Source organism: Comamonas guangdongensis (genome assembly GCF_041079535.1).
Taxonomy (GTDB): Bacteria; Pseudomonadota; Gammaproteobacteria; order Burkholderiales; family Burkholderiaceae_C; genus Comamonas; species Comamonas guangdongensis.
Window position 1 is genome coordinate 1 of sequence record NZ_JBFYGN010000016.1, and the last position, 53,983, is coordinate 53,983.

Annotated in this window: 62 protein-coding genes and 1 tRNA gene (1 of these 63 cut by a window edge); 15 read left to right on the forward strand and 48 right to left on the reverse strand. The window is 64.5% G+C overall.

The genetic code is table 11. The features are described 5' to 3' along the window. Window positions 1-2 precede the first annotated feature (2 nt). The 25 genes from AB6724_RS14000 to AB6724_RS14120 form a co-directional block, all read right to left on the reverse strand. Window positions 3-76 (reverse strand) — tRNA-Met (locus AB6724_RS14000). A 40-nt stretch (window positions 77-116) separates the two neighbouring features. Beyond that, a complete protein-coding gene (gene rplQ / locus AB6724_RS14005) occupies window positions 117-497 on the reverse strand; it encodes a 50S ribosomal protein L17 (protein WP_369339142.1) in 381 nt (126 codons plus the stop codon). Window positions 498-634: 137 nt separating this feature from the next. Further along, on the reverse strand, window positions 635-1,633 hold the full coding sequence (locus AB6724_RS14010) for a DNA-directed RNA polymerase subunit alpha (RefSeq protein WP_003050542.1): 999 nt from the start codon (window positions 1,631-1,633) through the stop codon (window positions 635-637). 112 nt (window positions 1,634-1,745) lie between these two features. Beyond that, complete coding sequence (gene rpsD, locus AB6724_RS14015; RefSeq protein WP_369339143.1) at window positions 1,746-2,369, reverse strand: 30S ribosomal protein S4; 624 nt, start codon at window positions 2,367-2,369, stop codon at window positions 1,746-1,748. 88 nt (window positions 2,370-2,457) lie between these two features. After that, complete coding sequence (rpsK, locus tag AB6724_RS14020; RefSeq protein ID WP_066475647.1) at window positions 2,458-2,862, reverse strand: 30S ribosomal protein S11; 405 nt, start codon at window positions 2,860-2,862, stop codon at window positions 2,458-2,460. 17 nt (window positions 2,863-2,879) lie between these two features. After that, a complete protein-coding gene (rpsM, locus tag AB6724_RS14025; protein WP_188471084.1) occupies window positions 2,880-3,245 on the reverse strand; it encodes a 30S ribosomal protein S13 in 366 nt (121 codons plus the stop codon). Between the two features lie 22 nt (window positions 3,246-3,267). Further along, entirely contained in the window at window positions 3,268-3,381 is a 114-nt protein-coding gene (rpmJ, locus tag AB6724_RS14030; RefSeq protein WP_003050535.1) for a 50S ribosomal protein L36, read from the reverse strand. A 117-nt stretch (window positions 3,382-3,498) separates the two neighbouring features. Then, window positions 3,499-4,812, reverse strand: coding sequence for a preprotein translocase subunit SecY (gene secY, locus AB6724_RS14035; protein WP_369339144.1), 1,314 nt, complete (start codon window positions 4,810-4,812; stop codon window positions 3,499-3,501). 24 nt (window positions 4,813-4,836) lie between these two features. After that, complete coding sequence (rplO, locus tag AB6724_RS14040) at window positions 4,837-5,268, reverse strand: 50S ribosomal protein L15 (RefSeq protein ID WP_369339145.1); 432 nt, start codon at window positions 5,266-5,268, stop codon at window positions 4,837-4,839. Window positions 5,269-5,279: 11 nt separating this feature from the next. Beyond that, window positions 5,280-5,462 carry a 50S ribosomal protein L30 gene (gene rpmD, locus AB6724_RS14045; RefSeq protein ID WP_369339146.1) on the reverse strand — a complete coding sequence of 61 codons (183 nt, stop codon included), beginning with the start codon at window positions 5,460-5,462 and terminating at the stop codon, window positions 5,280-5,282. A gap of 14 nt (window positions 5,463-5,476) precedes the next feature. Beyond that, the gene (rpsE, locus tag AB6724_RS14050; protein WP_369339147.1) at window positions 5,477-5,998 is read right to left on the reverse strand and encodes a 30S ribosomal protein S5; all 522 of its coding nucleotides are present in this window, start codon (window positions 5,996-5,998) and stop codon (window positions 5,477-5,479) included. Window positions 5,999-6,013: 15 nt separating this feature from the next. Beyond that, on the reverse strand, window positions 6,014-6,379 hold the full coding sequence (rplR, locus tag AB6724_RS14055; RefSeq protein ID WP_369339148.1) for a 50S ribosomal protein L18: 366 nt from the start codon (window positions 6,377-6,379) through the stop codon (window positions 6,014-6,016). Between the two features lie 11 nt (window positions 6,380-6,390). After that, window positions 6,391-6,924 carry a 50S ribosomal protein L6 gene (rplF, locus tag AB6724_RS14060; RefSeq protein ID WP_369339149.1) on the reverse strand — a complete coding sequence of 178 codons (534 nt, stop codon included), beginning with the start codon at window positions 6,922-6,924 and terminating at the stop codon, window positions 6,391-6,393. A 25-nt stretch (window positions 6,925-6,949) separates the two neighbouring features. Beyond that, entirely contained in the window at window positions 6,950-7,345 is a 396-nt protein-coding gene (rpsH, locus tag AB6724_RS14065; protein WP_369339150.1) for a 30S ribosomal protein S8, read from the reverse strand. 20 nt (window positions 7,346-7,365) lie between these two features. Continuing rightward, a complete protein-coding gene (gene rpsN, locus AB6724_RS14070) occupies window positions 7,366-7,671 on the reverse strand; it encodes a 30S ribosomal protein S14 (RefSeq protein ID WP_158383722.1) in 306 nt (101 codons plus the stop codon). A gap of 8 nt (window positions 7,672-7,679) precedes the next feature. Then, on the reverse strand, window positions 7,680-8,219 hold the full coding sequence (gene rplE / locus AB6724_RS14075) for a 50S ribosomal protein L5 (RefSeq protein ID WP_369339151.1): 540 nt from the start codon (window positions 8,217-8,219) through the stop codon (window positions 7,680-7,682). Between the two features lie 10 nt (window positions 8,220-8,229). Beyond that, a complete protein-coding gene (gene rplX, locus AB6724_RS14080; RefSeq protein ID WP_369339152.1) occupies window positions 8,230-8,550 on the reverse strand; it encodes a 50S ribosomal protein L24 in 321 nt (106 codons plus the stop codon). Between the two features lie 10 nt (window positions 8,551-8,560). Next, complete coding sequence (rplN, locus tag AB6724_RS14085; protein ID WP_003050500.1) at window positions 8,561-8,929, reverse strand: 50S ribosomal protein L14; 369 nt, start codon at window positions 8,927-8,929, stop codon at window positions 8,561-8,563. A gap of 407 nt (window positions 8,930-9,336) precedes the next feature. Beyond that, the gene (locus AB6724_RS14090; protein WP_369339153.1) at window positions 9,337-10,932 is read right to left on the reverse strand and encodes a glycerol-3-phosphate dehydrogenase/oxidase; all 1,596 of its coding nucleotides are present in this window, start codon (window positions 10,930-10,932) and stop codon (window positions 9,337-9,339) included. A gap of 231 nt (window positions 10,933-11,163) precedes the next feature. Continuing rightward, the gene (locus AB6724_RS14095) at window positions 11,164-12,897 is read right to left on the reverse strand and encodes an ABC transporter substrate-binding protein (RefSeq protein ID WP_369339154.1); all 1,734 of its coding nucleotides are present in this window, start codon (window positions 12,895-12,897) and stop codon (window positions 11,164-11,166) included. A gap of 172 nt (window positions 12,898-13,069) precedes the next feature. Next, the gene (locus AB6724_RS14100; protein ID WP_369339155.1) at window positions 13,070-13,378 is read right to left on the reverse strand and encodes a DUF2160 domain-containing protein; all 309 of its coding nucleotides are present in this window, start codon (window positions 13,376-13,378) and stop codon (window positions 13,070-13,072) included. Window positions 13,379-13,398: 20 nt separating this feature from the next. Further along, a complete protein-coding gene (locus tag AB6724_RS14105) occupies window positions 13,399-14,211 on the reverse strand; it encodes a carbohydrate ABC transporter permease (protein ID WP_369339156.1) in 813 nt (270 codons plus the stop codon). Further along, the gene (locus AB6724_RS14110) at window positions 14,204-15,100 is read right to left on the reverse strand and encodes a carbohydrate ABC transporter permease (protein WP_369339157.1); all 897 of its coding nucleotides are present in this window, start codon (window positions 15,098-15,100) and stop codon (window positions 14,204-14,206) included. Before AB6724_RS14110 ends, AB6724_RS14105 begins: the two co-directional genes overlap by 8 nt. After that, window positions 15,097-16,179, reverse strand: a complete 1,083-nt coding sequence (locus AB6724_RS14115; RefSeq protein WP_369339158.1) for an ABC transporter ATP-binding protein — start codon at window positions 16,177-16,179, stop codon at window positions 15,097-15,099. Before AB6724_RS14115 ends, AB6724_RS14110 begins: the two co-directional genes overlap by 4 nt. Continuing rightward, a complete protein-coding gene (locus AB6724_RS14120; protein WP_369339159.1) occupies window positions 16,180-17,256 on the reverse strand; it encodes an ABC transporter ATP-binding protein in 1,077 nt (358 codons plus the stop codon). A gap of 232 nt (window positions 17,257-17,488) precedes the next feature. Between AB6724_RS14120 and AB6724_RS14125 the strand changes: the two genes are divergently transcribed. From AB6724_RS14125 to glpK, 3 genes are read left to right on the forward strand one after another with little or no spacing between them, the layout of a single operon-like run. Next, window positions 17,489-18,253, forward strand: coding sequence for a DeoR/GlpR family DNA-binding transcription regulator (locus tag AB6724_RS14125; RefSeq protein ID WP_369339160.1), 765 nt, complete (start codon window positions 17,489-17,491; stop codon window positions 18,251-18,253). Next, window positions 18,250-18,735: a GNAT family N-acetyltransferase gene (locus AB6724_RS14130; RefSeq protein WP_369339161.1), complete on the forward strand. Its 486-nt coding sequence runs from the start codon at window positions 18,250-18,252 to the stop codon at window positions 18,733-18,735. Before AB6724_RS14125 ends, AB6724_RS14130 begins: the two co-directional genes overlap by 4 nt. Then, window positions 18,732-20,228, forward strand: coding sequence for a glycerol kinase GlpK (gene glpK, locus AB6724_RS14135; RefSeq protein WP_369339162.1), 1,497 nt, complete (start codon window positions 18,732-18,734; stop codon window positions 20,226-20,228). Before AB6724_RS14130 ends, glpK begins: the two co-directional genes overlap by 4 nt. Window positions 20,229-20,339: 111 nt before the next feature. Here the strand turns inward: glpK and aqpZ are convergent, their stop codons facing one another. After that, window positions 20,340-21,038 carry an aquaporin Z gene (gene aqpZ, locus AB6724_RS14140; protein WP_369339163.1) on the reverse strand — a complete coding sequence of 233 codons (699 nt, stop codon included), beginning with the start codon at window positions 21,036-21,038 and terminating at the stop codon, window positions 20,340-20,342. A 108-nt stretch (window positions 21,039-21,146) separates the two neighbouring features. On the opposite strand from aqpZ, the gene AB6724_RS14145 reads away from it, so the two are divergent. Together AB6724_RS14145 and proC are read left to right on the forward strand one after the other, a co-directional pair. Further along, complete coding sequence (locus tag AB6724_RS14145; RefSeq protein WP_369339164.1) at window positions 21,147-22,328, forward strand: esterase-like activity of phytase family protein; 1,182 nt, start codon at window positions 21,147-21,149, stop codon at window positions 22,326-22,328. 61 nt (window positions 22,329-22,389) lie between these two features. Further along, on the forward strand, window positions 22,390-23,229 hold the full coding sequence (gene proC / locus AB6724_RS14150) for a pyrroline-5-carboxylate reductase (protein WP_369339165.1): 840 nt from the start codon (window positions 22,390-22,392) through the stop codon (window positions 23,227-23,229). An 82-nt stretch (window positions 23,230-23,311) separates the two neighbouring features. Here the strand turns inward: proC and ubiA are convergent, their stop codons facing one another. The 5 genes from ubiA to recG form a co-directional block, all read right to left on the reverse strand. Further along, window positions 23,312-24,193, reverse strand: a complete 882-nt coding sequence (gene ubiA, locus AB6724_RS14155; protein ID WP_369339166.1) for a 4-hydroxybenzoate octaprenyltransferase — start codon at window positions 24,191-24,193, stop codon at window positions 23,312-23,314. Between the two features lie 50 nt (window positions 24,194-24,243). Beyond that, a complete protein-coding gene (locus tag AB6724_RS14160; protein ID WP_369339167.1) occupies window positions 24,244-25,086 on the reverse strand; it encodes a phosphatase PAP2 family protein in 843 nt (280 codons plus the stop codon). Window positions 25,087-25,236: 150 nt separating this feature from the next. Further along, window positions 25,237-25,788 carry a Dps family protein gene (locus AB6724_RS14165; RefSeq protein ID WP_369339168.1) on the reverse strand — a complete coding sequence of 184 codons (552 nt, stop codon included), beginning with the start codon at window positions 25,786-25,788 and terminating at the stop codon, window positions 25,237-25,239. A 52-nt stretch (window positions 25,789-25,840) separates the two neighbouring features. Further along, window positions 25,841-26,809, reverse strand: a complete 969-nt coding sequence (locus AB6724_RS14170) for a LysR substrate-binding domain-containing protein (RefSeq protein WP_369339169.1) — start codon at window positions 26,807-26,809, stop codon at window positions 25,841-25,843. Between the two features lie 188 nt (window positions 26,810-26,997). After that, a complete protein-coding gene (gene recG / locus AB6724_RS14175; RefSeq protein ID WP_369339170.1) occupies window positions 26,998-29,199 on the reverse strand; it encodes an ATP-dependent DNA helicase RecG in 2,202 nt (733 codons plus the stop codon). Window positions 29,200-29,399: 200 nt separating this feature from the next. Between recG and queA the strand changes: the two genes are divergently transcribed. Together queA and AB6724_RS14185 are read left to right on the forward strand one after the other, a co-directional pair. After that, window positions 29,400-30,506 carry a tRNA preQ1(34) S-adenosylmethionine ribosyltransferase-isomerase QueA gene (gene queA, locus AB6724_RS14180; RefSeq protein WP_369339171.1) on the forward strand — a complete coding sequence of 369 codons (1,107 nt, stop codon included), beginning with the start codon at window positions 29,400-29,402 and terminating at the stop codon, window positions 30,504-30,506. Between the two features lie 85 nt (window positions 30,507-30,591). Further along, a complete protein-coding gene (locus AB6724_RS14185) occupies window positions 30,592-31,479 on the forward strand; it encodes a Wzz/FepE/Etk N-terminal domain-containing protein (RefSeq protein WP_369339172.1) in 888 nt (295 codons plus the stop codon). Window positions 31,480-31,558: 79 nt separating this feature from the next. Here the strand turns inward: AB6724_RS14185 and AB6724_RS14190 are convergent, their stop codons facing one another. Next, entirely contained in the window at window positions 31,559-32,296 is a 738-nt protein-coding gene (locus AB6724_RS14190) for a uracil-DNA glycosylase (protein WP_369339173.1), read from the reverse strand. Between the two features lie 171 nt (window positions 32,297-32,467). On the opposite strand from AB6724_RS14190, the gene AB6724_RS14195 reads away from it, so the two are divergent. Beyond that, window positions 32,468-32,866, forward strand: coding sequence for a winged helix-turn-helix domain-containing protein (locus AB6724_RS14195; RefSeq protein ID WP_369339174.1), 399 nt, complete (start codon window positions 32,468-32,470; stop codon window positions 32,864-32,866). A 27-nt stretch (window positions 32,867-32,893) separates the two neighbouring features. Here the strand turns inward: AB6724_RS14195 and trpC are convergent, their stop codons facing one another. The 6 genes from trpC to trpE form a co-directional block, all read right to left on the reverse strand. Next, window positions 32,894-33,697, reverse strand: a complete 804-nt coding sequence (gene trpC / locus AB6724_RS14200; protein ID WP_369339175.1) for an indole-3-glycerol phosphate synthase TrpC — start codon at window positions 33,695-33,697, stop codon at window positions 32,894-32,896. 88 nt (window positions 33,698-33,785) lie between these two features. Further along, entirely contained in the window at window positions 33,786-33,959 is a 174-nt protein-coding gene (locus tag AB6724_RS14205; RefSeq protein WP_369339176.1) for a hypothetical protein, read from the reverse strand. A gap of 7 nt (window positions 33,960-33,966) precedes the next feature. Further along, complete coding sequence (trpD, locus tag AB6724_RS14210) at window positions 33,967-34,998, reverse strand: anthranilate phosphoribosyltransferase (RefSeq protein ID WP_369339240.1); 1,032 nt, start codon at window positions 34,996-34,998, stop codon at window positions 33,967-33,969. A gap of 119 nt (window positions 34,999-35,117) precedes the next feature. Beyond that, window positions 35,118-35,699 (reverse strand): anthranilate synthase component II, encoded by a 582-nt coding sequence (locus tag AB6724_RS14215; protein ID WP_369339177.1) that lies wholly within the window; start codon window positions 35,697-35,699, stop codon window positions 35,118-35,120. Beyond that, window positions 35,696-36,052: a chorismate mutase gene (locus AB6724_RS14220; protein ID WP_369339178.1), complete on the reverse strand. Its 357-nt coding sequence runs from the start codon at window positions 36,050-36,052 to the stop codon at window positions 35,696-35,698. Before AB6724_RS14220 ends, AB6724_RS14215 begins: the two co-directional genes overlap by 4 nt. Then, entirely contained in the window at window positions 36,049-37,548 is a 1,500-nt protein-coding gene (trpE, locus tag AB6724_RS14225) for an anthranilate synthase component I (RefSeq protein ID WP_369339179.1), read from the reverse strand. Before trpE ends, AB6724_RS14220 begins: the two co-directional genes overlap by 4 nt. 420 nt (window positions 37,549-37,968) lie before the next feature. Here trpE and AB6724_RS14230 point away from each other — a divergent pair, with 420 nt between their 5' ends. Next, window positions 37,969-38,586: a chalcone isomerase family protein gene (locus tag AB6724_RS14230; protein ID WP_369339180.1), complete on the forward strand. Its 618-nt coding sequence runs from the start codon at window positions 37,969-37,971 to the stop codon at window positions 38,584-38,586. Window positions 38,587-38,594: 8 nt separating this feature from the next. On the opposite strand, the gene speE is transcribed toward AB6724_RS14230, so the two are convergent. The 3 genes from speE to rpe all read right to left on the reverse strand — a co-directional run bounded on the left by speE (window position 38,595) and on the right by rpe (window position 41,461). Then, window positions 38,595-39,848, reverse strand: coding sequence for a polyamine aminopropyltransferase (gene speE, locus AB6724_RS14235; protein WP_369339181.1), 1,254 nt, complete (start codon window positions 39,846-39,848; stop codon window positions 38,595-38,597). Window positions 39,849-39,973: 125 nt separating this feature from the next. Beyond that, window positions 39,974-40,669 (reverse strand): phosphoglycolate phosphatase, encoded by a 696-nt coding sequence (gph, locus tag AB6724_RS14240; protein WP_369339182.1) that lies wholly within the window; start codon window positions 40,667-40,669, stop codon window positions 39,974-39,976. 108 nt (window positions 40,670-40,777) lie between these two features. Further along, window positions 40,778-41,461, reverse strand: coding sequence for a ribulose-phosphate 3-epimerase (gene rpe, locus AB6724_RS14245; RefSeq protein WP_369339183.1), 684 nt, complete (start codon window positions 41,459-41,461; stop codon window positions 40,778-40,780). A gap of 31 nt (window positions 41,462-41,492) precedes the next feature. Between rpe and apaG the strand changes: the two genes are divergently transcribed. The 6 genes from apaG to AB6724_RS14275 all read left to right on the forward strand — a co-directional run bounded on the left by apaG (window position 41,493) and on the right by AB6724_RS14275 (window position 46,589). Beyond that, on the forward strand, window positions 41,493-41,900 hold the full coding sequence (gene apaG, locus AB6724_RS14250; protein WP_369339184.1) for a Co2+/Mg2+ efflux facilitator ApaG/CorD: 408 nt from the start codon (window positions 41,493-41,495) through the stop codon (window positions 41,898-41,900). 58 nt (window positions 41,901-41,958) lie between these two features. Continuing rightward, window positions 41,959-43,923: a transporter-like protein TlpB gene (gene tlpB / locus AB6724_RS14255; RefSeq protein WP_369339185.1), complete on the forward strand. Its 1,965-nt coding sequence runs from the start codon at window positions 41,959-41,961 to the stop codon at window positions 43,921-43,923. Window positions 43,924-44,049: 126 nt separating this feature from the next. Beyond that, window positions 44,050-44,382, forward strand: coding sequence for an STAS domain-containing protein (locus tag AB6724_RS14260; protein ID WP_369339186.1), 333 nt, complete (start codon window positions 44,050-44,052; stop codon window positions 44,380-44,382). A gap of 35 nt (window positions 44,383-44,417) precedes the next feature. After that, window positions 44,418-45,398 carry a thiamine-phosphate kinase gene (thiL, locus tag AB6724_RS14265; RefSeq protein ID WP_369339241.1) on the forward strand — a complete coding sequence of 327 codons (981 nt, stop codon included), beginning with the start codon at window positions 44,418-44,420 and terminating at the stop codon, window positions 45,396-45,398. A 52-nt stretch (window positions 45,399-45,450) separates the two neighbouring features. Further along, complete coding sequence (locus tag AB6724_RS14270; protein ID WP_369339187.1) at window positions 45,451-46,062, forward strand: phosphatidylglycerophosphatase A family protein; 612 nt, start codon at window positions 45,451-45,453, stop codon at window positions 46,060-46,062. Between the two features lie 32 nt (window positions 46,063-46,094). After that, entirely contained in the window at window positions 46,095-46,589 is a 495-nt protein-coding gene (locus tag AB6724_RS14275) for a CinA family protein (protein WP_369339188.1), read from the forward strand. A 5-nt stretch (window positions 46,590-46,594) separates the two neighbouring features. Here AB6724_RS14275 and AB6724_RS14280 read toward each other — a convergent pair whose 3' ends face one another. The 7 genes in view from AB6724_RS14280 to AB6724_RS14310 are tightly spaced (at most 26 nt apart) and all read right to left on the reverse strand, a layout consistent with a single transcriptional unit that may run on beyond the window. After that, the gene (locus AB6724_RS14280; RefSeq protein ID WP_369339189.1) at window positions 46,595-48,502 is read right to left on the reverse strand and encodes a TadG family pilus assembly protein; all 1,908 of its coding nucleotides are present in this window, start codon (window positions 48,500-48,502) and stop codon (window positions 46,595-46,597) included. A 24-nt stretch (window positions 48,503-48,526) separates the two neighbouring features. After that, window positions 48,527-48,907, reverse strand: a complete 381-nt coding sequence (locus AB6724_RS14285; RefSeq protein WP_369339190.1) for a DUF3613 domain-containing protein — start codon at window positions 48,905-48,907, stop codon at window positions 48,527-48,529. Window positions 48,908-48,933: 26 nt separating this feature from the next. Further along, on the reverse strand, window positions 48,934-50,520 hold the full coding sequence (locus AB6724_RS14290) for a hypothetical protein (protein WP_369339191.1): 1,587 nt from the start codon (window positions 50,518-50,520) through the stop codon (window positions 48,934-48,936). Beyond that, window positions 50,517-51,461: a type II secretion system F family protein gene (locus tag AB6724_RS14295; protein ID WP_369339192.1), complete on the reverse strand. Its 945-nt coding sequence runs from the start codon at window positions 51,459-51,461 to the stop codon at window positions 50,517-50,519. Before AB6724_RS14295 ends, AB6724_RS14290 begins: the two co-directional genes overlap by 4 nt. Then, window positions 51,461-52,429, reverse strand: a complete 969-nt coding sequence (locus AB6724_RS14300) for a type II secretion system F family protein (RefSeq protein ID WP_369339193.1) — start codon at window positions 52,427-52,429, stop codon at window positions 51,461-51,463. Before AB6724_RS14300 ends, AB6724_RS14295 begins: the two co-directional genes overlap by 1 nt. Next, window positions 52,422-53,744, reverse strand: coding sequence for a TadA family conjugal transfer-associated ATPase (locus tag AB6724_RS14305; protein WP_369339194.1), 1,323 nt, complete (start codon window positions 53,742-53,744; stop codon window positions 52,422-52,424). The genes AB6724_RS14300 and AB6724_RS14305 overlap by 8 nt, the downstream gene beginning before the upstream one ends. After that, a protein-coding gene (locus AB6724_RS14310; RefSeq protein WP_369339195.1) for a CpaE/TadZ family protein crosses the window boundary here: on the reverse strand, window positions 53,741-53,983 show its 3' end. The gene runs 1,101 nt beyond the window's last position; the window shows 243 of its 1,344 coding nt (coding positions 1,102-1,344); its start codon lies off the right edge, out of view; its stop codon occupies window positions 53,741-53,743. The genes AB6724_RS14305 and AB6724_RS14310 overlap by 4 nt, the downstream gene beginning before the upstream one ends.

Here is a 53,983-nt window from a genome sequence, read left to right on the forward strand (position 1 = left end):
GGTTGCGCGAGAAGGATTTGAACCTCCGACCTTTGGGTTATGAGCCCAACGAGCTACCAGACTGCTCCATCGCGCGGCAATTCCAAATTATAGCAGGCTTTTACGCCCACTCTTGTTTATTCAGCCTTGGCAGCTTCTTCAGCCACTTCAACCAGTTCCACATAGGCCATGGGGGCGTTGTCGCCCACGCGGAAGCCCATCTTCAGGATACGTGTGTAGCCACCGGGACGCTTGGCGTTGCGGGGACCCAGCACGTTGAACAGCTTGGTCACGCTGTCGCGGTCGCGCAGGCGGTCGAAAGCCAGACGGCGATTGGCCACGGTGTCCACCTTGGCCAGAGTGATCATGGGCTCGATGACGCGACGCAGTTCCTTGGCCTTGGGGACCGTAGTCTTGATGGCTTCGTGCTCGATCAGCGAGTTCATCATGTTCTGCAGCATTGCCTTGCGGTGTGCAGAAGTGCGGTTCAGTTTGCGGAGGCCGTTGCCGTGACGCATGGTGCTTTTCCTTTGCTCCCCGTTTTTATCCGGAGATCTTTATTAAATTAATTCGGGCAGCCGTATCAGGTACTGCCCGAGGCACTTGGGCTTCTTGCCAAGACCTAAGATCTCGGCAGAGCCCGCTATTGTAGCAATTAACGCTTTTCCAGGCCAGCAGGCGGCCAGTTCTCGAGCTTCATGCCCAGCGTCAGACCGCGGGAAGCCAGGACTTCCTTGATCTCGTTGAGCGACTTGCGACCCAGGTTGGGGGTCTTGAGCAGCTCGTTTTCGGTACGCTGGATGAGGTCACCGATGTAGTAGATGTTCTCTGCCTTGAGGCAGTTGGCAGAACGCACGGTGAGCTCGAGCTCGTCCACGGGACGCAGCAGGATGGGATCGAAGGACGTGGCAGCGCCGCGGCCACCGGCAGGAGCGTCGAACACGCTGGCGATGTCGCCACCGTCGAGCTGCGCGAACACGGCCAGCTGTTCCACCAGGATCTTGGCGGATGCGCGCACTGCGTCTTCAGCGGTGATGGCACCGTTGGTTTCGATTTCCAGGACCAGCTTGTCCAGATCGGTACGCTGTTCCACACGTGCGGATTCGACGGCATAGCTCACGCGCTTGACGGGCGAGAACGAAGCGTCGAGCACGATACGGCCGATCGACTTGGTCGACTCGTCACCGTAGCGGCGCACGTTGCCGGGCACATAGCCGCGGCCTTTTTCCACCTTGATCTGCATGTCCAGCTTGCCGCCTTGCGACAGATGGGCGATCACATGATCAGGATTGACGATTTCAACGTCATGGGGGGTCTGGATGTCACGGGCCGTGACCACGCCTTCGCCATCCTTGCGCAGGCTCAGGGTGACTTCGTCACGGTTGTGCAGCTTGAACACCACACCCTTGAGGTTCAGCAGGATGTTGGTCACATCTTCCTGGACACCGTCGATGGAGGAGTACTCATGCAGCACTCCAGCAATCGTCACTTCCGTCGCTGCGTAACCCACCATGGAGGAGAGCAGAACACGGCGCAGGGCGTTGCCCAGCGTATGGCCGTAGCCACGCTCAAACGGCTCCAGAACCACCTTGGCACGGTTGTGACCAAGTTGTTCGACATTGATTGTCTTGGGTTTCAGCAAATTCGTTTGCATGCAGACTTCCTCTCAATACCCTCGGCTCGTTACACCGGTAAGGCTGGTGAAGCACCCACGGCGCGATGCCTCGCGCCGTGGGGACGGTTTACAGAAATGTCGCTGCTAAGGATTAACGCGAGTACAACTCAACGATCAGGGATTCGTTGATGTCGGACGCGAATTCATCGCGGTCAGGAGACTTCTTGAAAGTGCCTTCAGCCTTGTCAGCAGACACTTCCACCCATGCGGGGAAGCCCACTTGACCAGCCAGTTGCAGGGCTTCGACAACGCGAGCCTGCTTCTTGGACTTTTCACGCAGAGCAACCACATCACCTGCCTTCACGGAGAAAGAGGGAATGTTCACGGACTGGCCGTTCACGGTGATGGCCTTGTGAGAGACCAGCTGGCGTGCTTCAGCGCGCGTGGAGCCGAAGCCCATGCGATACACGACGTTGTCCAGACGCGATTCCAGCAGAGTCAGCAGGTTGGCGCCGGTGTTGCCGCGCTTGCGCTCGGCAGCTTCGAAGTAGCGGCGGAATTGCTTTTCCAGCACGCCGTACATGCGCTTGACCTTCTGCTTTTCACGCAGTTGCAGACCGTAGTCCGAAGTGCGCTGACCCGAAGTGCGGCCATGCTGACCAGGCTTGCTGTCGAACTTTGCCTTGTCAGCGATGGAGCGACGAGCGCTCTTCAGGAACAGATCGGTGCCTTCGCGGCGGGAGAGCTTGGCCTTGGGGCCGATAAAACGTGCCACTTGATTTCCTTTGTGTCATCTACCGTGCGCAAACACGGGAGCCGCCCGCGATGCTAATGCACCTGGGCGGCGGTGGGCTTGAGAAAGATTAGATACGACGACGCTTTTGAGGGCGGCAGCCGTTGTGGGGAACCGGCGTCACGTCCGAGATGGAAGTGATGCGGATGCCCAGAGCACCCAGGGCGCGAACCGAGGATTCACGGCCGGGACCGGGACCCTTGATTTCAACGTCCAGGTTCTTGATGCCCTGTTCGATGGCAGCACGACCAGCCACTTCCGAAGCCACCTGAGCTGCGAAGGGAGTCGACTTACGCGAACCCTTGAAGCCCTGGCCGCCCGACGAAGCCCACGACAGAGCGTTGCCTTGACGGTCGGTAATGGTGATGATCGTGTTGTTGAACGAAGCGTGCACGTGTGCAATGCCGTCCGAAATGTTCTTACGAACCTTCTTGCGAACGCGAGCAGCTGCGTTGTTAGCGGGAGATTTAGCCATAATGATCTTTCAATCTCTTATTTCTTCAGAGCCGCTGCACCCTTGCGCGGACCCTTGCGAGTACGGGCGTTCGTGCGGGTACGTTGACCGCGCATGGGCAGGCCGCGACGATGACGGAAACCGCGGTAGCAGCCGATGTCCATCAAACGCTTGATGTTCATCGTGGTTTCGCGACGCAGGTCGCCTTCCAGGGTCAGGGGAGCCAACTGGTCGCGGATCTTTTCCAGATCGGCGTCCGTCAGATCCTTGATCTTCTTGGAATATTCAATACCGCATGCTTCGCAGATCTTGCGAGCTGTAGTGCGACCGATGCCAAAGATGGCGGTCAGGCCGATTTCAGCATGCTTGTGCGGCGGGATGTTAATGCCAGCAATACGTGCCATATTAGTCCTCTAATGCTTTCAATCAACCTTGGCGCTGCTTGTGGCGCTGGTCAGTGCAGATCACGCGCACAACACCTTTGCGGCGGATGATCTTGCAGTTACGGCAGATTTTCTTGACCGAAGCCGAAACTCTCATTCTATTCTCCTAAAACTTTCCATCCACTATCGGCCTGTCGACCGGGAACGATGCCCGCGACAGAGCGATGGGCGTCTACTAACTTTTGGCAGGCTGCCCACCCGGGCAGCCTTGTCATCAAATACCAGCCTTAAAGTTCGCCTTTTTCAGGAGCGACTCGTATTGCTGCGACATCACGTAGTTCTGCACTTGCGCCATGAAGTCCATCGTCACGACCACAATGATCAGCAGCGATGTACCACCGAAGTAGAACGGAACGTTGTACTTCAGGATCAGGAATTCGGGCAACAAGCACACGAAGGTAATGTAGATCGCACCAGCCAGGGTCAGGCGAACCAGAATCTTGTCAATGTAGCGGGCTGTCTGTTCGCCAGGACGAATCCCGGGGATGAAAGCGCCACTCTTCTTCAGGTTGTCGGCGGTTTCCCGGCTGTTGAAGACCAGGGCCGTGTAGAAGAAGCAGAAGAAAATGATCGCGGCAGCATAAAGGATGACATAGATCGGCTGACCAGGGGTCAACGTGCTCGCAATATCCTTCAGCCAGCGCATGGATTCCCCTGCACTGAACCAATTCACCACCGTAGCGGGCAGCAAGATGATCGAGGAAGCGAAGATGGGAGGAATGACCCCCGCCATGTTCAGCTTCAGCGGCAAGTGCGAAGACTGACCGCCATACACCTTGTTGCCGACTTGTCGGCGTGCGTAATTCACCAAGATCTTGCGTTGGCCTCGCTCGACAAACACGACGAAATACGTCACGGCTGCCACCACGAGGACAATGAAGATAGCCGCCAGGATGCTCATGGCACCGGTGCGCACCAGTTCCAGCAGACCGCCGATGGAGCTCGGCAGACCTGCGGCGATACCGCCAAAAATCAGTATCGAGATACCGTTGCCCAGACCACGTTCCGTGATCTGTTCACCGAGCCACATCAGGAACATGGTGCCGGCCGTGAGGCTGACCACCGCAGTCATGCGGAAGCCAAAACCCGAGCTCAGAACCAGACCTGCCGAGCTTTCCAAGGCGACAGCAATTCCCAAGGACTGAAAAATCGCCAGGCCCAGAGTGCCGTAGCGGGTGTACTGGGTAATCTTGCGACGACCCGCTTCACCTTCCTTTTTCATCTGCTCGAATGTCGGGACCACATAGGTCATGAGCTGCATGATGATCGATGCCGAGATGTACGGCATGATCCCCAGTGCGAACACCGTGAAGCGCGAAAGCGCCCCACCCGAGAACATGTTGAACAGATTGAGAATGCCGCCCTGCTGGCCATTGAACAGCTGCTGCAGCTGCACTGGATCGATACCAGGCACGGGGATATGTGCCCCGATACGGTATACGACCAGCGCGAGCAACAGAAAAACCAGACGACGACGAAGATCGCCGAATTTCCCGGTCTTTGCAATTTGAGCTGCGCTAGTAGCCACGGATGTCTTCTTTCAGAACTTTAATCAGGCGATGCTGCCACCGGCAGCTTCGATGGCGGCCTTGGCACCGGCAGTAGCGCCGATACCGTTGAGCTTGACAGCCTTGGTGAGTTCGCCGCTCTTGATGACCTTGACCACCTTGGCGATTGCACCCACCAGACCGGCTTGCTTCAGGGCAGCCAGATCGACTTCGGCCAGGCCGAGCTGTTCCAGCTCGGACAGGGTCACTTCTGCATTGAACTTTAGCAGATGCGACTTGAAGCCACGCTTGGGCAGACGGCGCTGCAGAGGCATTTGACCGCCTTCGAAGCCCACCTTGTGGTAGCCACCCGAACGCGACTTCTGGCCCTTGTGACCACGACCGGCGGTCTTACCCAGACCGGAACCGATACCGCGGCCAACACGGCGCTTGGCGTGCTTGGCGCCGTCTGCAGGCTTGATGCTATTGAGTTCCATCATCAATCCTTTCAGAGGACTTTGACCAGATAGCTGATCTTGTTAATCATGCCGCGCACTTCGGGAGTGTCCTTCAGTTCGCTGATGCTGTTCAGCTTGCGCAGACCCAGGCCGCGCACGGTAGCGCGGTGATCTTGCTTGGTGCCGATGGGGCTACGCACCAGCTGCACCTTGACGGTTTGTTGCGTTGTCATGTGCTTGACTCCGATCAGGCCGCGAAGATGTCTTCAACGGACTTGCCACGCTTTGCAGCCACTTCCGCGGGGGTCGTGGAATTCTTCAGAGCGTCGAAAGTTGCGCGGACCATGTTGTAGGGATTCGACGAGCCATGGCTCTTGGCCACGATGTCGGTGATGCCCAGCACTTCGAAGACGGCACGCATCGGGCCGCCTGCGATGATGCCGGTACCCTTGGGGGCGGGGTTCAGCATCACGGATGCTGCACCATGGTGACCCATCACGGTGTGATGGATCGTGCCGTCCTTCAGGGACACCTTGATCATGTTGCGACGGGATTCTTCCATCGCCTTTTGCACGGCAGCAGGCACTTCCTTGGACTTGCCCTTGCCCATGCCAACGCGGCCATCACCGTCGCCAACCACGGTCAGTGCAGCGAAGCCGAGGATACGACCGCCCTTCACAACCTTGGTGACGCGGTTCACCGCGATCATTTTTTCGCGCAGACCGTCGTCACGACCTTCGTCTTGCACCTTGGGGGAAAACTTTGCCATTTCTATCCGCTCCGCTTAGAACTGCAGGCCCGCTTCGCGAGCGGCTTCTGCCAAAGCCTTCACGCGGCCGTGGTATGCGAAACCGGCGCGGTCGAAAGCCACTTTCTCAACGCCAGCAGCCTTAGCCTTCTCAGCAATGCGCTTGCCGATCAGCGTAGCGGCAGCCACGTTGCCACCCTTGCCTGCGGCGCCGAGTTGCGAACGCACTTCGGCTTCTGCAGTGGAGGCCGAAGCCAGCACCTTGGTGCCATCTTCCGACACCACGGAGGCGTAGATATGGAGGTTGGTACGGTTCACGCTCAGACGCGCCACGCCTTGCTGGGCAATGCGGATGCGAGTCTGACGGGCACGGCGCAGACGCTGCTCTTTCTTGTTCAACATCATGCAGCTCCTTACTTCTTCTTGGTCTCTTTGATCACGACCTTCTCATTCGCATAGCGAATGCCCTTGCCCTTGTAAGGCTCGGGAGGACGAACGGCGCGGATCTCAGCAGCCAATTGACCGACAGCTTGGCGGTCAGCACCCTTGATCACGATTTCGGTCGGAGTGGGGGTAGCGATAGTGATACCGGCAGGCATCTCGAAGTTGACGGGGTGCGAGAAGCCCACAGCCAGGTTCAGCTTGGAACCTTGAGCAGCGGCCTTGTAGCCCACGCCAATCAGCGTCAGCTTCTTCTCGAAGCCTTCAGTCACGCCCTTGACCATGTTGTTGACCAGCTGGCGGAAAGTACCGGCCAGAGCGTCAGCTTCACGGGAATCGTTGACAGGAGCGAAGGACAGCTTGCCGTCGTTGTTGCCGATGACCACTTGGCTGTTCAGGGCCAGCGACAGATCGCCGCCCTTGCCCTTGACCTTGATGGAATCAGCATTGATAGACACATCCACGCCAGCGGGGATGGTCACATTTGCTTTTGCTACGCGAGACATTTCAGTATTTCTCCTTCAATGTCCGTTAGGCCACATAGCACAGCACTTCACCGCCGACACCGGCAGCACGTGCTTTGCGATCGGTCATCACACCCTGGGGCGTAGTGACGATGGCCACACCCAGGCCGTTCTGGACCTGAGGGATTGCGTGACGACCCTTGTAAACGCGCAGGCCGGGACGGCTCACACGTTCGATACGCTCGATCACAGGGCGACCGGCGTAGTACTTCAGGGTAATTTCGAGTTCGGACTTGCCACCTTCGGACTTCACTTCGAAACCGTCGATATAGCCTTCTTCCTTCAGCACTTTGGCGATGGCAACCTTGACCTTGGAGGAAGGAGCCGACACGGTGGCCTTGGAGACCATTTGTGCGTTACGGATGCGGGTCAGCAAGTCAGCGATGGGATCACTCATGCTCATGTTTAATCTCTCCTGCTTGCTTACCAGCTGGCCTTGGTGACACCGGGGATGTCGCCAGCGAAGGCCAATTCACGCACCTTGGCGCGGCCCAGACCGAATTGACGGAAGGTGCCACGAGGACGGCCCGTGATCTCGCAACGGTTGCGTTGGCGAGTGGGGTTCGAGTTACGGGGCAGCTTTTGCAGGCCCAGGCGAGCGGCATCGCGCTCTTCGTCGGAACGCTTGGCGTCGCCGGCGATTGCCTTCAGTTCTGCGTACTTGGCAGCGTACTTGGCTGCCAGCTTTTCGCGCTTCAGTTCGCGCTGAATCATTGCAACTTTAGCCATGCGCCACCTCAGTTCTTGAAGGGGAATTTGAACGCAGCGAGCAGTGCCTTGCACTCGTCGTCGCTCTTAGCGGTCGTCGTGATGCTGATGTTCAGACCACGCAGAGCATCCACCTTGTCGTATTCGATTTCGGGGAAGATGATCTGTTCCTTGACGCCGACGTTGTAGTTGCCGCGACCGTCGAAGGAACGGCCGGAGATACCACGGAAGTCACGCACGCGGGGCAGAGCCACGGTGACGAAACGGTCCAGGAATTCATACATCTGAACGCCACGCAGGGTCACCATGCAGCCGATAGCTTGGCCTTCGCGGATCTTGAAACCAGCGATAGCCTTCTTGGCCTTGGTCACCACAGGCTTCTGACCAGCAATCTTGGTCAGGTCAGCCACGGCGTTGTCCATCACCTTCTTGTCGGCCACGGCTTCGCTCACACCCATGTTCAGGGTGATCTTGGTCAGGCGGGGCACTTCCATAGCGGAGGTGTAACCGAACTTTTCCTTGAGTTCGGCCGCGATCTTTTCGCGATAGAGTTTTTGCAGTCGTGCCATGTGTTACTCCTTAGGCGGCCTTGATTTCAGCGCCATTGGACTTGAACACGCGAACACGTGCGCCGTCGGCGTTCACCTTGATGCCCACGCGGTCAGCCTTGCCCGTAGCGGCGTTGAAAATCGCCACGTTGGACTGGTGGATAGGCATGGCCTTTTCCACGATGCCGCCGGTTGTACCCTTCATGGGGTTCGGCTTGGTGTGCTTCTTCACCAGGTTGATGCCATCGATCAACAGGTGGGAGTCGTCCGTGCGAGCCGAGACCACGCCTTGCTTGCCTTTGTCACGGCCGGTCAGCACGATGACTTGGTCGCCCTTGCGAATCTTGTTCATGGTGCTTCCTTTAGAGAACTTCAGGGGCCAGGGACACGATCTTCATGAACTTTTCGGTACGCAGTTCACGAGTCACGGGGCCAAAGATGCGGGTGCCGATGGGCTCCAGCTTGGCGTTCAGCAGCACGGCGGCATTGCCGTCGAACTTCACGAGCGAACCGTCTGCACGACGGATGCCCTTGGCGGTGCGCACCACCACAGCACTGTAGATCTCGCCTTTTTTGACGCGACCACGAGGAGCTGCTTCCTTGACGCTCACCTTGATGATGTCACCAACACTCGCGTAGCGACGATGAGAACCGCCCAGCACCTTAATGCACTGAACAGACTTCGCGCCGGTGTTGTCGGCAACCTCTAACCGAGATTCTGTTTGGATCATTTCAATATTCCCAACTTGCTCCAGCAACGCCCGACAGCCCCAGAGTCTTCTCAAGGGCCGATCAAGCAGCCAGTCAGTCTTGGGCCCGTCGTCCACATCACGAACCATTTCGCGATGCTTCCACTGGGCAGAACACTTCACGTTTTTACACGCGAAGCAGGGGATTGTCGCAGGATTTCCTTTTTGCGTCAAGCCCTTAGCCGGCTATAACCGCACCCATCCCGCAGGCTCCGGACCGGATCTCCCCGCAAAGCAGGATCCCAGAACAAAACCATAGCACGTTGCGCATGCAAGTAATTGATTTAAAACAATATTCATCTTGAAATTCATTACTCACATGCGCTTTAAGCTCATGTTTTACGAGCGCAGTACGGCTGTTGCGGGTCAGCCACAGCCGCTGCAGCGGCTCAGGACTCGGTGGGCAGATACTGCTTGGCCAGCGCCAGGAAGTCGTTCAGGTGCGCATCGCGCCCCAGCTCCTCGGTGAGGATGGCCGCCACGCGCGGTGCCAGCTCGGCGGCCTTGCGCGCATCGAGGAAAAGCAGGCGGCTGCGGCGCGCCAGCATGTCTTCCACCGTGCGCGCGTATTCGAAGCGCGCGGCAAAGCGCACCATGGCTTCGGACAGGCCCTCCATCAGCCAGTTCCTGGCGCCCGGCAGCGCCGCCACGGCCGCCGCATCGGTGCCGTAGGAGTGCAGGCCCTGGGCCTGGTCCATGCCATGCTGCACGGCGGATGCGGCAGGAGCCCCGGCCAGCGGCAGGTGCATGGTCACGCCCGCGGGACGGCCGGGCAGGCGGCCGATCTGCACGCACTCGGCCAGCACATCCTCGGCCATGGCGCGGTAGGTGGTCCACTTGCCGCCCGTCACCGTGACCAGGCCGGTCTTGCTGGACATGACGGTGTGCTCGCGGCTGATCTTCTTGGTGTTCTCGCCGTCGTCGTCCTGGGGCTTGACCAGGGGACGCAGACCCACCCACATGCTGCGCACATCGGCCAGCGTGGGCTGGCGGTTCAAATACTTGCCGGCCTCGCTGAGGATGAAGTCCAGCTCCTCGGGAAAGGGCAGCGGCTCGCGCGCCAGGTCGTTGCGCGGCGTGTCGGTGGTGCCCAGAATCACCTTGCCCAGCCAGGGCACGGCGAACAGCACGCGGCCGTCGGCCGTCTTGGGCACGAGAAGCGCATGGTTGGTGGGCAGAAAGTCGCGATCCACCACCACGTGCACGCCCTGGCTGGGCGCCACCATGGGCCGGGCCGGCTTGCCCTGGGCCTCGGCATCCTGCTGGCGGAACAGGTCCACCCAGGGACCGGTGGCATTGACCACGCACTTGGCGCGCACGGTGTAGCTCTGGCCCGACTCCAGGTCGCGGCAGATCACGCCCGCGACCTGCTGGTGTTCATAGATCAGCTTCTCTGCGGGGCAGTAGTTGACGAGCAAAGCCCCCTTGGCCGCCGCCGTGCGCGCCAGCGCCAGCGCCAGGCGCGCATCGTCGAACTGGCCGTCCCAGTACTTGACGCCGCCCTTGAGCCCTTTTTGCTGCACCGTGGGCAGGTATTTCACGGTCTTGGCGCTGGACAGGAATTCCGTCGCTCCCAGACCCGCCTTGCCGGCCAGAGCGTCATACATCTTCAGGCCTATGCCGTAGAAAGGCGTGTCCAGCAGCTTGTACGAAGGCATGACAAAGGCCAGCGGCTGGGCCAGGTGCGGCGCATTGTGCAGCAGCGTGGTGCGCTCGTGCAGCGCCTCGCGCACCAGCGAGATATTGCCCTGGGCCAGATAGCGCACGCCGCCATGCACCAGCTTGGTGGCGCGCGAGGACGTGCCCTTGGCAAAGTCCATGGACTCCAGCAGCACCACCTTGAAGCCGCGCGCCGCCGCATCCACGGCCACGCCCAGGCCCGTCGCCCCGCCGCCGATGATGGCCAGGTCATAGGTTTCGGACAGGGACAGGCGCGCCATCAAGGCGGCGCGGTCGGTAGTCAAGGGAGTGGCGGCTTGGGACATTGATCTTCAACAAAAGAGCCGAAGGCGGCATGACCGGGGCCATACCCGGCTACAGCGGCGGCGGATACACCACACATGCATGTGTTCATGGTGGAAGCAGGAGATCAATATTTTCACTCGTTTTTGTATTTTTCAATTCGACATTTTTCGTTTTCAGGTGCAAACAGGGGGTATTCATCGTTTTGCAAGCCAGGGAGCGGGCGCTCGGCAGCTCCCTGGCCTCAGCTGCGATCAGCGCACCTTGCCGTCCTTCCAGGCCTGCAGCAGGCGGTCGTAGGCAATGGTTTCGCCCTTGGGCTTTTCATTGCCCAGCTTCTTCCAGGGCGCGCGCTGGTCGCTGAGCCACTTGGCCGGATCGCCCTTGGGATTGAGCTTGGGCGCGCAGCGCTCCATGCCGGCGCGCTGCAGGCGTCCCATCACCTGGTCCATCTCCTCAGCCAGCGTATCCATCGCGCCCTGGGGCGTCTTTTCGCCGGTCACGGCCTGGGCCACGTTCTTCCACCACAGCTGCGCGAGCTTGGGGTAGTCGGGCACATTGGTGCCGGTGGGCGTCCAGGCCACGCGCGCCGGGCTGCGGTAGAACTCGATCAGGCCGCCGTACTTGTTGGCGTTCTTGGTGAAGAACTCGCTGCGGATATCGGAGTCGCGGATGAAGGTCAGGCCCTGGATGGACTTCTTCAGCGAGGTGGTCTTGGCCGTCACGAACTGCGCGTACAGCCAGGCAGCGGCCGTGCGGTTGGCATCGTGGCCCTGGAAGAAGGTCCAGCTGCCCACGTCCTGGTAGCCGTTCTGCATGCCGTCCTTCCAGTACGGGCCGTGCGGGCCGGGGGCCATGCGCCACTTTGGCGTGCCGTCGGCATTCACCACCGGCAGACCGGCCTTGGTCATGTCGGCCGTGAAGGCCGTGTACCAGAAGATCTGCTGCGCGACCTGGCCTTGCGCGGGCACGGGGCCGGATTCGCCAAAGGTCATGCCCATGGCTTCCTTGGGCGCGTATTTCTTCATCCAGTCCACGTACTTGGTGAGAGCGTAGACGGCCGCCGGCGAGTTGGTGGCGCCGCCGCGCGACACCGAAGCCCCCACGGGCGTGCACTTGTCGTCGGCCACGCGGATGCCCCATTCGTCCACCGGCATGCCGTTGGGAATGCCCTTGTCGGCCGAGCCGGCCATGGACAGCCAGGCATCGGTGAAACGCCAGCCCAGCGACGGGTCCTTCTTGCCGTAGTCCATATGGCCATAGATGGGCTTGCCGTCGACATGCTTGACGTCGTTGGTGAAGAACTCGGCGATGTCCTCGTAGGCGCTCCAGTTCTGGGGCACGCCCAGGTCATAGCCGTACTTGGCCTTGAACTTGTCCTGCAGGTCCTTGCGCGCGAACAGGTCGGCGCGGAACCAGTAGAGGTTGGCGAACTGCTGGTCGGGCAGCTGGTAGAGCTTGCCGTCGGGCGCGGTGGTGAAGCTGGTGCCTATGAAGTCCTTGAGGTCTAGGCCCGGGTTGGTCCACTCCTTGCCCGCGCCGGCCATGTAGTCGCTCAGGTTCATGATCTTGCCGTAGCGGTAATGCGTGCCTATCAGGTCGGAGTCGGAGATCCAGCCGTCATAGATGGACTTGCCCGACTGCATCGAGGTCTGCAGCTTCTCGACCACGTCGCCCTCCTGGATCAGGTCGTGCTTGACCTGTATGCCCGTGATCTCGCTGAAGGCCTTGGCCAGGGTCTTGCTCTCGTATTCGTGGGTGGTGATGGTTTCGGAGACCACCGAGATCTCCTTCACGCCCTTGGCCTGCAGCTTCTTGGCGGCGTCGATGAACCATTTCATCTCGGCCATCTGCTGGTCCTTGGAGAGCGTGGAAGGCTGGAACTCGCTGTCGATCCACTTCTTGGCCTCGGCCTCGCCGGCCCACGCGGCCTGTCCCAAAGCCAGAGCCGCGGCGGCGAATGCGATCGCCTTGAACTGCATCTTCATTGCTGTCTCCTCATAGGAAACTCCCCGCTTGCATAGGGGCGCCGGCCTCTGGGGAGGATCGGGCAGGCACCATGAATCCAAAGCGATAGCTTCTTGCGCTCAGCCGGCAAGGTTTTCAGGGTTTATTCGCGGCAAAAGGCTTATTCATCCAGCGCAGCCAGCTATCTTTTTCTTAGCCTTTGCGCAGCACCAGCGCCAGCGCCAGCATGGACAGCACAAAGCTGATCCACACCGTGGGCTCGGCCTCCAACGAGAACCACTGCGCCATCTTCTCCCCCAGGCCCACCCAGACCAGATTGATATAGGCGGCCGTGAGCAGGCCGATGAAGAGCCGGTCGCCGCGCGTGGTCGCCATCGGCAGAAAACCCTTGCGCAGCGCGGTCGGAGACTTGACCTCCCACAGCGTCATGCCGACCAGCATCAAAGCGATGCAGCTGAAGAACACCGCCACCGGCGTGGTCCAGGCCATCCAATCGAACATGGCGCTTCCCCCTTCAACCGTTAGACGCGGCCCATCGCGAAGCCCTTCGCGATGTAGTGCCGCACAAACCAGATCACGATGGCGCCGGGCACGATGGTCAGCACACCGGCCGCGGCCAGCGTCGCCCAGTCCATGCCCGAGGCGCTGACCGTGCGCGTCATCGTCGCCACGATGGGCTTGGCGTTGACGCTGGTCAGCGTGCGTGCCAAGAGCAGCTCCACCCAGCTGAACATGAAGCAGAAGAACGCCGCCACGCCCACGCCGGCCTTGATCAGCGGCAGGAAGATGGTGAGAAAGAAGCGCGGGAAGGAGTAGCCGTCGATATAGGCGGTCTCGTCGATCTCGCGCGGAATGCCGCTCATGAAGCCCTCGAGGATCCATACCGCCAGCGGCACGTTGAACAGCAGGTGGGCCAGCGCCACGGCGATATGCGTGTCCATCAGCCCCACGGTGGTGTAGAGCTGGAAGAACGGCAGCAGGAACACGGCCGGCGGCGTCATGCGGTTGGTCAGCAGCCAGAAGAACACATGTTTGTCGCCGAGGAACTGGTAGCGGCTGAACGCATAGGCGGCCGGCAGCGCCACGGTCAGCGCGATCACCGTGTTGATGGCCACATAGATCAGGCTGTTGATATAGCCCGAGTACCAGCTCTCGTCAGTGAAGATGGTCTTGTAGTTGTCCCAGGTGAAGTGCTGGGGCCAGAGCGAGAAGCTGGCCAGGATCTCCTCGTTGGTCTTGAAGCTCATGTTGACCATCCAGTAGATGGGCAGCACGGCGAAGACCAGGTAGGCGATCAGGAACAGCGTGCGCTTCTGGAATCTTGACTCATTCATGACCCGTGCCTTCCTTGTCTGCCGTGCCCACGCGCTGCATCCAGTTGTAGAGCATGAAGCACAGCAGCAGGATGATGAGGAAATAGATCAGCGAGAACGCGGCGGCCGGCCCCAGGTCGAACTGACCCACGGCCTTTTGCGTCAGGTATTGCGACAGAAAGGTGGTCGCGTTGCCCGGTCCGCCGCCCGTGAGCACAAAGGGTTCGGTATAGATCATGAAGCTGTCCATGAAGCGCAGCAGCACCGCGATCATCAGCACGCCGCGCATCTTGGGCAGCTGGATGTAGCGGAACACCGCGAACTTGCTCGCGCCGTCGATGCGCGCGGCCTGGTAGTAGGCGTCGGGAATCGAGCGCAGCCCCGCATAGCCCAGCAGCGCTACCAGCGGCGTCCAGTGCCACACGTCCATGGCCAGCACCGTGAGCCAGGCATGGGTGGCATTGCCGGTATAGCTGTAGTCAAGGCCCAGCTTGTTCAGCGCCGCGCCCAGCAGGCCGATGTCGGCCCGGCCGTAGATCTGCCAGATGGTGCCGACCACATTCCACGGGATCAGCAGCGACAGCGCCACCGCCACCAGCACGGCGGACGACTTCCAGCCCTTGGCCGGCATGGCCAGCGCCAGCAAGATGCCCAGCGGGATCTCCACCGCCAGCACCGCCAGCGAGAAACCGATCTGGCGCAAGAGCGCGCCGTGCAGCTCCTCGTCGCGCATCACCTGGGCGAACCACTCGGTGCCGACGAACACGCGGCGCTCGGGCGAGATGATGTCCTGCACCGAGTAGTTCACCACCGTCATCAAAGGCAGGATGGCCGAGAAGGCCACGCACAGGATCACCGGCAGGATCAGGAACCAGGCTTTCTGGTTGACCGGTTTTGTGGTTGCACTCATGCCAGTAATTCCTCGTGTTGATAGAAGCAGGTGTGCTCTCCCAGCACCTGCAGCCACACGGTCTCGCCCACGGCGGGCAGCTGCTGCGCGCTGGTGCAGCGCACCTTGAGGACCTGTGCATGAGTGGGCGGGCCAATGGTCGCGGTCAGCATCTGATAGGTGCCCACATCCTGTACGCGGGCCACGGTACAGGGCAGCGCGCCGCTCTGGCCTGCGGCGGCCAGCGCCAGGTATTCGGGGCGTACCCCGAGTTGCAGAGCGCCATCGGGCAGGCTGCGCTGCACGGGCAGGACATGGCCGGCGACCGTCAACTGCCCTCCCCCGGCCTTGCAAGGCAGAAAGTTCATGCCCGGAGAGCCTATGAAGTGACCGACAAAGGCGTGCTGCGGGCGCTCGAACAGCTGACCCGGCGTGCCCACCTGCACGGCGCGGCCGCGCGTCATCACCACCACCTGATCGGCAAAGGTCAGCGCCTCGACCTGGTCGTGCGTCACATAGATCAGCGTGAGCTTGAGCTCGTGGTGGATCTGCTTGAGCTTGCGCCGCAGCTGCCACTTGAGGTGCGGGTCGATCACCGTGAGCGGCTCGTCGAACAGCACGGCCGCCACGTCCTCGCGCACCAGGCCGCGGCCCAGCGAGATCTTCTGCTTGGCGTCGGCAGACAGGCCCGCGGCGCGCTGGTTCAACTGGCCGCTCATCTCCAGCATCTCGGCGATCTGGCCCACACGCTGGCGGATGCGCTCCTCGGGCAGCTTGCGGTTCTTCAACGGAAAGGCCAGGTTCTCGGCCACGGTCATGGTGTCGTAGATCACCGGGAACTGGAACACCTGGGCGATGTTGCGCTGCTGCGGCGTGGCGCGCGTCACGTCGCGGCCGTCGAACCGCACCTGGCCCTGCGACGGCACGAGCAGGCCCGACATGATGTTCAGCATGGTGGACTTGCCGCAACCCGAAGGCCCGAGCAGCGCATAGGCGCCGCCGTCGTCGAAAGTCATTGTCAAAGGCAGCAGCGCATAGTCGCTGTCCTGCCGCGGCTTGGGCAGGTAGGAGTGCGCGAGGTCGAGTTCTATGCAAGCCATTCAGGACCTCTTCATCCGTTCGGGTGCCAGCGCCAGCGCGCCGTCGGCGTTGAAGACATAGACCTGCGCCGGGTTCAGGTACAGCGTCAGCGCGCTGCCCAGCGCGATGTAGTGCACGCCGGTGACCTGCGCCACCAGCTCGCCCCAGGGCGTATCCGCGTGCACAAAGGTGTCCGAGCCCGAGATCTCGGCCAGCTCGACGCGGCCCGGTACGGCCAGGTCGCCCGGCTGGGCCTGCAGGCGCAGCGCACTGGCGCGCAGGCCCAGGGTCAGCGCGCCGCCCTGCAATGCATCGGGCAAGGCCCGCGGCAGCAGCGCGCCATCGGGCAGGCGCAGCCCATCCTCCACGGCCTGCGCGGCCAGCAGATTCATGGGCGGGTCGCTGAAAGTGCGCGCCACGCGCAGCGAGTTCGGCGCGTGGAAGACCTCGGCCGTGGGCCCGTACTGCAGCAGCTCGCCGCCATCGAGCACGGCCGTGTAGCCGCCCAGCAGCAGGGCCTCGCCGGGCTCGGTGGTGGCGTAGACCACGGTGGACTCCCCCGCCGCGAACAGCTGCGTAAGCTCCTCGCGCAGCTCCTCGCGCAGCTTGTAGTCAAGATTCACCAGGGGCTCGTCCAGCAGCATCAGCGGCGCACCCTTGGCCAGGGCCCGCGCCAGCGCCACGCGCTGCTGCTGGCCACCCGACAGCTCGGCCGGGTAGCGGTCCAGGAACATCTCGATGTGCAGTCTTTCGGCCAGCTCGCGCACGCGCTGTGCTACGTTTCTGTCGCCGCGCAGCTTGAGGGGCGAGGCGATGTTGTCGGCCACCGTGAGCGAGGGATAGTTGATGAATTGCTGGTAGACCATGGCCACGTTGCGCTCGCGCACGGGCATGCCGGTCACATTCCTGCCATCGACGCGCACCTGGCCGGTGCTCGGTGCATCCAGCCCCGCCATGATGCGCATCAGACTGGTCTTGCCCGCCTGGGTGGCGCCCAGCAGCACGGTCACGGCGCCGCCGCGCAACGCCAGATCCATGCTGTGCAGCCAGGTTTCGGCCCCCGCCCGCTTGCCAATTCCTTCCAGAACCAGTTCCACTGCAGCCCTTTTCTGCGCGCCGTCGGCAGCACGCGGCATTCCGGGAAACCACCCTCACACGGCAGACTCGAAAGGGCGAGATGCTTCATTCTTTGTTCCCTTTTGATCGGAACTAATCGATATATTCCCTAGTTCCTATTCTTTTTTATTCGTTTAAATGTTTCCGCGTCATGCTGCCGCAACAAATACGCTATAACCGGGCGCAGCCATTTGCCTCCCTCATGGAATCGCTGTGAACACCAATCCTCGCCAATTGCAACTCGTTGAAGAAGTCCGTGCCCGCCAATCCACCTCGGTTGAGCAGCTGGCCGACAGCCTGGGCGTGACGCTGCAAACGATAAGGCGCGACATCCAGAAGCTGGCCGATGCCGGCCTGCTGGTACGCTTTCACGGCGGGGTGCGCGTGCCCAGCGCCACCGTGGAGAACCTGGCCCATACCCAGCGCCAGGTGCTGCACGCCGAAGGCAAGATGCGCATTGCGCGCGCCGTGGCCGATGCCATTCCCAACGGCTGCTCGCTGATCCTCAATATCGGCACCACCACCGAGGCCGTGGCCCAGGCCCTGCTCAAGCACAAGGGCCTGCGCGTGATCACCAACAACCTCAATGTGGCGGCCATCCTCAGCAGCAACGCCGATTGCGAGGTCATCGTCGCGGGCGGCGTGGTGCGCACACGCGACCGCGGCATCGTGGGCGAGGCGGCCGTGGATTTCATGCGCCAGTTCAAGGTGGATATCGCGGTGATCGGCATCTCGGCCATAGAGCCCGACGGCAGCCTGCGCGACTTCGACCTGCGCGAGGTCAAGGTGGCCCAGACCATCATCGGCCAGTCGCGCGAGGTCTGGCTGGCCGCCGACCACAGCAAGTTCCGCCGCCAGGCCATGGTGGAGCTGGCGCGCCTGAACCAGATCGACCGCCTGTTCACCGACGCCCAGCCGCCCGCACCTTTTGACGCACTGCTGCGCGACGCCGAGGTGCAGTGCACGATTGCGCAATGAGCGCTGGAGCCCTGATTCGCCCGGCCAGGCCCACGGACGCCGCGGGCCTGGGCGAGCTGCTGCAGGGCATAGGCTGGTTCCCGGCCTACGAAGGCCGCAGCGCGGCCCAGAACCGCGCAGCCGTTGAGGCCCTGCTGAGCAGCGCGCAGGCCGAAGCCGGGCGCAGCCTGCTGCTGGTGGCCGAGGATGCGCGCCAGCGCATCAGCGGCTACTGCGCCGTGCACTGGCTGCCCGTCGCGGTGCTGCAGGGCTGGGAAGCCTACGTGAGCGAGCTGTTCATCGCCGAGCGGGCGCGCGGCGCCGGCCTGGGCCAGCAGTTGCTGGAGGCCGCGACACAGGCGGCGCGGGACCGCGGCTGTCTGCGCATCTGGCTGGTCAACAACCGGCAGCGCTCGTCCTACGCACGGGGCTTTTACTCACAGCAAGGCTGGACCGAGCAGGCCGAGATGGCACGCTTTGTCCTGCCCCTAGGAACATCATGACGACCTATCTGCTTGCCCTCGATCAGGGCACTTCCAGCTCCCGCTCCATCGTGTTCGATGCCCAGGGACGGCTCGTGGCCTCGGCCCAGCAGGAGCTGCCCCAGATCTACCCGCGCCCCGGCTGGGTGGAGCACGACCCGCAGGAAATCTGGCGCACCCAGCTGGCCACGGCCAGGGAGGCCCTGACCAAGGCGGGTCTGACGGCACGCGACATCCGCGCCGTGGGCATCACCAACCAGCGCGAAACCACCGTGGTCTGGAACCGCAGGACCGGCGCCCCGATTCACCACGCCATCGTCTGGCAGGACCGCCGCGCCGAGCCCATCTGCGCGGCGCTGCGCGAGGCCGGCATGGCGGACACCATCCAACAAAAGACCGGGCTGCTGATCGACGCCTATTTCTCGGGCAGCAAGCTGCAGTGGCTGCTGGACCAGGTGCCCGGTGCCCGCGCCGCGGCCGAGGCCGGCGAACTGGCCTTCGGCACGGTGGACAGCTGGCTGATCTGGCAGCTGACCGCTGGCCGCCGCCATGTGACCGATGTCAGCAACGCCAGCCGCACCATGCTGTTCAACGTCCACACCAACCAGTGGGATCGGGAACTGCTGGCCGCGCTCAACATTCCCTCCAGCCTGCTGCCCGAGGTCCTGCCCTCGGCCGCCGATTTCGGCAAGACCACGGCCGAGCTGCTGGGCGGCGAGATCGCGATCGGCGGCGTGGCCGGCGACCAGCAGGCCGCGCTGTTCGGTCAGGCCTGCTTCACGGCCGGCATGGCCAAGAACACCTATGGCACGGGCTGCTTCATGCTGATGCACACCGGCGGCAAATTCCAGACCTCGACCAACGGCCTGCTGACCACCTCCGCGGCCCAGCCCACGGCCAGCCCCCGCTTCGCCCTGGAGGGCAGCGTGTTCGTGGGCGGCGCCGTGGTGCAGTGGCTGCGCGACGGCCTGCGCGCCATAGAGCACAGCGGCCAGGTGCAGCAGCTGGCCGAGAGCGTGCCCGATTCGGGCGGCGTGATGATGGTGCCGGCCTTCACCGGCCTGGGCGCACCCTACTGGCAGCCCGAGGCGCGCGGCACCATCACCGGCCTCACGCGCGGCACCACCATCGCCCATATCGCGCGCGCGGCGCTGGAGTCGATTGCCTACCAGAGCGCGGCCCTGCTGCTGGCCATGAGCCGCGATGCCGTGGCCAGTGGCGGCACGCCGGTCAGCGAGCTGCGCGTGGACGGCGGCGCCTGCGTGAACAATCTGCTCATGCAGTTCCAGGCCGATCTGCTGGGCATTCCCGTGGTGCGCCCGGCCTGCGTGGAAACCACGGCCCTGGGCGCGGCCTATCTGGCGGGCCTGTCGGCCGGCGTGTACCAGAGCACCGAAGAGCTGTCGGCGCTGTGGAAAGCCGAGCGCCGCTTCATGCCCACGCTGGACAAGGCCCGCGCCGACGAGCTGATGCAGCGCTGGGAGCTGGCCGTGCGCCAGACCACGGCCCAGTGAAGCGCCATCGAAGCCAGAACCGATGGCGCTGGCCAGCCCAGCGTTTGAGGCTTGAGGCCTATAAAAAAAGGGATGCCGCGGCATCCCTTTTTGCATGCGCTGGCGTTCGACCTATTCCTCGTCGCCCAGCAATGCCTTGTGGATCAGCGCGCCTAGGATGGCGCCCACGATGGGGGCCAGCCAGAACAGCCACAGCTGCTCCAGTGCGATGGCCGGACCGAACAGCGCCGGGCCGGTGCTGCGCGCCGGATTCACCGAGGTATTGGTCACGGGAATCGAGATCAGATGGATCAGCGTCAGGCACAGGCCTATGCTCATGCCCGCAAAGCCCGCGGCGGCCTTCCTGGTGGTGGAGCCCAGGATCACCAGCAAAAAGACGGCCGTCAGCACCACCTCGGTCAGCAACGCGGCCAGCATCGAATACTTGCCCGGCGAATGCTCGCCATAGCCGTTGGTGGCCAGATCGGTGATCTGCGCGCCCGCCCGACCCGTGGCGATCGCATACAGCACCGCGGCCGCCACAATCGCGCCCAGCACCTGGGCGATGATGTAGCCCGGCAGCTCGGCAGCGCGGAAGCGCCCGGCCACGGTCAGACCCACGGATACCGCGGGATTGAAGTGCCCGCCCGACACGGGACCGAAGGCATAGGCTCCGGTCAGCACCGTCAGGCCGAAGGCCAGCGACACGCCCAGCAGACCTATGCCCACATTGGGGAACGCGGCCGCCAGTACCGCGCTGCCGCAGCCGCCAAACGTGAGCCAGAAAGTGCCCAAAAACTCCGCCGACCATTTTTTGACATTGGATGCCATGATTGCTCTCCCCATCCTTGCTGTGCGCAATCCATGCGGCCCCACGCGGCACAGAATTCAGCACCGGTGCATCTTAAAAAACGCAGCGTGAAAAGCACAGGAGTAAATGTGAACGATCTGCAACGTAGCCTCAAACTGGGCTGGCTGCTGCTGTGCGCAGCACTCGCGGCCTGCACCACGGCCGGCCCGCAGGCCGCGCGCACCATCTGCAGCAGCGCCGCCTCCAGCCCCTGGAGCCTGCTAGGCGAGATCCGCTGGCCACACGATATGCAGTTTGCGGGCACCACCGTGGGCGGGCTGTCCTCCATCGACTATGACGCCGCCGCCGGCCTGTACTACCTGGTCAGCGACGACCGCTCCGCGCAGGATCCGGCGCGCTTCTACACGGCCCGCATCCGCTATGACCAGAGCGGCCTGCAGGCGGTCAGCCTGGAGAGAGCCGTGACGCTGCTGAGTCCCGCGCAGCACCCCTATCCCGGCCGCAGGGCGCCGGAGCCCGGCATTGCCACGCCCGATGCCGAAGCCCTGCGCGTGCTGCCCGACGGCCAGACCCTGCTCTGGAGCAGCGAGGGCGACTTAGCACGCGGCTTCGGCCCGCAGCTGATTCAGAGCCGCCGCGACGGTCACTGGCTGCGCGACTGGCCGCTGCCGCCGGGCCATGGGCTGAGCAGCTCTGCGCACCAAGGCCCGCGCAACAACCTCACGCTGGAAGGCATGGCGCTGAGCGAGGACGGCAGGACGCTGTGGCTGTCCATGGAGGCCCCGCTCCGGCAGGACGGCCCCACGCCCGCCCCCGGTCAGGCGGGCGGGCCGGTGCGCATCACCGCCTATGACGTCGCCACCCGGCGGCCCGTACGCCAGCTGGCCTATGTGCCGGACGCCCTGCCCGCGAACCTGTGGTCGCAGCGGGGTGCCGTCAACGGCGTCAGCGATATCCTGGCCGATGGGCCCGAGCATCTGCTGGTGCTGGAGCGCTCCTTCGCGCCGCCGCTGAACTTTGGCGTGCGCATCTACCGCATCAGCACCGCGGCTCAGGCCGGCAGCGATACCCTGGATCTGGCCCGGCTCGAGCCCGGCAACCACCGGCCCGTGCCAAAGACGCTGGTGCTGGACCTGGCCGATGCGGGCCTGGCCTCCGTGGACAATCTCGAGGGCATGAGCTGGGGCCCGCCGCTGGCCGACGGCCGCCGCGTCCTGCTGCTGGTCAGCGACAACAACTTCAATCCCGCCGAGGTCACCCAGTTTGTCGCGCTGCGGCAAGAGCGCGGCAGCTGCGCCACAGGTTTATAGTGCCTGTCCGGGCCTGAGCCGACAGACAGGCAGGCCGCCCCTTGCAGACCCAAGCACCATCATGAGCCAGACGAACACCTCTCACACCGCTTTCCCTTCTATCGCCTTTATCGGCGGCGGCAATATGGCCAGCGCCATCATGGGCGGACTGCTCCGCCAGGGTGTTCCGGCCAGCAAGATCATCGTGGTCGAGCCTTTCGAGGGCGCGCGCCAGGCGCTCCAGAACAACCTGGGCATCGCGGCCCTGCCCGTGGCCTCCGAGGCGCTGCGCCGGGCCGGCCTGGTCGTCTGGGCCGTCAAGCCCCAGAGCTTCAAGGAAGCCGCCGCACCCGTGGCGGACTTCACCCGCGAGGCCCTGCACCTGAGCGTGGCCGCGGGCATCACCACCGACAGCGTGGCCGGCTGGACGGGCACCCGCCGCATCGTGCGCGCCATGCCCAATACCCCGGCCCTGGTGGGCAAGGGCATGACGGGTCTGTATGCCCGCCCCGAAGTCGATGCCCAGGGCAAGGCCTTGATCGAGGCCGTGATCGCCAGCACCGGCGAGCTCAGCTGGGTCGAGAAGGAAGAGCAGCTGGACGCCGTGACGGCGCTCTCGGGTTCCGGCCCCGCCTATGTGTTCCTGTTCCTCGAAGCCATGACCCAGGCCGGCGTGGACATGGGACTGTCGGCCGAGCAGAGCTACAAGCTGGCCGTGGCCACCTTCCAGGGCGGCGCCGAACTGGCGGCCCGCTCCACGGAAAGTGCCGAAGTGCTGCGCCAGCGCGTGACCAGCAAGGGCGGAACCACCTATGCGGCCATCACCCATATGCAGCAGCAAAAACTGCCCGAGCACTTCATCGAGGCCATGCGCAAGGCCGAGGCCAGGGCCAAGGAGCTGGCCGCGGAGTTCGGCAAATAAAAAAACCGGCCTCGGCCGGTTTTTTTATTATTGCGTGCCTGAAGCGCTTATTCATCAAGCGCCAACGGCAATCAAAACAGGACTATCTGAGCGCGAAACCCAGCGCCACGCCCGCAAAGATGGCTGCGCCTATCCAGTGGCTTTTGCTGAAGGCCACAAAACAGCCTTCGCGCGTACGCTTGCGGATCAGGGTGTAGTGCCAGACGATCTGCGCCGCCGCCACACCCATGCCCAGCCAGAAAGGCCAGCCGAGTCCATAGGGCGCCAGCACCCAGGCGATCAGAGCCCAGCACAGAGCGAAGAAGGCCATGACGGCCGCCACATCGAAACGGCCCAGGGTGATGGCCGAGGTCTTCATGCCGATCTTCAGGTCGTCGTCCCTATCCACCATGGCGTACTCGGTGTCATAGGCCAGCACCAGAAACATGTTCGCCAGCCACAGGGTCCAGGCCGTGGCGTTGACCTCGCCGGTCACGGCCGCGAACGCGATCACGATGCCGAAGTTGAAGGCGATGCCCAGAAAAGCCTGGGGCATGGCGAAGAAGCGCTTGGTGAATGGATAGAGGATGGTGAACAGCACGGCCGGCACCGACCAGGCCACGGCCTCCCAGCGCGTGGACAACACCAGGCCCAGCGAGACCAGGGCCAGCACCACGCCCACCATGGCGGCCTCCTTGACCGAAAGCTGGCCGCTGGTGATGGGGCGTTGCGTGGTGCGCTTCACATGGCGGTCAAAGTCGCGGTCCGCAATGTCGTTGATGGTGCAGCCCGCGCTACGCATCAGCACCGTGCCCAGCACGAAGACCAGCAGCAGATGCCAGCCCGGAAAGCCCTGGCCGGCCACCCACAGCGCCGACAGCGTGGGCCAGACCAGCACCAGCCAGCCGGCCGGACGGTTGAAGCGGATCAGATCCAGATACAGCGACAGCTTGGAGCGCGGCGAAGCAGGAATGGAAGCGGACATGGGGACAGGTTCCGGAAGGCAGGAGATCACGACGGGCCCGCAGGCCACGGTCAGCGCAGTGGCAATTGTGCCTCGGCCCGCGGCGGCCGGATGGCGCCGCCCCCATGCTCGACACGGTCCGTCACCCAGAGCACCAGAGCCGTCCAGGCCAGGCCCAGACACAGGCCGGCCAGCACATCGCTGGCATAGTGCACGGACAGCAGCACGCGGCTCAGCCCCGTGCTAAGGGCCAGCGCCGCCGCCATGACCGATACCGGAGCCCGCCAGCGCGGCGGCAGACGGCGTGCGGCCAGCCAGGCCAGCATGCCGAAGACCGCGGCCGCACCCGCGCTATGGCCGCTGGGAAAGCTGAAGCCCGTCTCTTGCACCAGGCCGTCCAGCGGGCGCGCACGCTGCATGGCGGCCTTGATGCAACGCACCCACAGCCCCGTGCCGGCCACGGCCACCGTCCAGCTCAGCAGTTGCAGGCCCTGGCGCCGCCACAGCAGCCACAGGCCCACGGCCAGGCTCAGCAGCCCCATGACGCGCAAATCCCCGAGCCTGGTCCAGCCCCTGACCAGGGGCTGCAACGCGGCCGGCAGGCGGGCATTCACCGCGCGCTGCAGCGCCAGGTCCAGCGCCATCAGCCCCTGGGGAGGCTGAGTGGACTGGGACAGATGCACGCCGAAGGACAGCAGGGCCAGAGCGGCGGCTGCCAGCCCTGCTGCCGCCAGCAGCCGGCCACCCTCGGGCCGGAAACCGGCGTTGCGGTCCTGCCACAGCCACGCGGCCCGGCCATGGGCGCGCCAGTGCAACATGCCGGCCGCGGCCAGCAGCAATAGCAGCAGCATCCAGACCGCATGTCCGTCCATCCACTGCACCAGGGAGACCATGGGAGCCGCCGCAGAGAACACGCAGATTCCTTTCAAGAGCAAAGCCCTGGCGGGCCCAAAGAGGCTAGCCCGCCAGGGCTTGAAGAAGACTGAAAGCGCAGCAGGAAACAGCGTGCCGACAGCCTGTGCGGCCCCGGCAGGCCCAAAACTAGCGCCCGGGCACGAGGTGATTCATTCCTCGAGCAGGGAGCGCAGCATCCAGGCCGTCTGCTCGTGCACGGCCAGACGCTGGGTCAGCAGATCGGCCGTGGGTTCGTCGCCGGCCTTGTCGGCCCGGGGGAAAAGCTGGCGCGCCGTGCGTGCCACGGCCTCGTGACCCTGCACCAGAATGCGCACCATCTCCAGGGCCTTGGGCGGCCGGGCCGGTGCATCGGGCAGGCTGGTGAGCTTGCCGAACTGGGCATAAGAGCCCGGCGCATGGTGGCCCAGCGCGCGGATGCGCTCGGCCACGGGATCGACCGCGTTCCACAGCTCGGTGTACTGTGCCATGAACATGGTGTGCAGCGTGTTGAACATGGGACCCGTGACGTTCCAGTGGAAGTTGTGCGTGGTCAGGTACAGCGTATAGGTATCGGCCAGCAGGGCCGACAGGCCCTTGGCGATGGCGGCGCGGTCCTCGTCGCTGATGCCGATGTGGATGCCGGTCGCGGGCGGCAGCGCCGCGGCCTCAGGCGCGGCGTCCGGCTTGTGTTTCTGCGCTTTGTCCTTGCCTTGCTTGGCCATGCTCTCACCTTTCAGGTTTAACGAATCCAGACTCCCGCGCCCGCTACTGTGCTTACTGCGTGAGACGCTGCACGCCCGGCAGCGGGCAGGCATAGACGGCATTGCGCAGCGCAGCGATGGCCTCGTAGCGCGTGAAGCTGCGGCGCCAGGCCAGCACCACCCGGCGGGTGGGTGGAGAGATGCCGTCTTCCTCGTGGATGGGCAGGTAGCGGATATGCGGCTCGTCGGACTTGCGACGGCGCTCGGTGGGCGCCAGCGCATCCTCGGGCACGGACAGGCGCGGCACCAGGGTCACGCCCATGCCGGCGGCCACCATATGCTTGATGGTTTCCAGCGACGAGCCTTCAAAGGTGCGGCGTATGCCTTCGGAATTGCTCGCATAGCGCGCGAACTCGGGGCAGACCTCCAGCACATGGTCACGAAAGCAATGGCCCGTGCCCAGCAGCAGCATGGTCTCGTTCTTGAGGTCGGTGGTGGACAGGCTTTTTCTCTCGGCCAGCGGGTGGGCGCTGGGAACGGCCGCCATAAAGGGCTCGTCGTACAGCGGCGCCAGCGCCAGGCCCGTGTCGGGGAAGGGCTCGGCCATGATGGCGCAGTCGATTTCGCCGGTGCGCAACATCTCCAGCAGCCTGATGGTGAAGTTCTCCTGCAGCATCAGCGGCATCTGGGGCGTCATGCGGATGGAGTTGCGCACCAGCTCGGGCAACAGATACGGGCCTATGGTGTAGATCACGCCCAGGGTCAGCACGCCAGACAGCGGGTCCTTGCCGCGTTTGGCGATTTCCTTGATTTCGTTGGCCTGCTCCAGCACGCTTTGCGCCTGCCGCACGATTTCCTCGCCCAGCGAGGTGACCGAAACCTCACCGGCGCTGCGCTCGAAGAGCTTGACGTCCAGCTCCTCCTCCAGCTTCTTGATGGCCACGGACAGCGTGGGCTGTGAGACATAGCAAGCCTCGGCAGCGCGGCCAAAGTGCTTTTCCCGCGCAACTGCCACGATGTACTTCAATTCGGTAAGGGTCATAGAGACTTTGTGATGGAGACCATCGAAAACAGCAATGTGTGATGCAATGCCCCGCCGCCTGTCCGCGAGACGCGGGGAATCTTCTGAGCAACCACTTGCATTCAACCACAGATTGCTGCAGTAAAAGAGTACAGAAATCCCGGGAAGCACCTCGCTATTTACCCTCTAAAACCGGCTGTGCGCCGAATTCAGGCCTTCAGGTATTCGGCCTTGCCGCCCAGCCAGCGGCTCACATGGCGGGCCGCCAGCACCGGGTGCCGCTCCAGCATGCGCGGAGCCAGCTCGCGCGCCCAGTCCAGCAGCAGCACATCCTGCTCCAGATCGGCAAAGCGCAGCATGGGAGCGCCCGACTGGCGCGCCCCCAGAAACTCGCCGGGGCCGCGGATTTCCAGATCGCGCCGCGCGATCTCGAAGCCGTCGTTGGTTTCGGCCATGGCGCGCAGCCTCTCCTTGCCGGTGTCGGACAGGCGGCCGTTGTCGTTGACCGAGTACAGCAGCACGCAGGCCGAGGCTGCGGCCCCACGCCCCACGCGGCCGCGCAGCTGGTGCAGCTGGGACAGGCCGAAGCGCTCCGAATGCTCGATGACCATCAGCGAGGCATTGGGCACGTCCACGCCGACCTCGATCACCGTGGTCGAGACCAGCACCCCCATGACGCCCGCGGTGAACAGCTCCATCACGGCCTTCTTCTCGGCCGTGGGCATGCGCGAATGCAGCAGGCCGACCATGACGCCGGGCAGCATCTCGCTCAAGTACTCATGGGTGGCCGTGGCGTTTGACAGGTCCAGCGCCTCGCTCTCCTCGATCAGCGGACAGACCCAATAGACCTGGCGCCCGCCGGCCACCTGGGCGCCTATGCGCTCTATGACCTCGTCCTTGCGGCTGTCGGAAATCAGCTTGGTGACGATGGGCGTGCGCCCCGGCGGCAGCTCGTCGATGGTGGAGACATCGAGGTCGGCGTAATAGCTCATGGCCAGCGTGCGCGGGATCGGCGTGGCGCTCATCATCAGCAGGTGCGGCTCCATTCCGCTGGCAGCCAATTTCTGCCGCAGCGCCAGGCGCTGGGCCACGCCGAAGCGGTGCTGCTCGTCGATCACGGCCAGCGCCAGATTCTTGAACTGCACCTGCTCCTGGATCACCGCATGCGTGCCCACGACCAGCGCCGCTTCTCCGCTTTCGACCAGCGCCAGCATCTCGGCGCGCTGCTTTTTCTTCTGCGCGCCGGCCAGCCAGGCCACCTTCTTGCCCAGCGGCGCCAGAATCGGCTCCAGCCAGCCGACCAGCTTGCCGAAATGCTGCTCGGCCAGGATCTCGGTGGGCGCCATCAGCGCGCACTGCCAGCCGGCCTCGATGCTGGCCACGGCCGATAGCGCGGCGACCACGGTCTTGCCCGAGCCCACATCGCCCTGCAGCAGGCGGTGCATGGGAATGCTGCGCTCCATATCGGTGCGGATCTCGCCCACCACGCGCTGCTGGGCGGCAGTCAGGCCAAACGGCAGCCGATCGAGAAAGCGCTGCGTGAGGTCCGCCATGCCCGGCTGCGGCTTGAGCACGGGCGCCCTGAGGCGCGCGCGCTCGCGCTTGGCTTCGTACTGCGACAGCTGCTGGGCCAGCAGTTCCTCGGCCTTGAGCCTCTGCCAGGCAGGATGGGAATGGTCCTCCAGCGTGACCAGGGCCACATCGGGCGTAGGATGATGCAAAAAGGTGAGCGCATGGCGCAGGTCATACGCAGGCTGCAATCCGTTTTGGCCATGGAACTGTGCCAAGGGCGGCTGCTCGCCCGGCGGCAGGGTCTCGGACAGATCGGCCCTGAGCAGGGCCGTGGCGATGGCGCGGCGCAGATAGGCCTGGGGCAGGCTGGCCGTGGCCGGATATACCGGCGTCAGAGCCGTGGGCAGCTCGCCGCCCGCCACACGGAAGGCGGGGTGCATCATCTGCCTTCCCCAGAAACCGCCCTTGACCTCGCCGCGGATACGCAGGCGCGCCCCCACGGCCATGGTCTTTTGCTGCGAGGGGTAGAAACTGAAAAAAGTCAGCACGCATTCGGCCGTGCCGTCATCGACCGTGACCTTGAGCATGCGCCGGGGGCGCAGCTGCACCTCGCTGTGGGTGACCGTGGCCTCGATCTGCACGGTCTCGCCGTCGCGTGCGCTCTTGAGCGCCACGATGCGGGTCTCGTCCTCGTAGCGCAGCGGCAGATGCAGGGCCAGGTCGATGTCGCGCGTCAGCCCCATTTTCTGCAGCGCCTGCTGGGCCGGGCTGGGAGCTTTCTTGCTCGCGGCATCCGGCGCCGGGGCTGCATCTTTTTTGGCCGCACCCGCTTTGGCCGCAGCGCGCTTGCCCCCCGTCGACAGCGGTGGGTTCGAGGCAGCAAAAGCGGGAGAGGACATGGGCCGGGCAATCTCCTGACTGGGGGCTGCGCAACGCAGCCCATGGCAGCGGGCATGAATAGTGTATGAATATACAGCCATTTTCAGCAACCACCCAGGCTGCACAGCCCTGAAGCCAGCGCCGCTACCGGCGATTTGAGACAATTGCCCACTTGTTTGATTGAACTTGGAACGGGCCCCGTACGGCCCTCAAGCCCTGCATGTCTTCCTGCCCCCGAGAATTCACGCTCAGCGATTTCGACTTTGAACTGCCCGAAACGCTGATTGCCCAGCATCCCACCGCCGTTCGCAGCGCCTCGCGCCTGCTCGATGGCCGCAATCTCCCCCCCACCGACCGTATCTTCCGCGAGCTGCCCGATCTGCTGCAGCCCGGGGATCTGCTGGTCTTCAATGACACCAAGGTGCTCAAGGCCCGCATCTTTGGCGAGAAGGCCAGCGGCGGCAAGCTGGAGCTGCTGGTGGAGCGCGTGCTGACCGGCAATGAGGTCGTGGCCCATATGCGGGTCAGCAAGAAGCCCCTGCCCGGCGCCAAGATTCATCTGTGCGGCGGCCTCAGGAATGGCGGCTTCGATGCCGAGCTGCTGGGCCGCTGGCCCAACGAGGATGGCCCGCTGTTCCGCCTGGCGCTGACCGGCGCGCAGGGCGAGACGCCTTACGAGCTCATGGAGCAGTTCGGCCACCTGCCGCTGCCGCCCTATATAGAGCGCCAGCAGGACAGCGGCGCGGACCCCGACGAAAAGGAAGACAGCGAGCGCTACCAGACCGTGTTCGCGGCACAGCCGGGTGCCGTGGCCGCGCCGACGGCGGCCCTGCACTTCGACGAATCCGTGCTTGCCGCCCTGGAAGCCAAGGGCGTGGAGCGCGCCAATGTCACCCTGCATGTGGGCGCCGGCACCTTCCAGCCCGTGAAGACGGAAAGCCTGGCCGAGCACCAGATGCACAGCGAGTGGTACGACATACCGCTGTCCACCCTGGCCGCGCTGGAGCGCTGCCGCCAGCGCGGCGGCCGCGTCGTGGCCGTGGGCACCACCACCGTGCGCACGCTGGAATCCTGGGCCAAGTACGGCCATATCACGGGCAACACCAGCATCTTCATCACGCCCGGTTTCGAGTTCCAGGTCGTGGACCTGCTGGTGACCAATTTCCACCTGCCCAAGAGCACGCTCATGATGCTGGTCAGCGCCTTCTCGGGCTACGAGAAGATCATGGCGCTGTACCGCCACGCGATTGCGCAGCACTACCGCTTTTTCAGCTATGGAGACTCGATGCTGCTGGAGCGCAAGAGCGAGATACCTACAATGCCATAGCTCTGCAACCGTTGGCAAACAATTGCTCATCAATTCTTGCCAAGTTGATGAGCCTTCCCAAACCGAATGGTGATAGATTCCGCCGATGCACAACAACCACCCCGCATCCCCCGACCTCTCCGCCCCCGCTGCAGATGAGGAAATTGATCTGCTTGGTCTGCTCGTCACACTCGCCGAACATTGGAAGCTGCTGATCCTGGGACCTATCGTCATGGGGTTTGCTGCATTTGCTATCAGTTTTGCATTACCCAAGACCTATACCAGTACCTCTACGCTGGCGGTGGAGCGCCCCGGCTCTGCACTCTCGGCACCGGTGGCAGCCAGCATGGCGCTGTCTGCCGACGTTTTTCACCAGATTGCGCCAGCCGCAGGACTGGACAGCGGCCTGACGGCCGAGGAAATACGAAAAAAGCTGAGCAAACGCATTTCGGTCACCGTGGGCAAGCAGGATAAGTTGCTTACGATAGAAACACAGGCAAGAACCCCGGAGGCCGCGCAAAAGCTCAACACGGCGCTACTCGAAGCCCTGTATCCTCTGACCCAACCCAAAGGGGTGGAAAAGAAACAGCTTGAAATGCAGCTGACCGGCGAGAAAAAACGGTTTGTGGAAACCTCCAGCTTGGAACTGCAGACCGCAGCGCTACTGGCCTCCGGCAAGGTAGTCTCGGAAGCGACCAGTCGGTTGTATGGCGAGCTGCTGGTTGCCAATAGCGCCCGCCAGAAAACCATTGCAGATCTGGAAATGCGCCTGGAAGGCCTGAATCAGGGTGATATCGTGCAGCAGCCCACTCTGCCCGAAGAAGAGATCAAGCCCAAGAAGCCGATGATTGCGATTGGCGCAGCCATCTTCACGGGCTTGGCCCTGCTGATCTTTGTCTTTGCACGCCAAGCGCTACGCAGCGCTCAGCAAAGCTCCCCCGAGCAAGCTGAAAAAATCGCACGCATCCGCCGCGCATTGCCTTTTTGCTCCTGAAAACCAGGCAACGCCAAATAAAAAGCCCGCAACTGCGGGCTTTTTATTGCCGACTCGCTTCGGCAACACGGAGAACAGCTCAATAGCCGTGCTGCTGCCTGAACTCCCGCGCCTTGCCGAAGTGCCCGTTGCCGATAAAAGGCACGGGAGGGCGCAGGGCTGATAGCGGTGAAGGGTGGTTGCTGGTCAACACCAGATGCCCTCGGTCCCGGGGGATGAAGACGCGCTTGGACTGCGCATGCGAGCCCCAGAGCATAAAGACCGTGGGCCGACCCTGCTCCGCCACATGGCGGATGATGGCGTCGGTCAGCTCTTCCCAGCCGCGCTTGGCGTGGCTGGCGGCCTGCCCCTCCTCCACGGTCAGACAGGTGTTGAGCAGCAGGACGCCATGCTCCGCCCAGCCCACCAGACTGCCGCCGGGCTGCGGGAATGGCGGAAAAGAGGTGCCCAGATCGCGCTGCATTTCCTTGAAGATGTTCTGCAGCGAGGGCGGCAGGCGCACGCCCGAGGCCACGGAAAAAGCCAGGCCCTCGGCCTGGCCGCGGCCATGGTAGGGGTCCTGTCCCAGGATGACGACGCGCACCTCTTCGGGCGGCGTCAGCGCCAGCGCCCGCAGCGGCTTGGGCGGAAAGATCACCGCCCCGGCATCCAGTCTTTGCTGCAGAAAGTGCAGCAGCTCCTGCCCCTTGGAGCCCGTAAAAAAAGCATCGACCAAGGCCTGCCAGCCCGGGGCCACGGGCCATTGCGCGGGATCGGCGCTGGTCAATTGGGTCTGGGCTGAATCGCCTGCGTTCAGGCTCGGGCTTGCATGGTTCATACCGTGATTCTCGCAATATCCTGCGGGCCCCGAAGCTTCAGGCCCCACGCCGCTGGCCGCCACACCGGTGGTCGGCTCAAAATACCTGATTTCAGTGAGTGACACCGCCTCGCCATTTGCAAAGAATGGCCTCCAATACGGCTGATCGCTCAAGCCGAAACGGAGCTATCCATGCATCAATCCGCTGCCATCCATTCGGTCCCGTCAAGCAATACCTTCCTCTCCGGTGCTCGCCCCTTCAGCCTGGGGCCGCGAGGCTTCAGGTTTGCGGGCTGGGAGCTGCGCCTGCGCTCGCGCAGCCTCATCGGCCCCAAGGGCCAGGAGGTCGGCCTCACCAAGACCGAGTTCGAGCTGCTGCTGGCCCTGCTCAAGCGTCCCAGGCAGGTCATGAGCCGTGAGCAGATCATGAATCTGACCCAGGCCGAAGACGAAATCTACGACCGCGCCATCGATGTGCAGATGCTGCGCCTGCGCCGCAAGGTGGAGCCGTCGGGCAGCGCCCCGGCCCTGCTCAAGACCAAGCGCGGCGCCGGCTATTTTCTCGACGCCGATGTGCAGACGCTGATGTAATCCGGCGCTCGCGGCCTGGGCCGTGCTTCAGCGCGCGAACAGCTTGGCCAGGGCCTCGCCGGGTTCGGGGGCGCGCATAAAGGCCTCGCCCACGAGGAAGGCATTGACGCCGGCATCGCGCATGGTCTTGACGTCGTCCCGGGTCAGGATACCCGACTCGGTGACCAGCAGACGGTCGGCGGGCACGCTCTTCTGCAGCTCCAGCGTGGTCGCTATGTGCACTTCGAAATTGCGCAGATTGCGGTTGTTGATGCCCACCAGAGGGGTCTTGAGCTTCAAGGCGCGCTCCAGCTCCTGGGCATCGTGCACCTCGACCAGCACGGCCATGTCCAGGCTCAGTGCGATCTGCTCCATCTCGGCCATCTGAGCATCGTCCAGGCAGGCCGCGATCAGCAGCACGCAGTCGGCGCCGATGGAGCGCGATTCGTAGATCTGATAGGGGTCGACCATGAAGTCCTTGCGCAGCACGGGCAGCAGGCAGCTGGCGCGCGCCTGCTTGAGATAGTCGATGCTGCCCTGGAAAAACTGCTTGTCGGTGAGCACGGACAGGCAGGCCGCGCTGACCTCGCCGTCGCCCATGGCATAGCTCTGGGCAATGTCGGCAGGAATGAAGTTGGAGCGGATCACGCCCTTGCTGGGGCTGGCCTTCTTCACTTCGGCGATCACGCCGGCCTGGCCGGCCGCGATCTTGGCACGCAGCGCGCCCACGAAATCGCGCGTGAGCACGCGGCTTTCGGCGTCGCGGCGCACCTCCTCCAGGGGCAGGCGCTTCTTGGCGGCGGCCACTTCCTGGACCTTGACGTCGCAGATTTTCTTCAAGATGTCAGACATGGGATTCCTTTCACGGCTTGCTCCAACCCGGCTGGTGCAAGACGCTCCCCTTGGGGACTATCCTTGCATCGGCCGGTTGGCGCAGGCCCTAGTTTGATTCTGTGCCGGGCTGCGCCTCGCGCGCAGACTCTGGGGCGGGGGAGCGCACCACCTTCATGATGATGCGGTGCATGACGATGCCGACCGCGATGAACAAGGCGGAGACGCCCAGCACGATCCAGGTGGAAGCATCGTTCCAGATCGGCGCGTCGAGCAGGCTCATGGCGGGCTCAGGCCTGGGCTTGCGTATGGGCGACCAGCTCATGGAGCTTGGCCAGCGCCGCGCCGCTGTCCAGCGCCGCCTGGGCGCGGCTCAGGCCGTCCTCGATGCTGGAGGCCACATTGGCCGCATACAGGGCCGCGCCCGCGTTCAGGCAGACGATGTCGCGCGCGGCGCTCCGGTCGCCGCCCAGAATGCCCAGCAGCACGGCCTTGGACTCCTCGGGGTTCTCGACCTTGAAGGCACGCGTGCCCACCATGCGCAGGCCGAAGTCCTCGGGATGGATCTCGTACTCGCGCACCACGCCGTCCTTGAGCTCGCCCACCAGCGTGCCCGCGCCCAGGCTGATCTCGTCGAGGCCGTCGCGGCCATAGACCACGATGGCATGCTCGGCGCCCAGGCGCTGCAGCGCGCGCACCTGGATGCCGACCAGATCCTCGTGGAACACGCCCATGAGGATATTGGGCGCGCCGGCCGGGTTGGTCAGCGGCCCCAGGATGTTGAAGATGGTGCGCACGCCCAGCTCCTTGCGCACGGGCGCCACGTTCTTCATGGCCGGATGGTGGTTGGGCGCGAACATAAAGCCTATGCCCACGTCGCGTATGCAGTCGGCGATCTGCGCGGAATCGAGGTTGATGTTCACGCCCAGCGCCTCCATGGCATCGGCGCTGCCGCTCTTGCTGCTGACGCTGCGCCCGCCGTGCTTGCTGACCTTGCCCCCCGCCGCCGCGATCACGAAGGTGGAGCAGGTGGAGATGTTGAAGGTGTTGGCGCCGTCGCCGCCCGTGCCCACGATGTCCACCAGGTGGGTCTTGTCGTGCACATTGACCTTGTTGGAGAACTCGCGCATCACCTGGGCCGCGGCCGAGATCTCGCCTATGGTTTCCTTCTTCACGCGCAGGCCCGTGAGGATGGCGGCCGTCATCACCGGCGAGAGCTCGCCGCGCATGATCATGCGCATCAGGTGCAGCATCTCGTCGTGGAAGATTTCGCGGTGCTCGATGGTGCGCTGCAGCGCTTCCTGGGGAGTGATCATTGCAATATCTCTCTATGCTTTTAGGAGCTGCTTGCGCCTGTTCTGTCTCGATTACCTATGGTTTTCATTTTTCAACCAAGAGATGACAGGCGCCGGAAGCTATTGATTAATGAGTGAATCCCGGTTCAGTTCTGCTCGAGAAAGTTCTTCAGCATGGCATGGCCGTGCTCGGTCAGGATGCTCTCGGGGTGGAACTGCAGACCCTCGATGGCCAGCGTCTTGTGCCGCACGCCCTGGATCTCGCCGTCCTCGCTGGTGGCCGTGATCTCCAGGCAGTCGGGCAGCGTGCTCCTGTCTATCACCAGGGAATGGTAGCGGTTGACCGTGAACTCCCTGGGCAGGCCCGCAAACGCGCCCTTCTGGTCGGTGCTGATGACGCTGGTCTTGCCATGCATCTGCCGGCCCGCGCGGATGATGTCGCCGCCAAAGGCCGCACCAATGCTTTGGTGGCCCAGGCAGACGCCCAGAATCGGCAGCTTGCCCGCGAAATGCCGGATCGCCGCCACCGAGATGCCGGCCTCGGCCGGCGAGCAGGGGCCCGGCGAAATCACCAGGCGCTCTATGCCCTCGCGCGCGATCAGCGCCTCCACCTCGGCCACCGTGGTCTCGTCGTTGCGCACCACGGTCACCTCGGCACCCAGCTCGCCAAAGTACTGGACGATGTTGTAGGTGAAGCTGTCGTAGTTGTCGATCATCAGGAGCTTCATGCTTGCTCTCCGGAAGAGGGTTCAAGGTCCAGTCCGCTCGTTCCCGCACGCAAGCGCGCAAACTCGCGGTGCTCGTAGGCAATGCAGGCCTCCATGAGATCGCGGTAGACGGCCTCCATCACATCGGGCTGGCCGCCCTCCTGTTCGCAGCGCTCGCGCACGCGCTGCACGATGGCGGCTATGCGCGCCTCGTCGCGCACCTGGTTCACATCACCCTTGATGCGCGCGGCCTGCTGCATATAGCCGATGCGCGTGACCAGCAGCGGCACCAGCACGTCGTCCAGCGCATTCACCTGGCGGCGCACGTCTTCCATGGTGGTGCAGTGCTGCACCAGATCGATAGCTTTGCTCATTCCAATCCCTCTTCCACCAGTTCGGCGGCGCGCAGCAAGGCACGGGCCTTGTGCTCGGTTTCCTTCCACTCCAGCTCCGGCACGGAGTCGGCCACCACGCCGGCCGAGGCCTGCACATAGAGCATTCCGTCCTTGATCACGCCGGTGCGTATGGCGATGGCCAGATCCATGTCGCCCGCAAAGCTCAGATAGCCGCAGGCGCCGCCATAGATGCCGCGCTTGGTGGGTTCGAGCCGGTCGATGATCTCCATGGCATGCACCTTGGGCGCACCCGTCAGCGTGCCTGCGGGGAAGGTGGCCTTGAACACATCCATGCTGTCCATGCCGTCCTGCAAAATGCCTTCCACATTGCTCACGATGTGCATGACGTGGCTGTAGCGCTCCACCGCAAAGGCCTCGGTCACCTTGACCGTGCCGGTCTTGGCAATGCGACCGATATCGTTGCGCGCCAGGTCAATCAGCATCACATGCTCGGCACGTTCCTTGGGGTCGGCCACCAGCTCCTTCTCGGTGACCTTGTCGGCCTCGGGCGTGGCGCCGCGCGCTCGCGTGCCGGCCAACGGGCGGATGGTGATCTTCTGGCCCTCGGGCGTGCGCTCCTGGCGCACCAGGATCTCGGGGCTGGCTCCCACCACATGGAAGTCGCCCAGGTGGTAGAAGTACATATAGGGGCTGGGGTTGAGCGAGCGCAGCGCGCGGTACAGCGACAGCGGCGAGGCCGTGAAGCGCTTGTGGATGCGCTGACCCACCTGCACCTGCATGAAGTCGCCCGCGGCGATCAGCTCCTTGGCCTGCTGCACGGCGGCCAGATAGTCCTGCTTGTCAAAGCTGCGCTGGGCCGGGTGGCTTTCGCCGGCGCGGATCTGCGGCGCGCTGACCGAGTAGCGCAACTGGTCCTTGAGCTGGCGCAGCCGCTTCTTGGCGCGCGTATAGGCTTCGGGCTCGCCGGGGTTGGCGTAGACGATGAGATAGAGCTTGCCCGAGAGGTTGTCGATGACGGCCACCTCCTCGCACTGCAGCAGCATGATGTCGGGCGTGCCCAGGGAATCGGGCGGGCAGGAGGCTTCGAGCTTTTTCTCGATGTAGCGCACGGCGTCGTAGCCGAAGTAGCCGGCCAGGCCGCCACAAAAGCGCGGCAGGCCGGGCGTGAGCGCCACCTTGAAGCGCTTCTGGTAGGCGGCGATGAAGTCCAGCGGATTGCCGCTGGCCGTCTCCACCACCTGGCCGTCGCTCACGACTTCGGTGCGGGCCTGCTCGCCGAAGCCGCTGGCGCGTACAAAGCTGCGCGCCGGCAGGCCGATGAAGCTGTAGCGGCCGAAGCGCTCGCCGCCCACCACGGACTCCAGCAGAAAGCTGTACTTGCCGTCGCCATTCGCATGGGCGAGCTTGAGATAGAGGGACAGCGGGGTTTCGAGGTCGGCAAAGGCCTCGATCAGCAGCGGGATGCGGTTATAGCCCTGGGCCGCAAGAGATTTGAATTCCAGTTCCGTGATCACGGGTAAAACTCCGGGAGTCATGGCGCATGGCTCGCCTGCCGGGCATGGGGTTAAGGCAGGTGACGCGAAAGCTTGCGTGGGAGATGCGCCGGTTCATTCCAATTGGCCCAGGAGCATGCAAATGCATGTGAGGCCGCGGGTGCACGCCGGGCTCGTGCCGGAGTGCTTTAGCAGTTCATATGGGCAGGCTTACGCCAGGGCCAGGCTCCCCGGTCTCCACAACCTGCAATGAACGTGCGATGAATGAACATGATGCGGGCAAGTGTAGCGCATCAAGGCCGACCATGGGAGGCCGGCCGCCGGCACGGCCTAGTAGCTGCCCGAATTGCTGCGCCTGGCCGCAGGTTCCAAGATGCCAAGCCTCGCCCCATCACAACAAGGCCGCAGGCCACAGCAACCACGGGGCCGGAGGAGACCACCATGTCGGAACGTTTTTTCTGTCGCGGCGCAGCCGCCTGGGCCCTGGCGGCCAGCCTGCTGTGCGGCGCCGCGGCCGCGCAGGCCCAGGGCAGCCCGCCCTCGCTCACCATCCAGGGCGTGAGCTATCCATCCACCATACAGTCGCGGGGCAAGACGCTGGAGCTCAACGGCGCGGGCACGCGCTACAAGGCGATCTTCAAGGTCTATACCGCGGGACTGTACCTGGAGAAGCCCGCGCGCAACCTGCAGGAGATAGAGGCGCTCAAAGGTCCGAAACGCATCAGCGTGACCATGCTGCGCGACATTGATTCGGCCGAGCTCGGCAAGCTGTTTGCACGCGGCATGGAAGACAATATGGAACGCGCGGCGTTCTCCAAGCTGATTCCCGGCGTGATCCGCATGAGCGACATCTTCACGCAAAACAAGAAGCTGCTGGCCGGCGAGAACTTCACGGTGGACTGGATTCCCGGCCAGGGCACTCTGGTCACCGTCAAGGGCCAGCTCCAGGGCGAGCCTTTCAAGGAGCCCGAATTCTTCATGGCCCTGCTGGGCATCTGGCTGGGGCCACATCCGGCCGACGAGCAGCTCAAGAAGGCGCTGCTCGGCGAGAGCTCCTGAAGTCCCGGCTACTGCGGCTCGAGCAGATCACGGTAGTAGCCGGGCAGCGCGAACAGCGCGCCGTGCACCTGGGCGTTGTAGTACTGCAGATCCCCGACCCCGCGCCGCGCCAGGCGCTCGGCCACCTGCTGCGCGGACAGGGCCGCGGGGTCCAGGCTGTCGGAGGCCACGGCCAGCCCCCAGTAGGCGCCGTACAGCGGGATGTAGAGGCCGTAGCAACGCACCACGGCAAACTGCTCGCGCAGGCTGCGCGCCAGCTCCGCCACCTGCGGGCCGTGAAACACCGGGCTGCCCAGGTGCAGCACCAGGGCCCCGCCCCGCGCCAGCACGCGCCGCATGCGCTGCAGCGAGGCCGGCGAATACAGGCCTTGGGCCGGCGTATCGGGGTCGGTCAGGTCCATCAGCACCAGGTCGAAGCGCTCTTCGGTGCTATCGACCAGGGCCATGCCGTCGCCTATGCAGAGCTGCACGCGCTCATCGTCGAGCGCGCCGCGGTGCACGGCCTGCAGATGCTGGCGTGCGCACTGCACCACGGCCTCATCGAGCTCGGCCAGCACCACGCGCTCCAGCCCATGCTTAAGCAGTTCCTCGGCCGCACCGCCGTCGCCCCCACCCAGAATCAAGGCCTGGCGCGGCGCCCCATGCGCGGTCGCGGCCGGGTGCACCAGCGCCTCGTGATAGAAGAACTCCTCGCGCTCCGAGGTCATGAAGCGCTGATCCAGGCGCAGCACCTTGCCGAACTGCGGCGTGTGCAGCAGCTCCAGCTGCTGGAAGGCGGTCTGCCGCAGCTCGCAGGGCCGGGCCAGATAGCCGAAGCGCGCATGCGGCGCCAGCTGCTCCATCACCCATTGCGGCTCGGGCTCCGGATCCCGGCCGGCCGCCGCCGGGCCGATATCGCCGCGCATCAGCTGCTGGCGCACCACACGGGCCGGCGCATAGGCGGCGATCACGCCCTCCATCAGGGCTCTGGCCTTGTCCGAGTTGTCGTCCGAGAAATTGCACACATAGACGTCGACGGTGACGCTGCCGGTCTCGGGCCAGGTGTGGATGGCCAGATGCGACTCGGCCAGCAGCACCGTGCCGGTCACGCCTCCGGGCTGCCCCTCATAGGGCGGGAACTTGACCCATTTGTCGTCCACCAAGGTCAGTCCCGAGGCCAGAGTCTGCTCGCGGCACAGACTGGCGATGGCCTCGGCTTCGAGCATGTAGCGCTCGTGGCCCGCGCATTGGTAAAGATCGGCGGTCAGATGCAGTCCGTGCATGTGGCTTGGGTCCTCCTTGATTCCAGGCCGGACACGGTTCCGGCGCCGGCGACACAAAGCCGACGACTCTAGCAAACAGACTTATCCGCACCTTTTCCTGCCAGATTGGCTGGCAAAACCCGACATCAAACGGCAAGCTGCTCCAGGCTGTCCAGATGTGCGGCGGCCGCCACGGCGGCTATGGGCTGGCCGTGGTTATAGCCATAGGTCATGAGCACCACGGGGCAACCCGCGGCCTCGGCGGCCTGGGCGTCGTTGCTCGAGTCGCCCACCATCAGCGTGCGCGCGGGCTGGCTGGCCAGCGCCGCGCAGGTCTTGAGCAGCGGCATGGGATCGGGTTTCTTGCGCTCGAAGGAATCGCCGCCGAACACCTGGTCGAAGAAGCCGTCCAGTCCCTTGGACGCCAGCAGCGGCCGCGCGAACGACAGCGGCTTATTGGTCAGGCAGGCCATGCGCAGGCCGCGCGCCCTGAGCGCCTGCAGGCCCTCGCGCACGCCCGGATAGACGTCGGCAAACTGGCCGTTGATCTGCAGATAGTGATGCTCGTAGCGCTGCCAGGCCCGGGTATAGAGCTCGTCCACCCTGGACGCACCGGCATCGCCGAGTACATGGCCGAGCACCGAGCGGATCAGATGCTCGGAGCCCTTGCCCACCATCTGCTCTATGGTCTGGGGCGCGATGGCGGGCAACTGCAGATCGGCCAGCATGCGATTGAGGGCCTCGGCGAAATCGCCCAGCGTATTCACCATGGTGCCGTCGAGGTCCACCATCACGGCATCGATTTCCAAGGGCTGGCGGGCAGCGGGCAGATTCAGTTGCATGACTATCAATTCAATAGCTGCCGGCGCCGTTCGCACATACGCCAGCAAGCAAAAACACCGAAAGCCCGCAGCGCATGGGCCAGCAGGCTATTCACTCGAGCTGGCAGTTCAGGCGGCCAGCGCTGCGTGCATCTGGTCGATCACGGCCTTGTAATCGGGCTTGCCGAAGATGGCGCTGCCGGCCACGAAGGTGTCGGCACCGGCATCGGCCACGGCGCGGATATTGCTTTCCTTGATGCCGCCGTCGACTTCCAGGCGGATATCCTTGCCCGAAGCCTCGATGCGCTTGCGCGCCGCCTCGACCTTGCGCAGCGTGCTGTCGATGAAACTCTGGCCGCCGAAGCCCGGGTTCACGCTCATCAGCAGGATCAGGTCGATGTCGTCGATCACCCAGTCCAGCACGTCCAGCGGCATCGCGGGGTTGAAGGTCAGGCCGGCCTTGCAGCCATGGGCCTTGATGTTCTGGATGCTGCGGTGCAAATGCGACGAGGCATCGGGGTGGAAGCTGATGTAGTCGGCGCCCGCCTTGGCAAAGGCCGTGGCCAGCTCGTCCACGGGCTGGATCATCAGGTGCACGTCGATGGGCACGGGCCGGCCGTCGGGCGTCACGGCGTGGGGCTTGAGCGCCTGGCAAATCATGGGGCCGAAGGTCAGGTTCGGCACATAGTGATTGTCCATCACGTCGAAATGGATCCAGTCGGCACCGGCGGCGATGACGTTGCGCACTTCTTCGCCCAAACGAGCGAAGTCGGCTGACAGGATGGAAGGGGCAATGCGGTAGGTGGGGCTCATGAGGTGCGATTGTCGCAGTTACCATTGCACCATGCCGATGAACGAGTTTCTGGTCCAAGTCCAGCCCGCCTACCTGCCCGAGCAGTCCGCTCCGGCCGCAGGCGTCTATGTGTTTTCCTACACCATCACCGTCACCAACACGGGCGACGTGCCCGCGCAGCTGATCGCGCGGCACTGGATCATCACCAACGAACTGGGCCATGTCGAGGAGGTCAAGGGCCTGGGCGTGGTGGGTCGCCAGCCGCTGCTGCAGCCGGGCGAGTCCTTCGAATACACCAGCGGCTGCCAGCTGCGCACGCCCACGGGCACCATGCAGGGCAGCTATCTGTGCGTGAATCATGAAGGCGACATCTTCAGCTGCGAGATTCCGCTGTTCGTGCTGCAGATGGACGAGTCCGGCGACATCATGCCCACGCCCGAAAAGCGCACCCTGCACTGATGCGCGCTGCTCCCCATTTTCCTGACGGCCGCCAGGCAGCGGCCCGCATAGACCACGCATGAAGCGAACCACTTCCGACCTGGAGGGCCTGCTCGCCGAGCTCAACCCCGACGCCGACCTGGCCCAGAGACATTTGTGGCTGATCCATCTGTTCGAATGGATACGCGCACCCAAGCCTTCGACCGATCTGGCCGTGGAGCGCGTGCGCACCCTGGTCGAGATCTTCGAGGCCCGCCCCGAGGCGCGTGCGCGCCTGCAGGCCTGGTGGCAGAAGCTGATCTCCACGGTGGACATCACGGCGCTGCTGGCCGACTTCGGCTTTGCGCCGCGCACGGCCATGATGAGCGAGCTGGCCGAGCGCATGCGCTACAAGCTGCTGCCCAGCACGCCCGAGACCTTCGATGCCTCCGAGCTGTTCATGCTGGCCATGCCCGACGAGTTCGATGCGCGCTGGCTGCACTCCCTGGACGCCGAGCTGATGCAGCGCGTGACGCTGCTGCTCGCGCCGCCGCAGGAAAACGCCCTCAGCCTCTGGGAAACCAGCCTGCTGGACGCCATCACCTACTGCGCCGGCCAGATTCTCTCCAGCGGCTTCGCGCCCGAGCTGCGCCTGCGCATGAGCGAAAAGGACCGCGAGGAAAAGCCCTTCCACGCCCTGATCCACGATGTGGAGAACCTGCGCGTGGAGGTGCTGCTGCCGCTGCGCACCACCGAAAGGCGGGACGCCGCCGCGGCCCGGCTGCGCGAGCGCCTCGACGCCTGCCGCGCGGCCGTGGCCTCGGTCTATTCCTACTTCGAGGCCGAGGGCATTTCCGTGGGCCTGGTGTTCCGCCTGCGCCAGCTGCGCGCGCGCATTCTGCGCGTGCGGCGTCTGCTGGACTGCCTGCTGGCCGAGAACCGCGCCTACGAGACCTCGGAGCTGATGGCCAATCTGGTCTCCGTGGGCATAGAGCGGCGCAGCGTGCGCGCCCTGCTGTCCACCAACACCTCGCTGCTGGCCGCCAAGGTGGCCGAGCGCAGCGCCGAGACCGGCGAGCACTACATCACGCGCAATGCCAGCGAGTACCGCCAGATGCTGGCCCAGGCCGCGGGCGGCGGGCTGATGATGGCCTTCACCACGCTGGCCAAGTTCGCGCTCTATGCGCTGGGCCTGTCGGTGTTCTGGGGCGGCATGGCCGCGGGCCTGAACTACGCGCTCAGCTTCGTGCTGATCCAGTTGCTGCACTTCACGGTGGCCACCAAGCAGCCGGCCATGACGGCGCCCGCCATGGCCGCCAAGCTCAAGGACGTCCCCACCGACGCCTCGATACAGGAATTCGTGGACGAGGTCGCCAACCTGGTGCGCTCGCAGGTGGCGGCCATTCTGGGCAATGTGCTGGTGGTGTTTCCGGCTTCGCTGGCCCTGGCCCTGGGCTTTGCCAGGCTGGCCGACCACACCGCGCTGTCTCCGGCCCACGCCACGGCGGTGCTGGAGTCGCTGAGCCTGCTCGGCCCCTCGCTGCTGTTTGCTGCCTTTACCGGCGTGCTGCTGTTCACCAGCAGCCTGATCGCCGGCGGCGTGGAGAACTGGTTCGTGCTGCGCAACATCGATTCGGTGATCCGCTACAACCCCGGCATCACGGGCTTTCTGGGCCGCTCGCGTGCGGACCGCTGGGCGCGCTTTCTGCGCAAGAACATCTCCGGCCTGGCGGCCAATGTCTCGCTGGGCCTGATGCTGGGCCTGGTGCCGGCCTTCGCGGCCTTCTTCGGCCTGGGCCTCGAGGTGCGCCACGTCACGCTGTCCACGGGCCAGATCGGCGTGGCCATGGCCTCGCTGGGCTGGGAGGTGCTGCACTCCAATCTGCTGTGGTGGGCCGTGGCCATGCTGCCGCTCAACGCGGCGCTCAATGTGGGCGTGAGCTTTTACCTGGCCTTCCGCGTAGCCCTGCGCGCGCACAACGTCGGCAGCGTGGAGCGCTCGCGCATCTACCAGGCCATCCGCCAGCGCCTGTGGCGCAAGCCGCTGAGCTTTTTCTGGCCCTGAGCGCCCGGCGGGCATGGACGGGCATCACTAAAATGCCGTGATACCCGCCCGCCAATGCCGTCCGGCAGCTTCGCCGCCCCGTCATTTCCGGGCGCCTTCGTCCGCATTTCAGCTCCGGCCGTCTCCATGCCCATCGCCATCGAGCCCACGGGAAAAGCCCACATCATCACCCTGCAGGGGCAGGTGAACAGCTCCAATGCCGCCACCGTGGAGGCCGAGCTGCTGCATATCCTGCAGACCGGCGCCAGAAACGTGCTGCTGGGCATGACGGATCTCAGCGACATCTCCGGCGCCGGCCTGCGCGTGGTCGTGGTGCTGGCCAAGCGCCTCAGACAGACGGGCGGCAAGCTGGTGATCTACGGCATGCAGCCCCAGGTGCGCGAAGTCTTTGACCTCTGCGGCTTTCTGGCCGTACTCAATGTGGCCGCCACCCGCGCCGAGGCGCTGGAGCAGTTTTGACCAAAGTCCAAGCGGCCGCTGCGGCCAGTGAATCCATGGGTGAATTTGATCTGATCCGTCGCTATTTCCAGCGCCCAGCGCGCCGCGCCGCGCTGGGCGTGGGCGACGACTGCGCACTGCTGGCGCCGGCTCCCGGCATGCAGCTGGCGATTTCCTGCGACATGCTGGTCGAAGGGCGCCACTTCTTTGCCGATGTCCGGCCGCGCCTGCTGGGCCACAAGGCTCTGGCCGTGAACCTCAGCGATCTGGCGGCCAGCGGTGCCAGACCTCTGGCCTTTACCCTGGCCATCTCCTTGCCGCGCGCCGATGAAACCTGGATCGGCGAATTCGCCGCGGGCCTGCTGGAGCTGGCCGACCAGCATGACTGCGAGCTGATAGGCGGCGACACCACGGGCGGGCCGCTCAATATCAGCATCACCGTATTCGGCGAAGTGCCCTCCGGCCAGGCCTTGCTGCGCAGCGGAGCCCAACCCGGCGACGAGATCTGGGTTAGCGGCCATCTGGGCGATGCGCGCCTGGCGCTGGTGGCGCTGCAAGGCCATATCCGCCTGCCCGCGGCCTTGCTGGAGCAGGCCCGGCAGCGGCTGGAGACCCCCACGCCGAGAGTGGCCCTGGGCCTGGCGCTACGCGGCATCGCCAGCAGCGCGCTGGATGTGAGCGACGGGCTGCTGGGCGATCTGGGCCATATTCTCGAGCTGTCCCGGGTGGGCGCCACGGTGGACAGCCGCCTTGCCCTGCCTCTGATGGCCGCAGCCGCCTATCCAGCCACCGCCTCTTGGCGGCTGGAGGCCGAGCTGCAGCAGCAGTGCACGCTGGCCGGCGGCGACGATTACGAGCTGTGCTTTACCGCACCCGCGGCACGCCATGCGGCGGTGCTGGCCGCGGGCGCTGCCAGCAACACGCCCGTCACCTGCATAGGCCGCATCGAGGCCCAAGCCGGCCTGCGCGTGATAGGTGCGGACGGCGCGCTGCTGCAGCCGCACTGGAAGTCCTTCGACCACTTCGACGCGGATTGAACCCGGGCGGCCGCCTGCGCCGTGCAGACGGACCGCCGCGTATCATTGCGCCATGACCGAAGACTCTTCAGAGCAAGCCTCAAATCCGGCCAAAGCGCAGATGGAATCTGCGCCGCAAGCTATCAATAAAAAAGCCGACGCAACCAGCAGTTCTGCGGGTCTCGCACACCCGGGCGTGAAGTTCATGCTGCAGCACCCGGCCCACCTGATCGCCTTCGGTTTCGGCTCTGGCCTGTCGCGCATCGCTCCCGGCACCGTGGGAACGCTCTGGGCCTGGCTGGCCTATCTGGTGCTGCAGCTGTGGCTGGACAAAACCCAGCTGGGCTGGCTGATTGCCGCCAGCCTTCCCCTAGGCTGGTGGGCCTGCACCGTGACCGCCCGGCATATGCGCGTGGCCGACCCCGGCCATGTGGTCTGGGACGAGGTCGTGGCCATGTGGCTCATTCTCTGGCTGACCATGCCCATGGGCTTCTGGGGCCAGCTGCTGTGCTTTGCGGTGTTCCGCTTTTTCGATGCCGTCAAACCCCAGCCCGTCAAATGGGCGGACCGCCTGTTCAAAGGCTTCGGGCCGCGCGGCGGCTGGGGCATCATGTGGGATGACCTGGTGGCGGCCTTCTGCTCGTTGCTGGCGATTGCGCTCTGGCGGCATTTCTTCGGCACCTGAGCCGCACCCCAGAGATTCGAGAGGAGAACGCCATGGCCGCAGAACCCCCAGGCATTGACGAGCTGGTCCGGCAGCTGGCGGCCAGACTCGGCAACAAGGGCTGGATGCTGGCCACGGCCGAGAGCTGCACGGGCGGCATGATTGCCGCGGCCTGCACCGATCTGGCGGGCTCCAGCGACTGGTTCGAGCGCGGTTTCGTGACCTACTCCAACGCGGCCAAGACCGAGATGCTGGGCGTGCCCACCGCCATGATCGCCGAGCATGGCGCCGTCAGCGAGGCCGTGGCGCGCGCCATGGCCGAGGGCGCGGTTCGCCGCTCGGGCGCGCAGGTCAGCATGGCGGTGACGGGGATTGCCGGGCCCGGCGGCGGGTCGGCCGAGAAGCCCGTGGGGACGGTCTGGTTCGGCTGGTGCGTGAACGCCGAGGTTCAGGCCCATGCGCTGCTGCTCAAAGGGAGCCGCGCGGAGGTGCGCCAGTCATCCGTGCGCCATGCGCTGCAACAGCTGCTCAAGCTCATAGGCGGCTGACGACCTCAGTACACCAGCTGCGGCTGCAGGCCGCAGCTGAGCTGTGCACCGACCCCCGTCTGGGCCAGATCTATGCCCAGGCCCTTGACCAGCACATTGACCAGCGGATCCAGCAGCGGAGACAGCAAGCCCTGGACAATACCTTGCAGCAGACCGAGCAGGCCGCTCAGCACCGCGCTCACGACCTGGAGAAGCGCCTGAATCCCGCCGGGACTGGCCCGGGGATCATTGGGCAGGGGCTGCAGCAGATTCAGGCTGCTAACGGTAGCCCCCAGGCTACCCACAATATTGTTGGCCGATAGCGCTTGCCACAAAGGACTGTCTGCCAGGCGCGGAGGGTTGTCGAAGGTGAATTGCGGGTCCGTATTCGCGGCCACGGGGGTGTCGACCTTGATGCCCAGCCCGCCAAAATACTGGGGCGTGCGCTTGCCAAAGCCATCGCACCCTATGCAGTCCAGGCGCAGCACCGGCAGGGCCGAATTCTGGAGTGGCGCCTTGCTGCCGAAAGCCTGGCTCTTGGCCTCATCCAGGGAGTTGCCCAAACGACCCAGGTGAATATCGGCCGCCGCCGTGCGTGCATTCGTCACCAGCTTTTTGCTGCCCGCATCGCAGCTGTAATCCGTCACATAGGCCTGACCTCCGCCAAGGTCCAGGCTCAGATCCAGCCGGCTTGGTGGCGGCAGAATCGTCATATCGGCATAGCCGTTCACATTGCCAAGCAACAGGTTCACCGCTGCGATGAGCGGGGACAAGGGTTTGAGCAGGGCATCCACGGTCTGGAACAGGCCGCCCAGCACCGGAGACTCCACGGTGGCCAGCACACGCACCTGTGCGGTACGCACGTAGATGCGATCGGCGCCCAGCGGGCTGAGCTTGGCTCTGGCCGGGTCCCCCACGGACGACATCTGCGGCGGCTCCATCACCTTGGCGAAGACGTTGAGATTCACCAGGCCGGGAATGGGCACGGCCACGGCCGCAGACGCCGCGCTGTTGCCGTTGCCGACCTGTATGAAGCCCTGCACCAGATCGAAGGCATTCAGGCCCAGGTCCAGCGCCGAGGAGTCCAGCCCCGTCTGCAGATTGAGCAGCTGCGAAAGCTTGAGCGTCAATGCCGGGGCGCCCAGAGCGGCCGTCGCCAGCTGATTGAGAGCCTGCAGCGTCACGCTGGCGGTGCTTGCGCTTTGCTGCACGGCGTCCACCATGGTCTGCAGCAGCACGCCCACGGTCACATCGGCGTTGAGCAGCTGATCGTAGTTGCCGGCCTGGACGCCCAGGCGCGGGGCCAGCAGGTTCAGAAACTGCAGCAGATTGACCTGGGTGCCCAGCAGCCCGTTCCAGCCCAGCGCATCGAGTTTGATATTGGCGCCCAGCAGGCCGCCCAGAAGCGTATTCAGAAGCGCCGATTGCGTGGTGTCGACCTGCAGCAAGGTGGTGCGGATGGTCAGGGCCGCGGCCGGCTGAGGGCGCCAGGCCACGGCCTTGGCGCTCACCAATCTGGAGTTGTTTCCCCCGGCATCCCAGATGAAAAAAAAAGGCACGCTCCGGCTCAGTTGCACCCGGCTGGCGTTGAAAGGGTTCTGCCCTGCCGCAAACATATCGCTGGCCGTGGCACCCGCGCGGCTCTTGCTCCAGTTGCCGCACTCGACGGCCAGCTCCTGGGGCCTGGCTCCATTCTGGGTGGCGTTCTGCTGCGCGCTGCCCGCACAGTCCTGCATGCGGGTCACGGACGCTCCGGCCAGCGCCGCCAGATCCGCGATCTTCTGCAGCTCCCGCTTCTGCCAGAACACATTGCCGATATCGATGGTCGCCAGGCAGATCACGGCCACCATCAGCCATAGCGCCCCCAGAGCGGCGACCGAGCCGGACTGGCGGCGCGCCTTGGCAGGGCCGGGGCCTGTAGCACAGGATCGCATGCGGATTCGTCTCGAGGCAGCCGCTCAGCGGCCTCCCGATTTAGGTCCCAGCAGGGCATCGGAGCTTGCGGGAATCTTGTGGGTAAAGCTCTCCAGATAGCGCTGGTAGCTGCGCTGGGCCACATCGCTGGTCACGGGATAGGCATTGCGCGATGCGGCCTGGCCGCCGGCCTGCAGCGCCAGCAGATAGCTGGTGGCATCGCCCACGCGATTGCCGGGACCGGGTGTTGCGGCCTGCGCGGCAGCCGGCACCTGGATCACGGCGGACTGCGCCGCTGCTGGAGCTGGCGCATCGGCAGCCGCCTGGGCCCGGACTGGCTGCGGCAACACCGCGCAGCCCACCGCCACAAAAAACAGAGCCTGAAATGCTTGCAGGTTTATGCGTCTCGCATGGTTGGCCTTCATGTTCTTCCCCCTCTGTATCGACAGCCTCATGGCCACACGCGCTCGCGTGCCGGTGCTTTTTGCGCGCTGGCGGTCTCGGCGTCCGGCGTTTCAAAGAACAGGCCGCCTGTGGCGCGGCGCGGCACCATGGTCTGCACGGCCTGCCCGCTGCCGGCAACGCTGACCTGGCGTACGGCGACCGGCCCGGCCGCGGCCATGAGCACGGCCGCCGGATTGCTCGCCGAAGCCGGAGCTGCGGGCTGGCGGTCCGGCTCGGGTTGCGGCTGGGCCTGCGCCTTTTCTTCAATGCGTACCGCCGCCTGACTGTCGGTTGGCACCGGCTCTGCCGGTACCCGAGCGGCCTCAGGGACGGCCAGAACGACTGCGGTGGCGACAACCGGCGCGGGCGGAACCCGAACGGCCGGCGGGGCCTGCCGCTCCTCCGTCAGCGGTACAGCATTTTTGATAGCCGACTGGGCCGGCTCCATCTTGGCCGGCGGCGCAGATGGCCAGGTGGCAGGCAAGGCTGCCGCAGCAATGGCGGCCGTTGCGGCTTGCACGGCGGCTACGCTTTGAACAGGCACGGACACGGCATAGGCTGGCTGCGCCACAGCGCCCGGATGGCGGGGCCTGGATGCATCGAATCCGCCCCCCGACACCAGCCACTGGTTCGAGACCAGAGACCTGGCTGCTGCCTCGGGCGCCGACGACGGCTCCCTAGGGGCCGGCAGCGGCCGCATCGCCGCAGGATCCGGTTCAGGAGCGGTTTTTTTGGGCAGGGCAGGCTCGGCAATTTTGGCCCCGGGGACGGCTGCGCTGGTTGTACTCGCAGGCTCTGCAAGCATCGCCCTGCCGGCGGCGGAGAGATTGACGACCTGTCCGGTGGGCAGGGGCTCGGCCTTGCTGGCCCGGGCCGCATCCTGCTGCCATGCGCCGGCCTGCTCCCTCACGGCTTGCTGGGTCTGTGCATCCAGCTTGCGCTGGCGCATGAATTCCTCGGCCTGCGGGGTCTGGCCGCTGAGCATCATGAACAGGCTCAGATTGACATTGACCTGCGCATCCTCGGGGCTGAGCTGGGCGGCCTGCATCAAGGGAATGCGCGCCGCATTCAGATCGTGCGCACGCAGATAGGCATAGCCCAGATCCGTGAGCAGGCGCGGATTCACCGGGTTGCTGCGCCTGGCCAGCTCCATCTGCTGGGCCGCCAGGCCGAAATCCCCCTGCTCGGCCGCCACGCGGCCCAGACCGTAACGCGCCACACCGTCATGGGCTCCGCCCAGCAGGCTTTGGTAGAGAGTGGCCGCCGCATCGGGCTGGCCCACCTGGCGCAGAGCATCGGCACGCAGCAAACGCGATTCGGCCGAGGCTCCCCACTGCCTGTCCAGAGCATCCAGATGCGCGATGGAGGCATACCACAGCGACTTGGCCTGCATCTGCCTGACCAGCGCCAGGTATGTGTCCTGGGTGTTGACCACCGGCTCTTTTTCCAGCGGCATCTCTGCCGCGGCCTTGGCCGCCGGTGAAAGCGCGGGCTGAGCCTGTCCCATCAGGCTGCCCATGCCGGAGCAACCCGAGAGCACGGCGACGGCCAACGCCGCCAGCGACAGTCCCAGGGCTTGATTTTGGTTTGTCATTTGTTCATGGCTCCCAACGCCCGGATCACGGCCAGAAAGCCGGGACCGGCGGTAACAATGATCAAGGCCGGCAGCAGCGTCATCACCATGACGCCGGTCATCTTGACCGAGATCTTCCCTATCAGCTCTTTCATCTTGGCCTTGCGCTGCTCGCGCAAGCGGTCGCCAAAGACCCGCAGCGGCTCCTGCACCGCACCGCCGTATTTGTCGATCTGGATCATCAACGAGGTCAGGCCCGCCAAGTTCTCGTTCTGGTAGACCTCGCTCATGCGGCCAAACGCGCGTTCACGCGTGCTGCCGCGGCTGTACTGCTGATTGGCCAGCTGCACTTCGCGCGAGAGCACGGGCATCACATGGCCGAAGTCGGAGCCTATGACCTGCAGCGTCTGATCCAGGCTCATGCCCGTGCCCTGCAGCAGGCCCAGCAGGTCCACCAGCAGCGGCAGCTCGCGTGCCACACAGGCCTTGCGCCGCGCCGCCACACGCAACAGCACCCACTTGGGTAGCAGAAAGCCCACGGTGAAGGCTGCGAACAGCCAGAACACCAGCATTGGGCCGCGCGCAAACACCATGGCGACCAGCAGGGGTAGCAGCAGTGCACAGGCGCAGCGCGCCAGCAGGTACTGCAGCTGCGCCCGGGTGGAACCCCAGCCGCAGCGCCCCAGCAGGGCCCGGTCCTCGCCCGCCACCAGCGCCTTGCCCCAGGAGGTGTTGAGCCAATGCAGAGGCAAAGCCTCGCCCGCGTTCAGGGAGCGCAGCATCTCCATCGGCTTGCTGCTGGCGGCCACTGTCGCCACGCCGCTGCGGTCCAGCGCGGCCTGCACCGCCTGGCGGCTGCGCTTCTGGCGCTGCTGCACCTGGACGATGGCGCCGGCTGCAATCAGCGCCGCCAGCACCAGCAGGACCAAGCTCGACAGCAGTAGCAGGCGCCAGGTCTCCATCAATCGGCCCCTTCTTCCAGCTTGGCCATGCGGTAGAGCAGCGCCACGCCCAGCATCTGCAATGCGACGGCGGCCCAGATGATGTTGCGGCCGCTCGGGTCTTCCCACATGCGCAGAAAGTAGCCCGCATTGAAGGAGATGATGAGCCCGCAGACGGCAATCGGCAGCAGGCTCAGCACCCAGGCCGACATGCGCGTCTCGGCCGTCATGGCGGACAGATCCAGCTCGGCCTGTTCGCGGTCGCGCATGAAGTTGGCCACGCGCTCCATCAGCAGGTCCACGCGCCCGCCATAGCGCACGCTGATGCGCAGGATGGCAGCCAGCAGATGCAGCTCGTCGAGCTGCGTGCGCCTCGCCATATGGGCAATCGCGTTTTCCAGGTCCATGCCCGCGCGGGTCAGGCTCGCGGCTTTTTCCATCACCGGCTGCAACGGCTCCTTGGTCGTGGCCGCCGCCAGCTGAAACGCCGCCTGCACGGCATTGCCCAACGTGACCAGGCGCACCATATTGTCCAGAAAGGCCGGCAGCTGCCGTGCCAGTTGCCAGCGGTATTTCTGGGCCCGCGTCAGCAGCAGGAAGAAGAAGCCGATGCACAGCACGACCAGGGCCGCGCTGGCGGCCAGCCAGTCCGCGGCGAAGCCGGTCAGCAGAAACACCAGTGCGATCGACGCGAGCCCGCCATAAAAAAGCCTCGCGCCGATGGCTCCGACCAGGATCGCGGGAACAGGCCAGCGGGCTTTTTGCTCTTGCGACAGCAAGGCATCCGCGGCCGAGGCGTCGAAAGCCGGGGCAGCGATCTCGCGCGCCGTCAAACCGGCGGCGGCGGCCGCGCTTTTTTCCAGGCTCCGTTGCAGATGCTCGGCCATTTTGCGGTTTTGCTGCTGCCTGCTGGCAAACACCCACAGCGCCACGGCCGCCGCCACGATCAGCAGGGCCAGGCTCAGCAGCAAAAAAGCATGGCTAGGCATGGCGCGCTCCCGCGGCGTTGCCGGCATGCTGCAACACCGCGCGGTAGCGTGCCAGCTTGGGCGAATGCGGCACCAGGCCCAGGGTAGCCCAACGCTCCAGATCCTCGCCATCGGGCTGCGGCAACAACTCGTGCCGGTACAGCTCCTGCGTGGCGATCACGCTATCGATGATGCCCGTCACCTCGGTGATCGAGGTGATGCGACGCTTGCCATTGGGCAGACGGCTGATCTGCACGATGAAGTCCAGGGCGTTGGCAATCTGGCGCCGCAAGCTCACCTCGCTGCCTTGAAAGCCCGCAAACCCCGCCAACATTTCCAGACGGTGCAGGCATTCGCGCGGCGAACTGGCGTGAATCGTGGCCATTGATCCGTCATGGCCGGTGTTCATGGCCTGCAGCATCTCCAGTACCTCGGAGCCGCGCACCTCTCCCACCACGATGCGATCGGGACGCATGCGCAGGCTGTTGCGCAGCAGATCGCGGATCGATACCACTCCCGCGCCTTCAAAACCACCTGGCCGGCTTTCCATGCGCACCACATGGGGGTGAGGCAGGCTGAGCTCGGCCGTGTCCTCTATCGTCACCACGCGTTCGGCCGCAGGGATGTAGCCGGCGATGGCGTTGAGCATGGAGGTCTTGCCGCAGCTGGTGCCGCCGCTGATGAGGATATTGCAGCGTTCGCGCACCGCCAGCTCCAGCAGCCTGGCCATGCCTTCGTCCATGGTGCCGAACTCGACCAGGTCCTGCACGCGCAGCGGATCACTGCGGAACTTGCGGATGGAGACCGCGGGGCCGTCCAGCGACAGCGGCTCGATCACCACATTGATGCGTCCCCCATCCGGCAGGCGCGCATCCACCATGGGGGTGGACTCGTCCAAACGGCGCCCCAGCGGCGAAATGATGCGGCGCACTATGCGCAGCACATGGGCGTTGTCGGTGAAATGCAGAGTCTCCCGCTGCAACACGCCTTTGCGCGAGACAAACACCTGTTGATAGCCGTTGATCAGAATGTCCTCGACCTCCGGATCGGCCATCAGATCATCCAGCGGCCCCAGGCCCGACAGCTCCTTGTTCAGCGCCTGGGCTATCCATTGCACCTCTTCGTCGTTGACGGGAAAGCGCTGCTGACGCACAAACTGCTCCAGCTCCTGCTGCACAAACTGCCGCACCCGGCCCGCAGACCATTTGGCGAACACCGCGCCCAGCTCTTCCACCCGCGTGAGCAGATGCTCGTGCGCCACGTTCTTGATCAGCAGCAACTGCTTGGAGTCCGAGAAATCATTGCGTTTCTCGGCAAAAACAATGTCCATGCTCATTCGCTTCTCCTCAAGCGCCTGGCCCATTGACCCAAAATGCCTGGCGAGGACGGATCGGCCGCGAACGGGTCACCCAGCAAGGAGCGCGCCATGACTCGCACCGAGGTCACATAGGGATCGCCGCGCGAGGTCTGCGACAGCAGCTGTCCCGAACTGGCCGCCGCGAGCAAGGCAGTGGCACGGTCCGGCAGCACGTGCAAAAGTTCCAGCCCGAGGCGCAGTGCCACCTCCTTGGCCGG

Bases quoted from the DNA above. Each gene is read 5' to 3' on its own strand.
- rplQ (WP_369339142.1), bottom strand. From the start codon at position 497: ATGCGTCACGGCAACGGCCTCCGCAAACTGAACCGCACTTCTGCACAC.
- AB6724_RS14010 (WP_003050542.1), bottom strand. From the start codon at position 1,633: ATGCAAACGAATTTGCTGAAACCCAAGACAATCAATGTCGAACAACTT.
- rpsK (WP_066475647.1), bottom strand. From the start codon at position 2,862: ATGGCTAAATCTCCCGCTAACAACGCAGCTGCTCGCGTTCGCAAGAAG.
- rpsM (WP_188471084.1), bottom strand. From the start codon at position 3,245: ATGGCACGTATTGCTGGCATTAACATCCCGCCGCACAAGCATGCTGAA.
- rpmJ (WP_003050535.1), bottom strand. From the start codon at position 3,381: ATGAGAGTTTCGGCTTCGGTCAAGAAAATCTGCCGTAACTGCAAGATC.
- rplO (WP_369339145.1), bottom strand. From the start codon at position 5,268: ATGGAACTCAATAGCATCAAGCCTGCAGACGGCGCCAAGCACGCCAAG.
- rpmD (WP_369339146.1), bottom strand. From the start codon at position 5,462: ATGACAACGCAACAAACCGTCAAGGTGCAGCTGGTGCGTAGCCCCATC.
- rpsE (WP_369339147.1), bottom strand. From the start codon at position 5,998: ATGGCAAAGTTTTCCCCCAAGGTGCAAGACGAAGGTCGTGACGACGGT.
- rplR (WP_369339148.1), bottom strand. From the start codon at position 6,379: ATGTTGAACAAGAAAGAGCAGCGTCTGCGCCGTGCCCGTCAGACTCGC.
- rplF (WP_369339149.1), bottom strand. From the start codon at position 6,924: ATGTCTCGCGTAGCAAAAGCAAATGTGACCATCCCCGCTGGCGTGGAT.
- rpsH (WP_369339150.1), bottom strand. From the start codon at position 7,345: ATGAGCATGAGTGATCCCATCGCTGACTTGCTGACCCGCATCCGTAAC.
- rpsN (WP_158383722.1), bottom strand. From the start codon at position 7,671: ATGGCTAAAGTTGCAATGATTCAGCGCGAACTGAAGCGCGAAAAGCTG.
- rplE (WP_369339151.1), bottom strand. From the start codon at position 8,219: ATGGCACGACTGCAAAAACTCTATCGCGAAAAGATCGCGGCCGAACTC.
- rplX (WP_369339152.1), bottom strand. From the start codon at position 8,550: ATGAACAAGATTCGCAAGGGCGACCAAGTCATCGTGCTGACCGGCCGT.
- rplN (WP_003050500.1), bottom strand. From the start codon at position 8,929: ATGATCCAAACAGAATCTCGGTTAGAGGTTGCCGACAACACCGGCGCG.
- AB6724_RS14090 (WP_369339153.1), bottom strand. From the start codon at position 10,932: ATGTCCCAAGCCGCCACTCCCTTGACTACCGACCGCGCCGCCTTGATG.
- AB6724_RS14095 (WP_369339154.1), bottom strand. From the start codon at position 12,897: ATGAAGATGCAGTTCAAGGCGATCGCATTCGCCGCCGCGGCTCTGGCT.
- AB6724_RS14100 (WP_369339155.1), bottom strand. From the start codon at position 13,378: ATGTTCGATTGGATGGCCTGGACCACGCCGGTGGCGGTGTTCTTCAGC.
- AB6724_RS14105 (WP_369339156.1), bottom strand. From the start codon at position 14,211: ATGAATGAGTCAAGATTCCAGAAGCGCACGCTGTTCCTGATCGCCTAC.
- AB6724_RS14110 (WP_369339157.1), bottom strand. From the start codon at position 15,100: ATGAGTGCAACCACAAAACCGGTCAACCAGAAAGCCTGGTTCCTGATC.
- AB6724_RS14115 (WP_369339158.1), bottom strand. From the start codon at position 16,179: ATGGCTTGCATAGAACTCGACCTCGCGCACTCCTACCTGCCCAAGCCG.
- AB6724_RS14130 (WP_369339161.1), top strand. From the start codon at position 18,250: ATGAGCGCTGGAGCCCTGATTCGCCCGGCCAGGCCCACGGACGCCGCG.
- glpK (WP_369339162.1), top strand. From the start codon at position 18,732: ATGACGACCTATCTGCTTGCCCTCGATCAGGGCACTTCCAGCTCCCGC.
- aqpZ (WP_369339163.1), bottom strand. From the start codon at position 21,038: ATGGCATCCAATGTCAAAAAATGGTCGGCGGAGTTTTTGGGCACTTTC.
- proC (WP_369339165.1), top strand. From the start codon at position 22,390: ATGAGCCAGACGAACACCTCTCACACCGCTTTCCCTTCTATCGCCTTT.
- ubiA (WP_369339166.1), bottom strand. From the start codon at position 24,193: ATGTCCGCTTCCATTCCTGCTTCGCCGCGCTCCAAGCTGTCGCTGTAT.
- AB6724_RS14165 (WP_369339168.1), bottom strand. From the start codon at position 25,788: ATGGCCAAGCAAGGCAAGGACAAAGCGCAGAAACACAAGCCGGACGCC.
- AB6724_RS14170 (WP_369339169.1), bottom strand. From the start codon at position 26,809: ATGACCCTTACCGAATTGAAGTACATCGTGGCAGTTGCGCGGGAAAAG.
- recG (WP_369339170.1), bottom strand. From the start codon at position 29,199: ATGTCCTCTCCCGCTTTTGCTGCCTCGAACCCACCGCTGTCGACGGGG.
- queA (WP_369339171.1), top strand. From the start codon at position 29,400: ATGTCTTCCTGCCCCCGAGAATTCACGCTCAGCGATTTCGACTTTGAA.
- AB6724_RS14185 (WP_369339172.1), top strand. From the start codon at position 30,592: ATGCACAACAACCACCCCGCATCCCCCGACCTCTCCGCCCCCGCTGCA.
- AB6724_RS14190 (WP_369339173.1), bottom strand. From the start codon at position 32,296: ATGAACCATGCAAGCCCGAGCCTGAACGCAGGCGATTCAGCCCAGACC.
- AB6724_RS14195 (WP_369339174.1), top strand. From the start codon at position 32,468: ATGCATCAATCCGCTGCCATCCATTCGGTCCCGTCAAGCAATACCTTC.
- trpC (WP_369339175.1), bottom strand. From the start codon at position 33,697: ATGTCTGACATCTTGAAGAAAATCTGCGACGTCAAGGTCCAGGAAGTG.
- AB6724_RS14205 (WP_369339176.1), bottom strand. From the start codon at position 33,959: ATGAGCCTGCTCGACGCGCCGATCTGGAACGATGCTTCCACCTGGATC.
- AB6724_RS14215 (WP_369339177.1), bottom strand. From the start codon at position 35,699: ATGAAGCTCCTGATGATCGACAACTACGACAGCTTCACCTACAACATC.
- AB6724_RS14220 (WP_369339178.1), bottom strand. From the start codon at position 36,052: ATGAGCAAAGCTATCGATCTGGTGCAGCACTGCACCACCATGGAAGAC.
- AB6724_RS14230 (WP_369339180.1), top strand. From the start codon at position 37,969: ATGTCGGAACGTTTTTTCTGTCGCGGCGCAGCCGCCTGGGCCCTGGCG.
- speE (WP_369339181.1), bottom strand. From the start codon at position 39,848: ATGCACGGACTGCATCTGACCGCCGATCTTTACCAATGCGCGGGCCAC.
- gph (WP_369339182.1), bottom strand. From the start codon at position 40,669: ATGCAACTGAATCTGCCCGCTGCCCGCCAGCCCTTGGAAATCGATGCC.
- rpe (WP_369339183.1), bottom strand. From the start codon at position 41,461: ATGAGCCCCACCTACCGCATTGCCCCTTCCATCCTGTCAGCCGACTTC.
- apaG (WP_369339184.1), top strand. From the start codon at position 41,493: ATGCCGATGAACGAGTTTCTGGTCCAAGTCCAGCCCGCCTACCTGCCC.
- tlpB (WP_369339185.1), top strand. From the start codon at position 41,959: ATGAAGCGAACCACTTCCGACCTGGAGGGCCTGCTCGCCGAGCTCAAC.
- AB6724_RS14260 (WP_369339186.1), top strand. From the start codon at position 44,050: ATGCCCATCGCCATCGAGCCCACGGGAAAAGCCCACATCATCACCCTG.
- thiL (WP_369339241.1), top strand. From the start codon at position 44,418: ATGGGTGAATTTGATCTGATCCGTCGCTATTTCCAGCGCCCAGCGCGC.
- AB6724_RS14270 (WP_369339187.1), top strand. From the start codon at position 45,451: ATGACCGAAGACTCTTCAGAGCAAGCCTCAAATCCGGCCAAAGCGCAG.
- AB6724_RS14275 (WP_369339188.1), top strand. From the start codon at position 46,095: ATGGCCGCAGAACCCCCAGGCATTGACGAGCTGGTCCGGCAGCTGGCG.
- AB6724_RS14280 (WP_369339189.1), bottom strand. From the start codon at position 48,502: ATGCGATCCTGTGCTACAGGCCCCGGCCCTGCCAAGGCGCGCCGCCAG.
- AB6724_RS14285 (WP_369339190.1), bottom strand. From the start codon at position 48,907: ATGAAGGCCAACCATGCGAGACGCATAAACCTGCAAGCATTTCAGGCT.
- AB6724_RS14290 (WP_369339191.1), bottom strand. From the start codon at position 50,520: ATGACAAACCAAAATCAAGCCCTGGGACTGTCGCTGGCGGCGTTGGCC.
- AB6724_RS14295 (WP_369339192.1), bottom strand. From the start codon at position 51,461: ATGGAGACCTGGCGCCTGCTACTGCTGTCGAGCTTGGTCCTGCTGGTG.
- AB6724_RS14300 (WP_369339193.1), bottom strand. From the start codon at position 52,429: ATGCCTAGCCATGCTTTTTTGCTGCTGAGCCTGGCCCTGCTGATCGTG.
- AB6724_RS14305 (WP_369339194.1), bottom strand. From the start codon at position 53,744: ATGAGCATGGACATTGTTTTTGCCGAGAAACGCAATGATTTCTCGGAC.